The organism is Actinoplanes sp. NPDC004185 (assembly GCF_053603475.1).
On the sequence record NZ_JBSGFR010000004.1, the window covers coordinates 121,543 to 176,896 of the forward strand.

A 55,354-nucleotide genomic window follows, 5' to 3' on the forward strand; every position below is an offset into this window, starting at 1 on the left:
GGAGAGGATCCGGCGATGTCCGACGACGACGAGCGCCGCCGCCTTGATGAGACAGGTGAGTACTTCCCGTTCGCCGAGGATGAGGAAATTCCCCCGATCGGCGGTCCCCTGAAGGATGACCGGACGGCGCAGTTGCCCCGCGCCGCGGGGGATACGGACCGCACGCAGCTCTTCCCGCCGCCGGCGGGGGACGACGCGACGTCGGTGATTCCTCCCGCTGCGACCGACGGTACGCGCACAGAGCGTCACCCTCGCAGCACGGACAACTGGGCTGACGAGGGCGATGCGGTGTGGTCCGCCCGGGCCGGGGTCCGTCCGCCGCGACCCGGATACGGCGACGACTTCACCAGCACGGACTGGGCGACGGTGCCGGCCGACGAGCCACGCGGCCGGTGGTGGACGCCGATCGCGGTGGGCATCGCCGCTTTGCTGCTGTTGGCCCTGCTGGGCTGGGGCATCTACCTGATCGTGCAGTCCACCGGCGGCGACGCCACCCCGGGCGTGACTGCCTCTCCCGCGGCGCCGGTCACCACGGCCGCGACGACTGCGACGACCGCGCCCACCACCACGCCGCCGTCCACGGAGCCGGTGACGACCCAGCCGACCACCTCGGCCCCCGCCACCCCGAGCGACATCACCGTGCCGGCGTTGAAGGGACTTTCCTCGGAGGAGGCGCGGGGAGCTCTCGACCGCAAGGGCCTGAACTACCGCCTGCGCTATGTGACCAGCGATTCTCCGGCCGGGACCGTGATCGACAGCGATCCGGCCGAGGGCCAGCAGGTGCCGGCGGACACGGTGATCACCTTGATCATCGCGGCGGGGCCGACGACGGCGCCGGCCCCCACGCAGACACAGACCACCGGGCCGACCGGCCAGCAGGAGGAGGACTGACTCCGGTCAGCGGTTGGCGCGCAGGGCGCGGGCCTGGATGGCGCCCGTGGTCATGCCCGGCTGACGGCCGTTGCGGGTGCGCGGGTCCGGCGCCTTGCCGACCTGTCGCAGGCCGCCGACCTGCACAAAGATGGACCGGCGCTCGACCGCGTCACCGGACGCGTTGAGCTCGTAGCCGTCCAGCCAGATCCAGCCGTCGTACGTCGGCCAGTCGTGCACCCGGATGACCCGGAAAAGCATGGGCGCCGCGAATTGGACGCTGGCCGCCTTCGTCACGTGTATGACATCGCCGGACCGAGGAAGCACGTCATCTCCTGTCCTGAACCCAGTAGGGGCAAATTGCACTTTGCCGCACGGTGAACACAGATGGTCCAGTGTGCCCGGCTGATGCATCTTTGCACCATAACGAATGTGCCAATCATCGCCACGGTGCGGTTTGGCCGCTCCCGGCCCGGTCGCTGCTCGCGGACTTCATCAAGTCCGGCGAGGACAGTCGGCTACGGTCGGTCCCCAGTGCGCGGCGTCGCTTTTTGGTGCATTGCTGCGTACCCGGCGCTTGTATCCCAGGCTCCCACAAGAACACTAAGTGACGTGCGCCATACGGAAAGATTGCACCACGAGGCGAATCGATGCAAGTTGCAGGTCAGCCGAAAGTGACTAAACGATCACTGTGGACGCTTGAGGGATCAAGAGACCACCAGAGAGACTGAGGGCGACAACGCCGTACGGTGGAGCCCGCGCCGTCCGGTCGCATGATGCCACGCAGCCCGGAGGTGAGCGTGAATCCGCGCCGCAGCCCCACCATCCGCCGCCGCCGACTCGGTGCTGAGCTACGCAGATACCGCGATGCGGCCGGCGTGACCATCGACGTGGTGGCCGATCGTCTCGGCTGCTCACCGTCCAAGGTGTCCAGAATCGAGACCGGCCACACGAGCGCCTCTCCACGCGACGTAAAGGACATGCTGGACATTTATGGCGTCAATGGCGTCGAATCGGAAGAATTGGTGCAGATATCCCGCGAAGCCCGGCAAAAGGGATGGTGGCACCCGTTCAGTCCGGTGCTCACCGGCGCTTATGTCGGGCTCGAAGCGGCGGCCCGGTCGATCAGGGCGTACGAGCAACAGGTGGTTCCTGGTCTGCTTCAGACCGATAAGTACGCAATAGCGATGATCAGGGCCGCCCGATTGGGTGACAGCGACCGAGAAATAGAGCAACGGGTACGCGTCCGGATGGCTCGCCAAGCGTTATTGATTCAGGACGATCCGATCGATCTTCAGGTGGTGCTCGATGAAGCGGTGGTGAGTCGCCCCGTCGGCGGCGACCAGGTCATGCGGGATCAATTGCTCCGATTGGTCGAGGCGAGCCGGCTGCCGAACGTCACTCTGCAGATCCTGCCGTTCGCGGCAGGAGCCCACGCCGGCATGGACGGCACATTCGCGATCCTCGACTTCCCCGACGCCGAGGACCCCAATGTGGTGTTCGCCGAGAACGCGACCGGCGGGCTTTTCCTGGAGAAGAGCGACGAACTGCGCAAGTACAACTCCATCTTCGACACCGTCCGATCGTCGGCCCTCTCTCCCGAGGAGTCCAGAGACATGATCGTTAGGCTGGCAGAGGAGCCATTGTGGAAAGTGAGACCAAGGGTTTCCGGATCGACCTGAGCCGCGCGCAGTGGTTCAAGAGCACACGCAGTGGCCCGAACTGTGACAACTGCGTGGAGGTGGCCTTCGTCGAGCAAGCCATCGCGGTTCGCGACTCCAAGAACCCGACGGGGCCCGCGTTGATCTTCGCCGCCGCCGAGTGGGACGCCTTCGTGGGCGGGGCCAAGGGTGGCGAGTTCGACCTTTAGAGCAGGTGACCCTCGACCGCCCCCGCCACGAGCGTGGGGGCGGTCGCTGCATTTTGCCCCATTTGCGCCGTCGCCCGTTCGGGTCGGCCTCGTTGAACGCTCTAAGCGCGGACCGGACCGCGCGCCCGGAGAACCGCCGCCGGCCCGTACGGCTGACCGTCCCCCTCGCGTGACGGTGCGGGCAGGCGATCCATACGAGCGAGGCAAGGCGAAACAGATGACGATGGGTTCCGACAACCTCAGCAACGGATCCGTGACCGCGCAGGACCGCTTCAGCGGAGGCGTGAGCGCGTACCGGCAGACCCGCCGCGACGCGGCCCTGGCCGCGGAGCACGGCGACGGTGAACTGGTCTCGCGCGGCAGCGGCGGAACCGGTCTGTCCGGCCTGCCGACCCGCACCCCGATCGAACCGACCAGCGCGCTGGACCGGGCGGCCAAGCTGCCCTCGCTGGACCTGCAGGGCCTGACCGAGCCGGTCTTCCCGACCAGCGGCGGCTGGGTCGACGCGGGCAGCTCCCAGTCGATGGCCGACCACCCGCTGCTGCGCGGGCTGCTGCTGGAACTGCCGGTGCGCGGCACGATGCCGGACTCGGGCTGGCTGGACCGCTGGTTCGAGGCGGCCCGCTCGATCCTCGAACTGCTCTACGTCCAGGAAGCCAAGCGCAAGTAGCACCCCGTGACGCCGTCCACGGGCAGGCCCGGTGACCCCACCCGGACCGCCTGCCCGGCGACGGACGGGCTATGCGGCCCGGTGCGCCGAGGATGCGTAGTTCTCGGCCGGTCCGGTCTCCAGCGGCAGCGCGGTGTAGGTCTCCGCCGAGCTCTGGCGTGCCGGCACGGCCCGCAGGCGGACCTTGCCGATCGGCGCGAAGACCTTGACGTTGAGCCGGCTGTGCCGGATCGCGTGCCGGATGCCGAGCGCGAGCACCGCGACTCCCACCACGGTCAGCACGATCCCGGCGACCTGGGCGCCGGGCACCTCGATCACGCCGGCCGCGATCGGCACGCCGGCCAGTGCGGCCAGCCCGGTGATCTGCAGCGGCGTCGCCACTAGCGGATGGGCGGCGGCGGCCAGCAGCGCCGGCGGCGCCGGCGTCAGCGGCGCGGTGGCGAACGCGCCCGCGCCGCGCCGGATCTGAGCGAGGCGCCGCGCGGTCACCAGCACCACGACCAGCGCGGGTACGGCGGGGAGCACAGCAGCCGCCGGGGCCGCGGAGTGCCCGGACAGCACGCCGGTGACCAGCGGTACGGCGATGAACACCGCGACCCCGCCACCGACCAGCGTGGACAGTGTGCGAGCGCGCCGGCGCAGCTCGCGAGCCGTGCGAGCGCTCGGCAGGGCGTCCGCGAGCAGTCCGGCGGTGAGCCAGACCCCGGCGAGTACGCCGATCAGGATGAGGTCCGTCGTGGTGTTCACATCGACAGCCTTCACCCGTCGCGCAAGCGGCAAAACCGGGATATGCCCGGACGGTCAACCCGTAGGGGTGTGATCGTGACTATGCGTGAGTGCCGCTTCACGAAGCGAACTCATCCTGATGGGCGAAGAGGACAATGCCCCCTGTTGCGGCCGTGACCGGTGTCCTAGTGTCGGGTGCCAGACGGCACCGATGCATCGGTGCCCGGCCACGAGTTCGACCTGGGGAGGTCGGCCGGGGTTTCCGGCGGTGACGCCGTGAGACCCCGGCACCGCCCGGCCTGACCGCTTCGGAGCCCCTCGGACAGCTCAGACCGCGAAGGTCTGGACCTTCTCGGTGGCCGGTGCGGGCGGCGTCGCCTTCCACAGGCCCAGCTTCTGCACGGCCAGCCGGGACAGGTAGGCCGGGTTCAGCAGGATGTAGCGCTTCCACAGCCGCTTGGGCTCCAGCCCGAGGCGCCACAGCCATTCGAGGGCGTACTTCTGCATCCAGGCGGGCGGGTTCTTCAACAGCCCGGCGTGGTAGTCGAAAGCAGCCCCGACCGCGAGCAGCGGCATGTCGAGCAGCGGGCGCATCGCGTACGTGAAGATCTCCTGGCGGGGGCAGCCGAGCCCGACCAGCACGATCCGCGCGCCCGACGCCTTGATCCGGTCCGCGATCTCCACGTCCTCGCCGGGCTGGGCGGCGCGGAACTTCGACGCCTCGACCCCGGCGATCTTCAGCGCCGGGAACATCCGCTCCAGCGCCGGTACGAGTTTGCTCAGGGTCGGTTCCGTGGAGCCGTACAGGTAGACCGGCAGGCCCTCGGCCGCGGCCTGGCGCAGCACGCGCAGGGTGAGCTCGGGGCCGTAGACCCGGTCGGTCAGGCCAGCGTGGTGCAGCAGGTTGAGCGCGCCGCGGACCGGCTGCCCGTCCGGCGTGACCAGGTCGAACGAGTTGAGCCGGGCGTTGTGCGCCTTGTCCTGCACGCCGGTCATCACCCCGTGCACGGCCAGCGCGGTGACGGCGTAGTGGCGGCGTTCGCGGGCGGCGTCGAGGATCTGGGCGACGGCGGCGTCGTAGTCCACCGCGTCGACCAGCACGCCGAGGATGTTCTTCTTCCCCTGCGCGATCACGGCTGGGGGACCCACTTGTCGACGTTGGCCTCGTAGATCTCCTGAAGGATCATCGGGACGTCGTAGACCTGCTTCCACTGCGGGTAGTCGGCCTGGAAGGCCGCCATCGAGCCGATCCACCACTGGTGGTCGCCGATCCGGTTGTCGTCGACGTACTCGGTGACCATCTCGGTGCCGCTGATCTTCTCGGCCATGGCGAAGGCCTCGAGGTTGGAGCAGTTCGAGTGCCGGCCGCCGCCGAGGTTGTAGACCGCCGCCGAGCGCGGGGCGCGGAAGAACGCCTCGAAGGCGCTGAGCACGTCGTGGCTGTGGATGGCGTCGCGGACCTGCTTGCCCTTGTAGCCGAAGATCCGGTAGAGCCGGCGTTCCATGTTGGCCCGCATCACGTAGCCGAGGAAGCCGTGCAGCTCGGTCGCCGAGTGGGCCGGCCCGGTGAGGGTGCCGCCGCGGAAGATCGCCGTCTTCATGCCGAAGTAGCGGCCGTACTCCTGGGCCATCACGTCGGCGGCGACCTTCGACGCGCCGAAGACCGAGTGCAGGCACTGGTCGATCGACATGTCCTCGGTGATGCCGTCGGCGTACGGGTGCGCCGGGTCGATCTCCCAGCGGGTCTCCTGCTCGATCAGCGGGAGCCGGTTCGGGGTGTCGCCGTAAACCTTGTTGGTGGAGCAGTGGATGAAGGCGGCGTCGATGCAGTGCTCGCGGGTGTTCTGCAGCAGGTTGAGGGTGCCGCCGGCGTTCACGTCGAAGTCGGTGAACGGGTCCCGCACGGCCCAGTCGTGCGACGGCTGCGCCGCGGTGTGGATGACGACCGCGATGTCCTTGCCGTACCGCTGGAAGATTCGCGACAGCGCGTCGCGGTCCCGGATGTCGACCCCGTGGTGCGAGTACGCCGCGCCGAGGTCGGCGGTGAGCTGCTGCACGTTCCAGGCCGTCGACGCCTCCGCGCCGAAGAACTCCTGCCGCATGTCGTTGTCGATCCCGACGACATCGAGGCCCAGCCCGGCAAAGTGCCGAACCGCCTCAGAGCCGATGAGACCACCTGATCCGGTTACCAGGGCGACGGCCACGAGCAAACTCTCCCAGAGGTCTCGGGGGCAAAACCAGTCGAGAGCATAACGCCACCCCCATCACGCTCCGCTGTCACCCAACAGAGCAAGGCACGAACACAGGAGACAGGAAGGAGACAGAACGAGGGAGGGAGGGGGACGGTTCAAGAGTGAGTGACTCACCCCCGCGCCCACCGCACCGCGGGGCCTCCGGGGGCTCGGCCCCCGGAGCAGAAATGCCGATCGCCCCCGGTCCGCGCGTTCCGCGGACAGAGGGCGACCAGGTGATCGGGTGGGGATGGGGGGAGTTGAACCCCCACGTCCGTTAGGACACACGGACCTGAACCGTGCGCGTCTGCCATTCCGCCACATCCCCGTGGCATTCAGTTAGCCGGAACAGACTACGCTGTCCCTCGTTACACCGCGAGCAGATACTGCCCTCGGCGCCAGGGAAGACTAGCACGGCGCCGGGGGCCGCAATACGAGGGTCAGGAGCGACCGGTTGCTCTTCGCAGAGATGCGGAAGCGGCGGCCGGATACCATCATGTCCTCGGAACCCGAGGAGGAGCCGGTGAGCGTGCTGCAGCGCTTTGAGAAGCGGTTGGAAGGCCTGGTCGAGGGTGCCTTCGCGAAGGTGTTCAAGGGTGTCGTGCACCCGGTGGAGATTCTTAATGCCATGCAGCGGGAGGCCGAGGCGCACAAGGCTATCCTCGCTGGTGGTCGCACCTTGGTGCCCAACCGCTACGTGATCGATCTCTCGCCGTACGACCACAGCAGGCTGGCACCGTATGCCGCTGCACTGGCCCAGGAACTGGCCCAGTCGCAGGCGGAGTTCATCGGTGAGCAGGCCTGGACGGTCTACGGCGACGTCATCGTCGAGATCGAGCGCGGTGACGGGCTCGATACCGGCATGTTCCGTGTCACAGCGGAGGTGTACACCGGCGGCGAGGTCGCGCCTGTGCAACAGCCCGCCTACGACGCTGCGCCGGCGTATTCGCCGTACGACCAGCAGCAGGGCGGGTATCCGCCGCACGGGGGGCACAACGGCCGCAACGTCGGCCTGGTCTCCGGTGACGGCCGCACCTATCCGTTGCAGATGGGCTCGACGGTCATCGGCCGTGGGGACCAGGCCAATCTGCGTCTGCCGGATGTCGGGATCTCCCGGCGCCACGCCCGGCTGGACTATGACGGCAGCCAGGTCGTGCTGACCGACCTGGGCTCGACGAACGGCACGATGGTCAACGGCCAGCGCGTGTCGGCCGTGGCGCTCAACCCGGGCGACATGATCCAGTTGGGGACGACCACCCTCACGTTCCGAGTGGACGGCTAGGCACCTTGCCAGAATTTGTCCTCACCGTCGCCCGCTTCGGCTTCCTGATACTGCTGTGGATCTTCGTGTTCACGGTGGTGGGAGTCATCCGTAAGGATCTCTTCGCCGGGGTCCGGTCCAAGAGTCTCGTCGCCTCGCCCCGAGGGGTGGGTGGCGTGGTGCCGCAGGGCCGGCCGGCGAAGGCGAAGCGGGGCAAGGCTGCCCGGCAGCTCGTGGTGACCGCCGGTCAATTGGCCGGCACCAGGATCACTCTGGGTGAGGCTCAGATCACTATCGGACGTGCGGAGGACTCGACGCTGGTCATCACGGACGACTTCGCGTCGGCCCGGCACGCCCGGCTCGTGCCGCGGGACGGTCAGTGGTTCGTCGAGGACCTCGGCTCGACGAACGGCACCTATCTCGATCGCGGTAAGGTCTCCGGACCTACTCCCGTCCCCCTTGGCGTGCCGATCCGGATCGGCCGCACTTCACTCGAGTTACGGCCATGACCCTGACCCTGCGCTACGCCGCCCAGAGCGACCGCGGTCTGATCCGAGACGGAAATCAAGACTCCGTCTACGCCGGACCGCGGCTCCTTGCCGTCGCCGACGGCATGGGCGGCATGGCCGCCGGTGACGTCGCCAGCAACATCGTCATCGCGGCCATGGCTCCGCTCGACGAGGACGTCCCCGGCGATGCGCTGGTCGACGCCCTCCGGCATGCCGTGGGCACGGCCAACCAGACCCTGCGCGACACCGTCGACGCCAATCCGCATCTGGAGGGGATGGGCACCACCCTGACCGCGGTGCTCTTCTCCGGCAGCAAGATCGGCATGGTGCACATCGGCGACTCGCGCGCCTACATGCTGCGCCAGGGCGAGTTCGCCCAGATCACCAAGGACGACACCTACGTCCAGATGCTGGTGGACGAGGGCCGGATCAGCCCGGAGGAGGCGAGCAGCCACCCGCAGCGTTCGCTGCTCACCCGGGCGCTCGACGGCCGGGACATCGATCCGGAGTATTCGGTCCGCCAGGTCCTCAAGGGCGACCGCTATCTCATCTGCAGCGACGGGCTCTCCGGCGTGGTCAGTGCCGAGACCATCGGCGAGAGCATGCGGGACATCCAGGATCCGCAGGCGTGCGTCGAGCGGCTGGTGCAGCTCGCGTTGCGCGGCGGCGGCCCGGACAACATCACCGTGGTGGTCGCCGACGCGACCGACGCGGACATCGTCGAGCAGGCCCCGATCGTCGGCGGTGCGGCCGCCCGTGACCGCGGCAACTCGACCGTCGCGGACGCTTCCAGTGCTGCTGCCCGCGCGGCGGCTCTGCAGGCGCCACCGCGGCCCGCGCAGCCTTCCGGCCCGCCGTACGACCGGGACGAGCCGGAGCCGCAGCCGAAGAGGCACCCGGTCCGCACGAGCCTGTTGCTGCTCGTGCTGCTCGGCATCCTCGGCGGCGGCCTCTATCTGGGCTGGCAGTACACCCAGAAGCAGTATTACGTCGGCGCCACCGAGCAGGGCCAGCTGGCGATCTTCCGCGGTGTGCCCGGCCAGATCGCCGGCCTCGACCTCTCCAGTGTCAACGAGACCAGTCCGGCTCGCCTGGACGACCTCACCTCGGTCGCCCAGGACCGGGTCAAGCAGGGCATCCACGCCGACAGCCGGCCTGATGCCCGGCGGCGGCTCGAGGAGCTGACCAGCGACGAGCCGTCCAACCCCAACCTGAAGCCGATCTGCGTGGCCGGCAGCGCCACGCCGACGGTGTCGGAGCCGGTGACCCCGTCCGGCACGCCGTCCGCGGCCGGGAAGACGTCGTCTCCCGGCCGGCCCACCTCCACGTCGGCGCCGGCTCTCGCGCCCACCATCACGCCGGACGCCCTGCCTTCGGAGTCTGCCCCGCCGGTCGTCGACCCGGTCGGGTGCCGGCCCGTCGACTGAGCGTCCGCTCACCGAAGTCTGGGGACTCTTTCTTGACCGCGCCCGCCCTTCCGGCTCCCACACCCGCGACCACGGGTGAGATGCCCCGTGTCCCGGGCACGAAGACCGGGCGCAACGCGGAGCTGGGTCTGCTCGCGCTGGCGATGAGCATCGTGGCCGCGTACGGCGCGATCGTCGAGGCCAACCAGTTCGAGAAGATCACCCCGACGTTCTGGGTGCCGGCCGCGTTGCTGAGTGTCCTGTTCGTCGCCCTGCACCTGGTGGTCCGCTTCACCGCGCTGTACGCCGACCCGGTGCTGATCCCCACCGTGGCGCTGATCAACGGCCTCGGTGTCGGCTTTCTGCGCCGCCTCGACCTGGCCCGGTCCATCGCGCAGAAGCAGCCCGAGCCGGGCATCTTCGCCGGCGTCGGAGGGCGTCAGCTCGCCTGGACGCTGGCCGCCCTGGTGCTGGCCGCGGTGCTGCTGATCGTGATCCGCGACCACAAGACGGTCTCCCGGTACGCGTACACGCTCGGCCTGGTCGGCATCGTGCTGGTGATGATCCCGGCGGTGCTGCCGGCCAGCATCTCGGAGATCAACGGCGCCCGGCTGTGGATCCGGATCGGGTCGTTCTCCATCCAGCCCGGTGAGTTCGCCAAGCTGGCCCTGGTCTCCTTCTTCGCGTACTACCTGGTCCGCAAGCGCGAGGTGCTCTCGCTGGCCAGCCGGCGGGTCCTCGGCATCGACTTCCCCCGCGGCCGCGACCTCGGTCCGGTCATCACGGTGTGGATGCTCTCCCTGCTCGTGCTCGTCTTCGAGAAGGACCTCGGCACGGCCCTGCTCTACTTCGGCCTGTTCGTGGTGACGCTCTACGTCGCCACCGAACGGGTCAGCTGGCTGATCATCGGTCTGGTGATGTTCTTCGGCGGCGTCTACGTGGCGTACCTGCTCGGCGCGTCGGTCGGTGGCCCGTTCGCCAACTTCTACGACCGCGCCACGGTCTGGCTCGACCCGTTCGCCACCGAGAACTACAGCCGCCTCGGCGGCAGCTACCAGCTCGTGCAGAGCCTGCTCGGCCTGGGCACCGGCGGCCTGTTCGGCACCGGCCCGGGGGCCGGCTCACCGAGCAAGGTGCCCGAGGTCCGCACCGACTTCATCTTCGCCGGCATGGGCGAGGAGATCGGCCTGTTCGGCCTCTCCGCGCTGCTGATCTGCTACCTGCTGATCGTCGAGCGCGGCCTGCGGGCGGCCCTGGGCGTACGCGACTCGTTCGGCAAGCTGGTCGCCGGTGGCCTGGCGTTCACCTTGGGTTTGCAGGTCTTCGTCATCCTTGGTGGCATCACCGGGCTGATCCCGCTGACCGGTCAGACGACGCCCTTCCTGTCCGCCGGTGGTTCGTCGCTCATGGCGAACTGGCTGCTCATCGCGATGTTGCTGCGGATCTCCGACGCCGGCCGCAGACCCGCGAGCGGTGGCCCGACGCCCGCGTCCGGTGGACCGAAGCAACCGCCCGCCCAGCTGCACGGCGCCATGACGGAGGTGATCAAGCCGTGAACGCACCCCTGCGCAAGGCCGGCGTGGTCATCCTCGTTCTGTTCGGCCTGCTCTTCGCCAACCTGAACTGGGTTCAGGGCTACAAGGCCGACGCGTACCGCACCAGCGACTACAACGGCCGGGTCCAGGTCGCGGAGTACGAGGTGCCGCGCGGCGTCATCGAGGCGGACGGCCAGGCGCTCGCGCAGAACAAACTCACCGACGACGAGCTGAAGTACCTCCGGCAGTATCCGGAGAAGCAGGTCTACGCGCCGATCGTCGGCTACAAGCCGGTGAACATCGCCGAGGTCGGCATCGAGCGCACCGAGGACGAGTTCCTCTCCGGCGCCAGCGACAAGCTCTTCGCCGACCGGGTCAGCGCCATGTTCACCGGGGACAAGAGCGGCGGCGGCAACGTGGTGCTGTCGATCAAGACCAAGGCCCAGGAAACGGCCTGGAAGCAGCTCACCAACAACCAGGGTGGCGCCAAGAAGGGGTCGGCGGTCGCGATCGACCCGCGCACCGGCGCCATCCAGGCGCTCGCCTCGTTCCCCAGCTTCGACCCGAACCCGCTGGCCAGCCACGATGTCGAGGCGGCGGCCGCGGCGTACAAGAAGCTGAACGGGGACAAGGACAAGCCGCTGCTGAACCGCGCGCTGTCCGAGACCTATCCGCCCGGCTCCACCTTCAAGGTGATCATCTCGGCCGCCGCGTTGCAGAACGGTTACGACCAGAGCACCGAGATCCCGGCCGGTCAGAGCTACACCGCACCCGGCTCGGGCGCGCCGATCCGCAACTCCGAGGACCAGACCTGCCCTGGTGCGCAGGTCACCCTCAAGGAGGCGCTGACCGACAGCTGCAACACCGGCTATGCGCAGCTGGGCGTCAAGCTCGGCGGCGACAAGGTCAAGAAGGCCGCCCGGGACTGGGGCTTCGAGCAGGACGACCTGACGGTCGGCAACCTCAAGGGCTCCGGGCTGCCGGTCGCGGCCAGCCGTACCGGTGAGATCAAGAACCCGGACGGCAGCATCGACCAGGCCGGGCTGGCCCAGTCGTCGATCGGGCAGAAGGATGTCCGGATGACGACCCTGCAGGGCGCGATGATCGCTGCCGCGGTCGCCAACGACGGCCGGCAGATGCGCCCTTACCTGGTCCAGCAGCTGCTCAGCCCCGATCGGCGGCCGATCTACAACGCCGCCCCGGAGACGCTGCGCACCCCGGTCAACGGGGATGTCGCCAAGGACCTGCGCGAGATGATGGTCAGTGTCGTCGAGAACGGCACCGGTCGGCGTGCCAAGATCAGCGGCTTCGAGGTCGGCGGCAAGACCGGTACCGCGCAGAACGCGACCGGCGCCGACAACCACGGCTGGTTCATCGGATTCGCCTTCAACGACAAGGGTGAGGCAGTCTCAGCGGTCTGCGTCATGCTGGAGAACGTGCCTGGCGATCACCCGAGCGCCGAGGCGGCCCGGATCGCCGGGCTCATCATGAAGGCCGCGGCGGGCCGGGGAGGGGACTGACATGATCAGCCCTGGGGTCACCCTCGGCGGCCGGTACCGCTTGGACGAGCGGATCGCCGGCGGTGGCATGGGTGACGTGTGGCGCGGCACCGACGAGGTGCTGGGCCGGACCGTCGCCGTCAAGATCCTGCTCCCGGCGCTGCTGGACGAGCCCGGCTTCGCCGAGCGGTTCCGCGGCGAGGCCCGGACCATGGCCACGATCAACCACCCCGGCGTGGTCGACGTCTACGACTACGGCAGCGACCAGCAGCTGGCTTTCCTGGTCATGGAGTACGTGGAGGGCGACGCCCTGTCGCGCACCCTGAGCCGGGTCGGCCGGCTGACGCCGGCGCGGACCATGGCGCTGGTCGCCCAGGCCGCCGACGCCCTGCAGGCCGCGCACGCGAACGGCATCGTGCACCGCGATGTCAAGCCCGGCAATCTTCTGGTCCGCCCGAACGGCACGCTGGTGCTGACCGACTTCGGCATCGCCCGGTCCGCCCTGGTCGGGCAGCTCACCGTGGCCGGCTCGGTGCTCGGCACGGCGTCCTACATCTCCCCCGAGCAGGCCTCGGGCGCGGTCGCCACGGCCGCCTCCGACGTGTACGCCCTCGGCGTGGTCGCCTACCAGTGCCTGTCCGGGCACCGGCCGTTCGACGGGGCCACCCCGATCGAGATCGCCATGAAGCACGTCCGGGACACCCCGCGACCGCTGCCGGCCGACATCCCGCCGGCCGTGCGCGCCATCGTGGACCGCGCGCTGGCCAAGGATCCGGGCGCGCGCTGGCCCACTGCCTCAGCGATGGCCGCGGTGGCCCGCCAGGCCGCCTCGTCGCTCACCACCCAGGTGCAGCAGCCCGCGGTGAACGGCTCCGCGCCTGCCGGCCGTCCCCAGTCGGGTGGCCCGACGATGAACAGGCCGCAGTCCGGTGGCCCGGTGGTGGCCAACCGTCCGCACTCCGGCGCTCCCGCTTCCGGCCCGCCCGGACATCCGGTCTCCGGGCAGGCCCGCCCGCCGTACCCGCCCGTCCCCCGGCCGGTCTCCGGTGCTCAGGCGCGTGGTGCGGCCTCCGTGCCGTCAGGCCAGCCGCCGTACAGGCATCCCTCGGCACCGCCGATGCAGCAGCCGGTGCCGGGCGGGAAGCAGCCGGAGGGTTCCGGCGGCCGACAGGTGTTGATCGTCCTCGCCGTTGTTCTGGCTCTGCTTGTCCTGCTCTGCGCCGGTGTGATCTCGTTCCTGCTCAAGCAGGGCCAGAACGGCGCGATGGGTGGGGGCGGTCCGCGTGCCACGGTCGTGCAGGCGGGCTCGGCTGACCCACGGGCGCCGGTGGCGTCGTACCGTCTTACGAAGCAGGCTGCGGCTCCCCTCAGCCTGAACCATGCGACCGAAGGACGACAGACGCTATGACGGCGCAGGCCCGCCTGCTCGGCGGCAGGTACCAGGTCGGCGAGCTGCTCGGCTACGGCGGCATGGCCGAGGTGCACAAGGGTCGTGACCTCCGGCTGGGCCGGGACGTCGCGATCAAGATGCTGCGCACCGACCTGGCGCGCGACGCGACTTTCCAGGAGCGGTTCCGCCGCGAGGCGCAGAACTCCGCCGCCCTGAACCACCCGGCGATCGTCGCCGTCTACGACACCGGCGAAGAGGTCTCGTCGACCGGCGAGAAGCTGCCGTTCATCGTCATGGAGTTCGTCAACGGCCGGACCCTCAAGGAGGTCCTGGCCGCCGAGCAGCGGATCCAGCCCCGCAAGGCCCTGGAGATCATCGCCGACATCTGCGCCGCGCTGGAGTTCAGCCACCGGCACGGGATCATCCACCGGGACATCAAGCCCGGCAACGTGATGATCACCCAGAACGGCCAGGTCAAGGTCATGGACTTCGGTATCGCCCGGGCCCTGGCCAGCGGCGCGACCACGATGACCCAGACCAGCGCGGTCATCGGTACGGCGCAGTACCTCTCCCCGGAGCAGGCGCGCGGCGAATCCGTCGACGCCCGCTCCGATGTGTACGCCGCCGGCTGTGTGCTGTTCGAGCTCCTGGTCGGGCACCCGCCGTTCGTCGGAGACAGCCCGGTCAGCGTGGCGTACCAGCACGTCCGCGAGGACCCGAAGGCGCCCAGCGACATCAACCGCGAGGTCCCGCCGGACGTCGACGCGATCGTGCTCAAGGCGCTGGCCAAGAACCCGCTGAACCGCTACCAGAGCGCGCAGGAGATGCGCGCCGACGCCCTGCGCGCGGTCGCCGGCCGCCCGGTCATGGCCACCCCGGTGATGTCCGAGGCCGAGACGATGGCGATGTCCGGGCCGCCGATGCGCCAGCAGACGGCGATGACCCGGGCGATCCCGGCCGGCGTGGGCCCGCGCGGCCCGCAGCCGCCGGAACGCAAGACGTCGTCCTGGGTGATGGCGGTCCTCGCCGCCCTCGGTGTGCTCGCGGTCGTGGCGCTGGGCATCGGCCTGGTCCTGTCGCAGAACAAGGACAACGAGCCGGACCCGATCGCGAGCGCGGCGGTGCCGAAGGTTGAGGGCCTGTCGGAGAGCGAGGCCAGGGCGAAGCTCACCACGGCGGGCTTCCAGAACATCACGACCGGCGACCCCGAAACGACGGACGACTGCAAGAAGAAGGTTGAGAAGCAGTCCCCGAGCCCGGCCCAGACAGTCCCGGTCGACACGCAGATCACCCTCACCATGTGCGTCAGCCCGGAGGACACCCGGGTGCCGAGCAACCTGCGCGGCAGCAGCAAGGAAGTGGCCGCGGAGGCGCTGCGTGAGGCCAACCTCAAGGCCGACTTCCAGGAGGTCGACAGCGACGCGGAAGGCGGCCGGGTCGTCTCGGTCGAGAAAGAGGGCGAGACGGTCAAGCCCGGCACGACCATCACCGTCAAGATCTCCCGGGGCAACCTGGTCGAGGTGCCGTCGGTGGTCGGCAAGACCGAGGAAGTGGCCAAGGCGCTGCTGCAGCAGAAGGGCTTCACCAACATCGAGGTCGAGCCCTCGGACCAGCAGGGCACGCCGGGTCAGGTCGTCGACCAGACCCCGAACGCCAAGCAGAAGAAGCCCAAGGACACCCAGATCACCCTGACCGTCATCGCCGAGCAGGAACCGAACCCGGACGACTCGGGTTCCCCGGACCCGGACGTTCCGAACCCGCCGGGCGGCGACGGCGGCGGCACGGGCACCGGCACGGTCGGCAACCTGTTCAACTGAGCCACACGGAAAGCCCGGACGCGAACCCGCGTCCGGGCTTTTCTGGCTGTGTGGGACGGCTCAGGCGGTGGCGAAGGCCGAGCGCCGACGGCTCTCCACCTCGGCGGCGAGCTCGGGGGCCCGGTCCAGAGCCTCCGGCAGGCCGCAGGAAGCCAGCCAGTTGGCCAGCATGGTGTGGCCGCCCTCGGTCAGCACCGACTCGGGGTGGAACTGCACGCCCTCGATCGGCAGGGTGCGGTGCCGCATCGCCATGACCACGCCGGACTCGGTCCAGCCGGTCACCTCGATCTCCTCCGGCAGGGTCTCCGGGAGGACGGCCAGCGAGTGGTAGCGGGTCGCGGTGAACGGATCGGGCAGACCGGCCAGGACGCCGGTGCCCTTGTGCTGCACTGTGGAGGTCTTGCCGTGCAGCAGCTCCGGGGCGCGGGTGACGGTGCCACCGAACGCGGCGCCGATCGCCTGGTGGCCGAGGCAGACGCCGAACATGGGCAGTTTGCCCGCGTACTCACCGATGACGTCCATCATGATGCCGGCGCGCTCCGGCGTGCCCGGTCCGGGCGAGAGCAGCACCCCGGCGGCGCCGAAATCGGCGACGTCGGCCACGGTGATCTCGTCGTTGCGCCGGACCTCGCACTCGGCACCCAGCTGACCCAGGTACTGCACCAGGTTGAAGACGAACGAGTCGTAGTTGTCGATCACGAGGATGCGCACGGGACCACCTAGCTGGCCGACGGGTGGGGATCGTTGGTGTGCTCGTTGTACGGGATCTCGTCCGGCCCCAGCTGCGAGTCGTCACCCGGCACCGCATTCGGGTCCTGCTCGGCCGAGCCGCCCTGCTCGGTGCCCGTGCCCACCTGCACGTCGTCGAACGGCAGCAACGGCGTGGCCCACGGGAAGACGACGTACCAGAGCAGCGCGCCGACCATCGTGACCAGCGCGAGGGAACCGGTCAGCTTGCCCCACAGGCCGAAGGGCAGCTTGTGCCAGATCCAGGCATACATCGCTACCTCCTACGCCTTCGTCTTGCCGATGTCGGCGGGCCGGCCGGCGCTGGGCAGCGACGCGTCCCGCTTGACCGTGTCGACCAGCTCGGCGTGCACGATGAGCCGCTCGTAGTTGTTGAACTTGGGGTTGCAGGTGGTCAGCGTGAGCATCGCCTTGGTCGGCTTGGCCTTGGGCTTGTTGGGCACCGGGGCGACGACCTCGACGGCGCTGGGCTTGACGACCTCGCTCTCGCTGACCTTGTAGACGTACCAGTTGGTGCGGGTCTCGACGCCGATCACATCGCCCGGCTTGAGCTCGTCCAGCCGCCAGAAGATCTTGCGGATCCGGTGGCCGGCCACCGAGAAGTTGCCGATCTTGCCGGGCGCCGCGGTGTCCGGATAGTGCCCGGGGGCGTAGCGGATGTCCTGCGGTCGCACCCCGTTGACGACGACCCACTGCTTGCCCAGCTTGGGAATGTAGAGCCGCCCGACCAGGTCCTTCCCGGGCGCGGCGGGCGCGGCCTTGACCGGCGTGCTCGGCGCGACGGTCGGGTCGTTCCACTGATCGTCGAGCTCGGTGGCGAGAGTGTCCTGCTCGTTGTCGACCTTGGCCGAGTTGCCGAACACCTCGTACCCGGCGAACAGCAGCACGATCAACCCGAAGGTGATCATCAGCTCGCCGGAGACCCGCACCGCGGACCGGATACGCGAACCCAGCGTCGGACGGGTCAGCTCGGAATACACGCTCTTGTAACCCTCGTCGGTCTGCTCGGGCCGCAACTTGACGACCTTCTCACCCCGCCGCGGCTTGGCGTCATCCGCCGCGCCGTCATCGAGATCAGGATCGGCAGCGGCGGCGGCCGCCGCAGCGGCGACGGAAGCGGCACCGACGGTGCCGGACCCGCCGGGCAGAGGGGTACGCACAGAGCTGCTCACATCCGTGGCCGACTGGGAACTGACCTTGGGCCGGACCGAGGGAAGCAGACCGGTCGGCGCATCAGCTGTCCGAATGATGGCGGTGGCCGACGGGTCCTGAGCCTGACGCTCTGGTGCCTGGCGCGACGGCAGCCCGCCACTGCCGGCCGCGAGCAGCTCATGACCGTCCTGCTCGCGGGCGCTGCGCCTGCTGTCGGGGACGGCTCTGCGCTCGCTGCGGGAACGGAAGGCGTCCGCCACCGAGGGCGTGCCGAGCCGATCCCGGCCGGCGGGGTGCGGGAGCTGCTGGTCCGGGCCGGGAGGGGACTGGCCGGCGCGGCGGCCGAAGCCGTTCGCCGCCTCGGCGTGGCCCGCGTCCTGGGGGTAGGCGTCGGCCGTCCTCGGGTCCAGGCCGTTGGCCCGGCTGAAGCTGTCGGGGTACGTCCGGCGCGGCATGGCCTCATCGGCGACTGTGCGGCGCGGGGCGGCTTCCTCGGTGCTTGCACGGCGGGGCATGGCCTCGTCGGCGGCTGCCCGGCGTGAGGACGCGTACCCGTTCGCCGGCTGGCCTTCGGGCGCGATGGCGCGGCCGTCCTCGGCTAGTGGGCCGCGGTAGCTGCTGGTCGGCGCTGGGTAGACGTCGTTCTCCTGGCCGTGGGCCGACCGCCGGCCGGGGCTGCGCGGCTGGTCGCCGTACGGGGTGTCGCCGGCGGGCCGCACGGCAGCGGCGGACGCTGAGCCGCTGACCGGACGGAAGTCCTCGGCCGAGGGAGCTTCATCCGCGACCCGCCCGAAACCGTTCCCGCTGACCGGCCGCACGAACTCACTCGCCGCGGCCGGGGCAAAGCCATTCGCAGCGCTCGGCGTAGCCGCGATCTCCGGCCCCGCGAAGCCACCGCCCGCAGCCTGCGCCGCTTCCCGGGCGACCCGGGCCTCCTCGGCCGCAGCCGCAAAAAAATCAAACCCAGCCGGAGCAGGCGCCGGCGCCACCGGGGGCGCAGGAACAACGGCCGCGGCACTGGCAATCACCGGCGAGCTTTCGGTCCGGCCGCCAGCACGCCCCATCACCGGCACGCCATCGGTCCGCGCCGCAGCCCGAGCAGCCGCAGCAGCGCGAGCCACCACCGGATCAACCGCCCCCGAAGCCGCCTCACCCCGCAACACGGCAGTGTCGGCAGGCGAAACAGCCCCAGCAGCCCCAGCAGCGATCTCAGGGCTCGCAGCTACAGCAAAGGACGGACCGGGCGGCGCCGGAGCTTGAGCGGCCACTGAGGGCCCTTGCACAGGCGATGTCGGATGTGTCGGGACAACCGGACCCGTCGGCGCGGCCCACGGCGCGGCCGGACCCAAGCTGGGCGGTGGGTCCAGGGGCCCACCGGGTACGCCGTCCGGCGACGCGTCCGTGATCCGGGGAATGAAAGCCGTCTGGGCGTCGCCGTCCGGTGCGCGGTGCCGACCGGAGTTCGCCGCCGCCTGCTGGGCGTCCGACGCTTCCATCACTCCGTGGCCTCGGCGGATCGGAGGTCACTCGACCCGTCGTACGCCCGCACAGTCACGTTCCTCTCGACGGTTTCCTGATAGCCGAGTCCGAAGTCCGCCACTGCCGTACGGAATTGCTGGACTCCCTCTGCGGACTCCAACGCGCGATGCATCGCTGTGGGTTCGCCGATCGCCGTGATCTTGAATGGCGGCGAGAAGACCTGCCCGTGGAGCAGCAGCGTGTTGCCGACACAGCGTACCGCGCTCGTGGAGATGACGCGGACATCCATGATCGTCATTGCCTCGGCCCCACCTGCCCACAATGCGTTGACCACTGCCTGGACGTCACCCTGGTGGACGACGAGGTCGTCGTTCTCGGGGGCGTCCGTGCCGGTGCCGGTGGTCCGCTGGGGGGAGTCGTTGAGGACGACCGTGATGCCGGGGCCGTGCAGGGCGGTGAAGCCCGCGCCGCCGCGCATCGCGTCCGCGCGCTGGCGGGCCCGCTTGACCGGTTCGTCGACGTTCGCCAGCCGGGCCGCGTCCTGGTCGACGGCCGCGCGCAGGTCAGCGGCCTTTTTCTCGCGGTCCTCGAGCCGGGTGCGCTTGTCCGCGATGAGCTGGGCGAGCTGCGGCCGGCGGTCGTCGCGCAGGGAGGTGCCGTCCGCCGTCGTCGCCGATGTGGTGAACAACAGACCGGCCGCCAGTCCGATCAGTGGGACCGCGACCGACCATCCGCGTTGCCGTTGAGCCTTGCGACGGGGACGTAGTCCGCCGAGGGCTCGTCGCAGGACAAGTCGCCACGAGGGCGCCCCCGTGGTGTACTCCACGTCGGTTGTCCTCCCTGGCTCGGCCGAAAAACGCACCGGCGGGTGCCTGTGCGCGCGCCGCCTTGACTACGCTAGCTATCGAACAGTATTCGCCACGGGCAGCTTTCGGGGTCCCCGGAGCCGCTCAGGGGTGGGTTGTTCACCACTTGTTGCCCTCAGGAGAGCACCGTGCCGAAGTCACAGGTTCGAAAGAAGAAGGTCTACACCCCGCCGACGGACATTCGTCCGTCCGGGACGGCGGCGTCGAAGAAGCCGAGTCCGGTGTGGCTGCCCATCACGGCGGTCGCGCTGATCGTCTTCGGCATCTCCTGGCTGGTGGTGTACTACCTCTCGGAGCAGCAGTACCCGGTCGAGGCGTGGCGGTATTGGAACCTCCTCGTCGGCTTCGGCTGCATGGTCGCCTCGCTGGGCATCCTCTCCCGCTGGCGCTAGTGCCGCTCCTGCCGCGCGGCTCCCGGCCGGGCGGTAGCGTGACCTGCGTCTGATTTGTCCGACAGCGCACCCCGGCGTACGAGCCGCGGGGTGCGCTGTCGACTGCGTTCCGCCAGACGACTGCGACACCTGCCCGGACTGCCGCTCGCATTCTGATTACTCGTGGGTAACATAGGTCGGCGGGCCAGCTGACTCCAGGAGGCACAACCACATGGGCACAGTGCAGATCGTCGCCACCGTCCTGGCGGGCGTCGTCACCCTCGTCGCGGTGGTCCTGGCAATCCGGGCGGTCATGCAGATGACCGCGGTGATCCGGCTCGGCCGGCCCGACCCCACGCGTTCCGGGGACAAGGGCGCCCGCACCCGCACGATGCTGGTCGAGACCCTCGGTCACACCCGGATGCTGAAGTGGACCGCGGTCGGTGCGGCGCACTGGTTCGTGATGGTCTCCTTCATGATCCTGTTCCTGCTGGTGGTCGAGGCCTACTTCGAGGTGGTCGACCCCGAGGGCGGGCTGCCGATCGTCGGGCACTGGACGGTCTACGGCCTGGTCACCGAGTGGATCGGCGTCCTCGGGCTGCTCGGCATCCTCTACCTGATCTATCGGCGCCAGCGCGACAAGCGCAAGAAGGTCTCCCGGTTCACCGGCTCCACGATGTGGCAGGGCTACTTCGTCGAGGCGATCATCGTCGGTGTTCTGATCTGCGGCTTCCTGATCCGCGGTTTCAAGGTCGCCAACGACACCTTCGAGTACGCCGCCTGGGCCACCCCGGTGAGCCACGGCGTCGGCGCCCTGCTGCCCGCCGCGGCCGACGGGCCCACCTGGGTCGCCCTGGTCAAGATCTTCATCTCCATGGGCTGGCTGATCACCATCGCGCTGAACGTGACGATGGGCGTGGCCTGGCACCGCTTCCTGGCCTTCTTCAACATCTTCTTCAAGCGCAGCCCGGAGAAGCCCGCGGGCTCCGGCCTGGGCGCCCTCAAGCCGATGATGAGCGACGGCAAGCCGCTCGACTTCGAGGAGGCCGACCCGGAGAAGGACCAGTTCGGCGTGGCCCAGGTCGAACAGTTCACCTGGAAGGGCCTGCTCGACTTCTCCACCTGCACCGAGTGCGGCCGCTGCCAGTCGCAGTGCCCGGCCTGGAACACGGCCAAGCCGCTCTCGCCCAAGCTCCTCGTCCTGTCGCTGCGGGACCACGCCTACGCCAAGGCGCCCTACCTGCTCGCGGGCGGCGGCAAGGACCTGACCGGCGAGGAGAAGGCCACCGAGGCCCAGCTCGCCCACATGGACGTGCTCGCGCTGGCCGAGGGCAACCGGCCGCTGATCGGCACCGAGGCCGAGGGCGGCGTCATCGACCCCGACGTGCTCTGGTCGTGCACCACCTGCGGCGCCTGCGTCGAGCAGTGCCCGGTGGACATCGAGCACGTCGACCACATCGTCGACATGCGCCGCTACCAGGTGCTCATCGAGTCCAGCTTCCCGGCCGAGGCCGGCGTCATGCTGCGCAACCTGGAGAACAAGGGCAACCCCTGGGGCGCGCCGCAGAACACCCGCGAGGACTGGACCAAGGGCCTCGACTTCGAGGTGCCGCGGGTCGGCGAGACCGAGGACTTCGACTACCTGTTCTGGGTCGGCTGCGCCGGCGCCTTCGAGGACCGGGCGAAGAAGACCACCCGGGCGGTCGCCACGCTGCTGCACGAGGCCGGCGTCAACTACGCCATCCTCGGCGAGGGCGAGACCTGTACGGGTGACCCGGCCCGCCGGATCGGCAACGAGTTCGTCTTCCAGATGCTGGCCCAGCAGAACGTCGAGACCTTGCAGGAGGCGAAGGTCAAGCGGATCGTCGCGACCTGCCCGCACTGCTTCAACACGCTGGGTAACGAGTATTCGCAGCTGGGCCTGGAGGTCGAGGTCGTGCACCACACCCAGCTGCTCGCGCACCTGGTCAAGGAGGGCAAGCTCACGCCCGTCCAGCCGATCGAGGGCGACGTGACCTACCACGACCCCTGCTACCTGGGCCGGCACAACCGGGTCTTCGACGCCCCCCGCGAGGTGCTGGGCGAGGCGGCCAACCTGGTGGAGATGCCGCGCAACTCCGAGCGGTCCTTCTGCTGCGGCGCCGGCGGCGCCCGCATGTGGATGGAGGAGAAGATCGGCAAGCGGATCAACGTGGAGCGCACCGAGGAGGCCCTGGCGACCGGCGCGAAGACGATCGCCGTGGGCTGCCCGTTCTGCTACACGATGATCGGCGACGGGGTCACCAGCAAGGGTGAGCAGGAGAACGTCGAGGTCGTGGACGTGGCGAGCGTGCTGCTCCGTTCGATCAAGGGCGACAAGGCCCCGGCCTAGACCGGTCAGGAGGTCGCCGCGCTCACGGCGGAGGCGGCGACCACCGCGACGATGACCGCGGTCTGGATCTCCTCGACGGTCTGCCGGACCGCCGCGGCGGTCGGATCGCCCGCGGAGATCTCGCGGAGCCGCTCGTCGACCCGCTTGCGGTCCAGCGTGCGGAAGACCTTGCGGTCGAGGTTGGTCGCGCCCACCAGGGCACAGAGCGCAGCGGTACGCGGCTCGACCGGCCCGGCTCCGGAAACGGCGGCGGTCAGCCGTTGCCGCGCTTCCGTCTCGGGCACCGGCTCCACGCCGTTCGGGGCCGGATAGCGCGTCCGCGGGAAGACGAACAGCACTTTGTCCTGCTCCCGGGTCAGCACGCCCTGGTCGACGAGCCGGTCCAGGGCCGGCTTGCGGGTGTCGCTGAACTTCTTGACCCAGTGGGCGGGCTTGCGGGGCTTGTCGTCGGCCACGATCCGGCCGAGGGCCTGATCCACCAGCGGGTCACCGGTCGCCGCCGGGTCCAGGACCACGACTTTTTTGTCCTCGACGCCGATCCGGCCGCTGATGGCCAGCTCCAGCAGCAGGGCGCCGCCCAAGCCGTGGTCGAGACGGACGCTGTCGGTGTCGGGCACGCCGTCGTCGCCGTAGGCGAGCAGCACGAACTCTTCGGCGAGGTTCATGATGCGACCGTAGCCGGGCGGTCGGCGGCAGAGGTGATCCGCGGCACCGGACACGAGTGCCCGCGGGATGCCGCGTTCCGGCACAATGAGGGCCGAGGTGAACCGATCATGGACGGCCCGCTCCTGACGACGGTGCTCCCGTTGGCGGCGTTCGCGTTGCTCACGGCGGGCAACGCGTTCTTCGTGGCAGCCGAGTTCGGCCTGGTCACGGTCGACCGGGCGGAGATCGACAAGCGCGCGGACGACGGCGACCGGCGGGCCCGTACGGTCCGGCACGCCCTGCACGAGCTCTCCTTCCAGCTGTCCGGCACCCAGCTCGGCATCACCCTCACCGCCCTGCTGACCGGCTATCTGGCCGAGCCCGCACTGTCCCGGATCTTCCGCCCGGCCATCGAGCCGATCGCCGGGGGAGCCACCGAGACCGTCACCCACGTGCTGGCGCTGGTGCTGGCCACGATCGTCTCCATGCTCTTCGGCGAGCTGGTGCCGAAGAACGCGGCCCTGGCCCGGCCGATGCGGGTCGCGCTGGCCACCGCGGCCCCCCTGCGCACGTTCTCCAAGCTCTTCAAGTGGCTGATCGGCGCGCTCAACGGCTCGGCGAACTGGCTGGTCCGCCGGCTGGGCATCGAGCCGCAGGAGGAGCTGGCCAGTGCCCGTTCCCCCGAGGAGCTGGGTCTGCTGGCCGCGATCAGCGCCCGGGCCGGCGCGCTGCCCACGGAGACGGCGACGCTGCTGCGCCGCACGATCCGCTTCGGCGAGAAACGCGCGGCCAAGGCGATGACCCCGCGCGTCGACGTGGTCGGGCTCAAGACCACCGCGAGCGTCGCGGACCTCATCGTCGCGGCCCGCGACACCGGCCACACCCGCTTCCCCGTGTACGAGTCGACGCTCGACCTGGTCGTCGGCGTGGTCGGGGTGTCGGACGCGCTCGGTGTCCCGCCCGAACGCCGCGCCTCGACGGCGGTGTCCAGGGTCGCCCGCGAGCCCGTCTTCGTGCCGGAGAGCCTCGACCTGGACAAGGTCCTGGCCGCTCTGCGCGCCGCGGACGCCGACATGGCGATCGTCGTGGACGAGTACGGCGGCACCGACGGCGTGGTCACCGTGGAGGACCTGGTCGAGGAGCTGGTCGGCGAGATCGCTGACGAGTACGACGTGGACTTCACCGACGCCGGCAGCGCGGAGCTGACCGCGCCCGGCGACGACCGGAAGTTCCTGGTCGACGGGCTGCTGCGGGAGGACGAGGTGGCCGAGCAGACGGGTTTCCGGCTGCCCGAGGGCCCGTACGAGACGCTCGCCGGCTTCCTGCTCTCCCGGCTCGGGCACATCCCGGTCGTGGGGGAGTCGCTCGAGGACGACGGCTGGGAGTTCACCGTCATCGAGGTCGACCGGCATCGCATCGAGCAGGTCCGGGTCGTCGCGCCCCCGGAGCGTTCCGATGACTGAGCTGCTGGTCACGGTCGTGCTGCTGCTCGGCAACGCGCTGTTCGTCGGTGGTGAGTTCGCGCTCATCGCGTCCCGGCGTACGGCTCTCGAACCGCTCGCCGCCACCTCCCGGCGGGCCCGCTGGGCGCTGTCGGCGATGAACCAGATCCCGCTGATGATCGCCGGCGCCCAGCTGGGGATCACCATCTGCTCTCTCGGCCTGGGGGCGATCGCCGAGCCGGCCCTGGCGCACCTGCTGGAGGGCCCGTTCGGCGCGATCGGGCTGCCGGAGAACGCCATCCACCCGGTGGCCTTCGTGCTGGCCCTGGGCGTGGTCGTCTTCCTGCACACCGTGGTCGGCGAGATGGTCCCGAAGAACATCACCCTGGCCGGTCCGGAACGCTCGGCGCTGGTGCTGGGCCCGTTCATGCTGGCCTTCTGCACCGGGACCAAGCCGCTGCTGGTCGCGATGCGCTGGGCCTCGCGGATGGTGTTGTCGCTGTGGAAGATCGAGGCCACCGACGCGGTCAAGACGGTGTTCACCGCCGAGGAGCTGGCCGGCATGGTCACCCAGGCGCGGGCCGAGGGCCTGCTCGGCACCGAGCAGTACGCCCGGATCCACGCCGCGCTGGGTCTCAACGACCGGACCGCGGCGGACACCCTGCAGCCCTGGGCGGGCGTGACGACGGTCGCCGACGACGCGTCGCCGGCGACCATCGAGGCGGTGGCGACCCGCAGCGGCCGGTCGCGGCTGCCGGTCGTGCAGCGCGAGACCCGGCGGGTGCTGGGCTTCGTGCACGTCAAGGACCTCCTCGGGTACGAGGGAGCGCAGCGCAGCCTCCCGATGCCCGCCGAGATGATCCGTCCCCTGGCTGTGGTGGCCCCGGACCGCACGCTGGCCGACCTGTTGCTGACCATGCGCCGGGACCGCCGCCACATCGTGCTGGTGAGCGACGGGCGCCGGCCGCTCGGCGTGATCGCCTTGGACGACGTGCTGCACGCCGTGATCGGGGAGCCGTCCGTTCGGCCGACCTCGTGAGGGTGCTTTAGCCCACATTTACGCCCAAACGGAGTTTGAACACGCTAGTTAAAGCGGCGATCCGGACAATAAACGCATGTTCGACTCTCGACGGTCCCCGCGAGGCGCACGCCGGCGCGTCACCCCCCTCGGCGCGTTGCTAGCGACCGCCGCTCTCGGCTCCGGCCTGTTCGCAGCCCAACTGGTCCAGCCCGGCACCACCGAGCCATCCCGGATCAGCCCGCAGTACGTCGCCCTCCAGCCGCGCCCCTCCGGCGGCGTCCTCACCGCCACGAATCCTGGCTTCGCCGCCGTGCCACAGACCGGCGGCCGGATCGGAGTGGCCAAGGCCCCGGTCGCCGTCCGCTACACCTTCGACGGAGGGGTGAACCAGCCCCTGACCGACGTCCACGGCGCGTACACGTTGCGGGCGCTCGCTCAGAACGGCGGCACCCTGAGCCTGGTCCCGCAGGGCAACGGCCTGGCCGTGCAGTACCCGACCCGCTGCACCCTGGCCCGCGAAAGGCAGTGCCCGAGGGCGATCCTCGAAGGTTTCCGCGAGGACGCCCTGAACCCCGGCACCCGCCCGATGCGCTACGGAGCGTCGATCATGATGACCCACCGGGACCTGGCCGACGGCGCGAACGTCCTCCAGAAGGGCTACTCGGTGGGCGGCGTGAGCCAGTTCAAGCTGCAAGTGGACCACCGCCAGGGCCACCCGAGCTGCGTGATCGCGGGCCGCACCCAGATCTATCGGGCGGAACCCCTGATGGACGTGGCCGACGGCCGCTGGCACAACCTGATGTGTGCCCGGACCCGGGACCGCCTGACCCTGACGGTCGACGGCCTGGAACGCGCCTGGGTCCGCCTCCCGGCGAACCTGTCGATCGCGAACGCGGAACCGTTGCGGGTGGGCGGCAAGGGCGCGGGCAAGGGCAACGACCAGTTCTCCGGCCAGATCGACAACGTCTTCCTGACCATCGCCTGACGGGTCCGGTCCTACTCCAGCAAGGAGTCGTCGATCTCGCGCTGATCCGCGGCCCGGTCCCGTTCGTCCTGCTGGAGGCGGCGCTCGTTGATGCCCGACACGGCCAGGTCCATCTCAGCTTCCCGGTTGTGCAGCTTCTCCTCGCGTACGTCGAGCCGGCGCTCTCGTTCGCCGAGCCGGGAACGCTGCAGCTGGGACAGCCGCAGCTGGTCATCGAGCTTGCGGGTGCGGCGCTCGAGGTCCACGTCGCGCGCGTCGGCGTCGTGCTGCCGGTCGGAAAGCTGCGTCTCGTGCTTCTTCAGGGACCGTTGCCGGTCGTGGAGCCCGTCCAGCATCTGCTGGGCCCGGGTGTCCCGAACCTCCGCGTCGACTTCTTGCTGACCTTCGCGCGGCTCCCGCGAGGAGGAGGAGCCGACGTCGTCGCCTGCCATCCCGGAATCGTACGGCCGCCGCTTCCGCTCAGCGCCCGTGTCGTTCAGGAGGACCACCCGGTCGCCGTCGCAGTTCGCCGGTCGCTGGTCGCTGGCCAGCGGGCCAGCGGCCAGGCAGCGGATCGTGCAGCGGCGCTGGTCATGCCGGCAGCCCGCCGATCGCCGCGATCTCGACGTGGTCGGCCGGGCACTCCCACACCGCCCGCCCGTGGAGCTCAGTCGCCGCGAGCGGGTGGCGGTGCGGATGGCGCGGGCAGGCCGGCCAGTTGGTGGGCCGACCCAGCGTCCACAGGGCCTCGACCGCCCATTCCTGCACCCGGTCAGCCAACTCGGCGACCTGCCGAGCCGGCGGCTGTCCGAGTGCGATCGAGATCCCCTGCCCGGACCCGTCCTGGGCGTAGAGGTAGGCGCTGGCGGTGCCGGGCAGGTCGCTCCACGACTCATCGCGAATCTCGGGAAGAACGCCCCCGGGCCGGGCGAGGTCAGCCAGGATCGGATCGAGAGCGGCGGCCAGCTCGGAGTCCATGGCCCCAGTCTCCTACGCGTATGCCTGTCTTACCGCTGCGGCCGTCACGTCGACCTCAGGGCGTCTGCATCCACCTGCTGGGCTTCGCTGTCACGGTCAACTGCCTATGCGGGTCGGCTCGGCAGATGTCGAAAAGCCGGCCATCCACTCCGCGTGCCGGCGCATGCGGACCAGGTCATCGGGGAACCAGCTCTCCCACGACTGATCCAGACTCATCCAGGCGGCCGGCTGACCGGGCTCGGCCACCAGCGGAACCGCAGGATCGGCGATCGCGGCGTAGGACAGTCCCAGGGTCGCCGGCTTGTCGGGATGGTAGGAGCGGACGCTGGCAGCGGCCGGCCGATCGAAAAGATCGACATCCACTCCGGTCTCTTCGCGCAACTCACGACGGGCCGCCTCACGGGGCGTCTCCCCAGGCTCGACCTGCCCACCGGGCGGAACCCAACCCCGCCACGGATGATGCACCAGCAGAACCCGGGAAAGATCCGCGTCGAACACCCAGACCTCAGCCCCCAGCGGATCCGCCGGACTGGCGCCAGCAGCAGCCACCCAGCCCGCGACGTCGTCATATTCGACCCGTGCAGCACCAACATCGCCCAACGCGGCCTCCAGCGACCGCCGCTGCAACTCGTCACGACTCATGCCCGCAACCTAGCGAGGGGGTATGACATCGCCCGACCACAAGGCCACCCGGTCTTTGGCGGACTCGTATGCCATCATCGGCGGGCAGTTAGCGAGAGCTCCCTCGGCGTACACGAGCACGGCCTTGCCGAGGGCTGCGCCAAGAGTGCGCAGGAACAGGCAGAAGGCGATCAGCCTCTCCTGGCCCTGAATGTCGTGCAGGCTGACATCGCCCACGATCTCGTCGTGAGTCCACGGCCGGACGATCCACTCCAAGCCGGGGTCGGGCCAAACCCGCAGACTCCGCAGCACGCCCCCCGGATCGAACAGCTCAGCGGCTGCTGCCGGCAGCGGTCGCCGCTCGTCGCCGACCTCGTACTCATACCGCCAGCCCTCGGACCGGATGAGCCCCAACAGCGCTTCCCAGTCGGCGATCGCGGTACCAGCCACCACCACGTCAGGGAGGCTCCCGTTCTGCGACGGGTCGAACCACCCTGCGACGTCGTCCCACCGGATGATCTCCACCCGAGCGATTCTCCTGCCAAGCCTCCCACTGAGGAGTGGCAGCGGCACGACGGCGACTGAAGGTGCGCCACCATGACGAACGCCTGGCCTCGGCATCAGCCGCGACCAGGCGCTTCATATGTGGAGCGGGTGACGGGAATCGAACCCGCACTGTCAGCTTGGGAAGCTGATGTTCTGCCATTGAACTACACCCGCGAGCGGCCCCACTGTACCCGATTCCCGGGCTTCGTGGCGGAGCCGCCCCGAGTAGGCACCGGCCGGACCTGGTGCGGCCCAGCTCCCTCCCGAACCTGGCAGCGCCCCGCGACGCAGAGCGGTGGCCGGCCGGTGCCTACGACCTTGCGGCGGCGACCAGGGGGCGGCCTAAGTTGGCGGCCGGGTCGCGCCACGATCGGGTGATCGGGGGGTATCGCAGAGTCATGGCCAGGGGCAGGGCGCCGGCGGGGCCGTGGCGGCGGAGCATGGCTGTGGTGATGTCGAACTCGAACAGGCGCCAGTCGACCATGGCCGAGGCGCGGAGGGCTTCGGCCAGGTGGTTGATCACCGCGGGGTCGGTCACGGGGTGGGCGTGGCCGGTCACGTACGCCTCGTCGTCGCTTTCCTCCGGTGGGTACGAGTGCAGGGCGTAGCGGCCGTCGCGTTCCAGGTCGCGGCGTTTTGCCGAGTTGACCACGAAGCAGTAGAGGCCTTCGTCGGTGATGACCGGGGACCCGGGGTGCACGCGGGGCCCGCCGTCGGCGCGGACTGTCGCGAGGTAGCCCATGCCGGGGCCGTACTGCTGGAGCAGTGCGCGGACGGCCGCGGCGAGCTCGGGCTCAGCCGCAGCGAATTCGGACCAGGAAGCCATGCGAACATCATATCGAACATATGTTCTAGTCGACCACTGAACACGCACTCCAATGCCGGTCGGTATGGTGTGGCGATGCTGCTCTCCGACCGTGACCTGGTCTCCGAGATCAAGTCGGAAAACCTCGCTCTCGAGCCGTTCGCGCCGGAGCTGATGCAGCCGTCCAGCATCGACGTCCGGCTGGACCGCTTCTTCCGCGTGTTCAACAACCACCTGTACACGCACATCGATCCGGCCGAGCAGCAGGACGACCTGACCGCCGAGGTCGAGACCGCCGACGGCGAGCCGTTCGTGCTGCACCCGGGCGAGTTCGTGCTGGCCTCGACGCTCGAGGTGATCACCCTGGGCGACCAGCTCGCCGGGCGGCTGGAGGGCAAGAGCAGCCTGGGCCGCCTCGGCCTGCTGACCCACTCGACCGCCGGCTTCATCGACCCGGGCTTCTCCGGGCACGTGACGCTGGAGCTGTCCAATGTGGCCAACCTGCCGATCAAGCTGTGGCCGGGCATGAAGATCGGCCAGCTGTGCATCTTCCGCCTGTCGTCCCCGGCGGAGCACCCCTACGGCTCGGCGGTCTACGGCTCGCGCTACCAGGGTCAGCGCGGCCCGACCCCGAGCCGCAGCTACCACAACTTCCGCACCTGGCCGACCACCTGACGGATCCCAAAGCAAGATCAGGATCAAGGTCGAGGTCAAGGGCAGGATCAAGGCCATGTCGTGCCTGGTTGCATGGCACTGACCGTCGCTCCCGCCGAGACCGGGCGAGGGCGGCCAATCGCCTGGCGGCTCATGAACGGCCACCCTCACCCTGCCGGCTGCGTGCTCGCAAGACTCAGGCGCCAGGGAGTGACCCACTCGTTCGGGCGTCGACGATGGGCCGCTACCCGAGCCCACCTTCGTTGCAGACTCGCCCGAGGTGGCGATCAGGCGCCGCGTTCAGAGTCGACGGGAAAAGTGCAGGCCAAGGTGACCCTGACGCGTCTTGGGGCGCGGGCGGCCGTGGTTCGGGCGGGATGATAACGGCGTAAAGCGAATATAATGCCCGAATGATCCAAAACGGTACGATCTTCCGCCTCACCTCGCGTCGCGTTCTTGCCGCCGCTCTGGTGATGGCCGCCTCGGGCGCCCTCGCCGTGAACGCGCAGCCGGCGAGCGCTTCGTCGCACCAGCCTTGCAAGATCGAGAAGCACAGCACCACCGCCGGCATCACCAAGGTCGGTACGGGCACCGCCACCGTCGTCTCCGACGGCGTCAAGCTGACCACCGCCCGGTCCAGCAACGCCGACAAGGTGTCGTGGCGCGACTCCTTCAAGCCGGTGGCGGCCAGCACCGTCACCGAGATGAGCTACGAGACCGTCAAGCTCGACACGACCGCCGGGGACAACAACGTCGTCAACGACGCCGCGCTGCCCTCGTACCAGGTCTTCGTCAAGACGGCCGCCGGCGAGGGTGTGCTCATCTTCGAGCCGTACTACTACCTGGGCTCGATCGGCGCCGGGAACCCGCAGCGCAAGGTCCGCACCGAGTGGAACGTGCTCGACGGTCCGCTGTGGACGTCCTCGACCACGATCGCCGGCCTCCCCAAGACCGCGGGTGGCCCGGCCACCAAGACCTTCGCCCAGGTCGTCGCCGAGAACCCCCGGATGACGGTCACGGGCATCGGCTTCGGGCTCGGCACCTACAACGCCGGAGTGACCGCCGTCCTCGACGAGCAGCGCTTCGCCGCCGCCCGGCAGTGCACCGAGCACCAGTGGTCGTCCGACTTCAGGTCCGGCGGCTGGCGGCACTGAGCACCGGCATCTGACGCAGCGGCCGGGTCCACCAGGACCCGGCCGCGCGCCCGTCCACGTCCTCGTACGATTGCCGCGAGCTTTCCCGCGGCTGAGAGGACACCACCGTGTACCTGATGATCTCGACCTATCGCGCCCCGCTCGAGCAGGTCGACGAGGCCCGGACCGCACACCTCGCCTTCGTCGACGAGTTGCAGCGGGCCGGTGTGCTGGTCTCCGCCGGCCGCCAGGACCCGCCGGTCGGCGGCATCCTCCTGCTCGACGTCGAGTCCGAGGCCCGGGCGCACGAGCTGCTCGCCGACGACCCCTACGTGCTCCGGGGCCTGGCCGACTACACCGCGACCGGCTGGCAGCCCACCCGCGGCGTCCTGGCTGACTGGAAGAGCCCCACCGCCTGAGGCAAGCCGGTGGGAAAGGCCTAACTGACGCCGATCTCGCCGAGGGCGCGCAGCGCGTTCCCCTCGGCGATCTCCCGCATGAACTCCGCATGCGGAAAGTCGCCCTCGATGAGCTGCAGCGGCCCGGCGACCAGCGACAGGTAGTGCACAAGCCGATAGAGCGCCAGCCGAGCCGGATCCAGCTCCACCGTGCGCAGCACTGGATACAGCGAACCGAAGCGCAGCTCCAGGAACGCGTGTTCCCACTCCACGTCGAAGAACATCGTCGCCTCGATGTCGATCAGGACCGGTTCGCCGCCGGGGCCGATCAGGACGTGGTCGGGGCCCAGTTCACCGTGGATCAGGCCGTACCCGGATCGGGGTCGCACGGCCTCGAAGCGCGTGTGCAGCTCTTCCTCCAGCCGGCCGCGCACCGCCGCGATCCGCGGGTCCCGCGCCGCCGCCTCGACCAGCGAGTTGAGGCCGCGTTGCCGGGCGAAGCCGGCCGGGGTCTCGCCGGGAAAGCCGAAGGTCGGCGCCTGATGGCGGTGCATCGTCCGGAGCATCTCGGCCAACCGGCCGAGGGCTGCACGCCCGGCCGCCGGATCGCGCTTCAGCAGTGCCTCCAGCGTGCCGCCGCGGATGTCCTCGACCAGCGCGCGGTCCGGACCCATCATCACGATTTCCGGTACGCGCACCCCGAGCTCCCGCAGCAGCTCATGGCACCGGACAAATCCGTCACGCCCCGCGTCGGCCTGGAACGGTCCGACGTCGAGCCCGGTCTGCGCGGGCCAGAAGTTCTCCTCCGCCGCCCAGCGGTACAGCAGCACGGTCGACCCGTCGTCGAGGGTCAGCCGGTAGACACCCTTGGTGGTGCCGCCGGCGAGGCGGGACAACTCCCGGAGCCGGCGGTCGGTGCCGTACGTGTCGCGTACGAGATTCTGCAGGTCTGCCGGGGTCACGAAAGCGCGCACCCGGTCATTGTGGGTGACCGGGTCACGCGCGGTGCGAGCGGAGCCGGCCGACCTCACCCATGATCGTGTTGATCAGCAGGGTGTTGAGCAGGACGCCGGCCGCGACGCTCAGCCACAGCATGGCGATGGCCAGCCAGCCGTCGCCGAGCAGGAAGACCGGCGCGAAGATGATCGAGACCGGCGCGGTGAGGCCGATCAGGTAGACCGCGGCCGACGACGGCTCGTGGTTGCCGGTGGCGAGGTTCCCGCCGACCAGGATGACCGAGGTGACCGCGACGGCGAACAGGTAGACGCGGGTGGTCCAGGTGCCGAGGAAGAAATTGGTCATGCGGTCCATCGTGGTGAGGCCGCCGGGCGCCCTCCTGAGTAGCGCTACTCAGCAGAGCCCGGTACTCAGCTCAGATCCGCGCCGGTGAGCAGCCCACGGATGTTCAGCTCCGCCGCGACCGCCGGGTCGCACTCGTCGACGATGACCGCCGTACCGATGATCGTCGCGCCCAGCGCCGCGATCAGGTCCTGCAGACCGCGGGCCTGGGCGCCGGTGACCGCCCAGTCGTCCACCACCAGCACCCGGTCGGCCGGGCCGATCAATCGGGTACGCACGCCGAGCTGCTGGCCGGCCCCGCGGTGATCGGCCGGCACCCGGGCCCACGTCATCGGCTCGGCGATCGGCAGCCGCGCCCCCGCCCGGTACGCCTCCACGAAGCCCACCCCCAGCGCGCGGGCCGCCAGCGGGCCGACGAGGAAGCCGGTCACCTCCGGCGAGACCACCACCGTGGGCGTGGCGTCCGGAAAAAGTCCGGCCAGTCCCGGACCGAGGCCGTCGAGCACGAACGGGTCGCGCCACCAGCCGGATCGGTCGCTGACGAGCAGATCGGTGCCCGGACCGGGGTCGGTCCAACGGAATCCGGCGCGAAGCCGGTCACGCAGGTCGGATGCCACAGCGTCATGGTGTCACCGCGGGCGCGGCACCCCGGCGCCGAGTGGGCAGAACCCGCTCAGACTAGGGGTCAAGTTGATGCAGCCGCCCACGTGGATCAGGCATGCTGTTCGGCGTACCCATGCCGATTCTCCCGGCGGGCCGCCGCCCGCTCAGCCCAGCATCCCGCGCCGGCCTCGGCGCGGCCCTCGTGCTGCTCGCTGTCGTGTCGGGCGTGGAGGTCGCGGACGGCCCGCAGGCCAACTTCGTCGGGCTCTACGCCGCCGTGCCGTTCCTGGCCGCCGTGTTCGCCTACTGGCAGACCGTGCTGGCCGTCGGCGCGATCGCGACGATCGTCGGGATGATCTTCGCCGGCACCGACGGGCGTTTCGACACCGTCGGGATGGTCAACGTGGTCGGCATCACACTGGCCACCGGGATCGCCGCGGCGGTCGCGACCATCCGGCAGCGCAAGGACAATCGCATCGCCGAGCTGCTGCGCCTGGCGGCGGTCGCCCAGCAGGCCGTGCTGCGCCCGCTCGGCCCGCAGGTCGGCAACCTCGCGGTGGCGGGCCGCTACATCTCCGCGACGGCCGCGGCGGACATCGGGGGAGACCTCTACGAGGCCCTGGACACCCCGTACGGCGTACGGATCATCATCGGCGATGTGCGGGGCAAGGGCCTGGACGCGGTCCGGCTGGCCAGCATCGTCCTGGGCTCGTACCGGCACGTGGCGTTCGAGCGGGCCGACCTGCGGTCCATCGTCACGGATCTGGACCGGGCCGTGGCCCGCAGCGTGGGTGACGAGGACTTCGTGACCGCCGCGCTGGTCGAGGAGCGGGGCGGCACGCTGACCATCGTCAACTGTGGACACCCGGCTCCGCTGCTGCTGCGGCGCGGGCAGGTCATCGCCCTCGATCCGCCGGCGCCGGCGCCGCCGCTGGGGTTCATGCCGGTGGCCCGGCCCCGGGTGGAGCGGCTGGAGCCGGGGGACAGGCTGCTGCTGTTCACCGACGGCCTGGGCGAGGCGCGCCGGGACGGCGAGTTCTTCCCGACCGCGGACCGGGCCTGGCGGCTGCTGGGTCACGGCACGGTCGGGGACGGCCTGGCATCGCTCGAGACCGCCTTGGTCGACTGGGTGCACGGGCAGCTGGAGGACGACATCGCCCTGGTCCTGCTGGAGTACACCGGCCCGGACGGCAGTGAGTCCGTGGCCATGCCGAGCTGGGAGGTCGGCGCGGCGGGGAGCTAGTCCCCGGTTTTGTCCGGCTCGGCCGGCGCGGTCTCCGGCGTCTGCGTCTCGGCCGCCGGCACAGGCACCACGGCAACGGCGGCGCGTGCGGCGATCGTCTCCGGCTGACGGTGCCGTCCCACATAGTGGCGCGGCTGGTCCGCCTGCCGGGGCTCCGGAATCAGACTCTTGATCGTGGCGAACATACTGACCTCCCCGGGTCGGGCGTACGTTTCGTCGCGTACATCCGGAGCAACGACGGGCTGGGCCCGTCGATACGTCCCGGCGGCGCGGCGACTTGCAAATGACCGAACGGTTGCCCCGGTTGCCACCTGATCGGAGACGTTTGACCCCCAACCCGACGGACAGCAAATGATCGAAGCGGACTTGTTGGGCCCTACCCATGGGTAATACAGTGTTGGTTACTGACGGGTAACTCGCGTCCTGAGAGCGGGGCCAAGAACACATGAGTCACTACAAGAGCAACCTGCGCGACCTCGAGTTCAACCTCTTCGAGGTCTTCGGGGCGGATCGTGCTTTCGGCCAGGCGCCGTTCGACGGCATCGACGCCGAGACCGCACGCGACGTGCTCGCGGAGGTCAACCGCCTCGCTCGCGAGGACCTCGCGGCCAGCTACATCGAGGCCGACCGCAACCCGCCGCGCTTCGACCCGGCGACGAACACCGCGGATCTGCCCGAGGCCTTCAAGAAGTCGTACGCGGCGTTCATGGCGTCCGAGTTCTGGCGCCTAGACCTGCCCGAGGCCCTGGGTGGCACCCTCGCCCCACGGGCGCTGTGGTGGGCCATCGCCGAGCAGATCCTGGGTTCCAACGCCCCGGTGTGGATGTACTCGTCCGGTCCTTCCTTCGCGCACGTCGTGCACGTCGAGGGCACCGAGGAGCAGAAGAAGTGGGCGAAGCTCTTCGTCGACAAGCAGTGGGGCTCGACGATGGTGCTCACCGAGCCCGACGCCGGCTCCGACGTCGGCGCCGGCCGCACCCGGGCCATCCCGCAGCCCGACGGCTCCTGGCACATCGAGGGCGTCAAGCGCTTCATCACCTCGGGTGAGCACGACCTGAGCGACAACATCATCCACTACGTGCTGGCCCGCCCGGTCGGCGTCGAGGGTGTCGGCGGCCCGGGCACCAAGGGCCTGTCGCTGTTCATCGTGCCGAAGTTCCACTTCGACCCCGAGACCGGCGAGCTGGGCGAGCGCAACGGCGTCTACGCCACCAACGTCGAGCACAAGATGGGCCTGAAGGTCTCCAACACCTGCGAGATGACCTTCGGCGAGGGTGCGCCGGCCAAGGGCTGGCTGCTCGGCGACGTGCACCAGGGCATCCGGCAGATGTTCATGATCATCGAGTACGCCCGGATGATGGTCGGCACGAAGGCGATCGCCACCCTCTCCACCGGTTACCTGAACGCGCTGGAGTACGCCAAGAACCGCGTCCAGGGCGCCGACCTGGTGCAGAACACGAACAAGGCCGCCCCGCGCGTCACGATCACCCACCACCCGGACGTACGCCGCTCGCTGATGCTGCAGAAGGCGTACGCGGAGGGTCTGCGCTCGCTGGTCATCTACACGGCGACCTGGCAGGACAAGGTCTACATCGCGCAGGCCGCCGGGGACAAGGAAGGCGAGGAGCTGGCGGAGCGGATCAACGACCTGCTGCTTCCGCTGGTCAAGGGCGTCGGCTCGGAGCGGGCGTACGAGCTGCTGGGCCACGAGTCGCTGCAGACCTTCGGTGGCTCCGGCTTCCTGCAGGACTACCCGCTGGAGCAGTACGTCCGCGACGCCAAGATCGACACCCTGTACGAGGGCACCACGGCGATCCAGAGCCTGGACCTGATCTTCCGCAAGATCGTCAAGGACCAGGGTCAGGCCCTCGCCGCGCTCGCCACCGAGATGCAGGAGTTCATCGAGAGCGAGGCCGGCAACGGTCAGCTCAAGGTCGAGCGCGCGTCGCTCGGCAAGGCGCTCGGCGAGCTGCAGGCCATCCTCGGCATCCAGATGGGCTGGCTGCAGGCGGTGCAGGGCGGCGACACCCGCGAGCTGTACAAGGTCGGTCTCACGTCCCGCCGGGTGCTGCTCGCCCTGGGTGACGTGGTCGTCTCGTGGCTGCTCCTGCGCGGCGCCGAGGCCTCCCTCAAGGCGCTGGGTGCCGAGGTGAGCCCGGCCGACAAGACCTTCTACGAGGGCAAGATCGCCGCGGCCCGGTTCTTCGCCCGCGAGGTGCTGCCCCGCATCGGCTCGGACCGCCGGATCATCGAGAACACCACCCTCGACGTGATGGACCTGCCCGAAGAGGCGTTCTGATCTCCACCTTCTCCTGAGACGGCGGAAGCCGGCGGACAATGACGTCCGCCGGCTTTCGGCTATCCGCGGGCGGTGTGTTCGGCGACGAGGGGCATCGTGAACGGCTCGGTCTGCGACCAGGACCCCTCGGCCCGGTGCACCGCGAGCCCGGCGGTCCGCAGCGCGGTCAGCTGGGCCTCCCCGTCGTACGGGCGCAGCAGGATCGACACATCGGACATCGTGGGGTTGTGCCCGATGACCAGCACGGTGCGCACCGCGTCCGGCACGGCCCGGAGCAGATCGATGACCTCAGTGCGGCCGCCGTCGTAGAGCCGCTGCTCGTAGTGCACTTCGGGGCTGTGCGACTCCGGATCGGCCTGCGCGAGCGCCACCGACACGCCCTGCCAGGTCTGCCTCGTCCGGCGCGCCGACGAGCACAGCACCAGGTCCGGACGCAGCCGTTTGTCGGCCAGCCAGGCGCCGGCCGCATCGGCATCGGCGTCGCCCTTCTCGGTGAGCCGGCGCTCGAAATCGGGCAGCTCACCGGGGGTTTCGGCCTTGGCGTGCCGCAGCAGGACCAACGTCCGCACAGTCATGTGTCCAGCTTGCCTGATTGAGGAATCCGCCGCCTGGGTAGACACCCCCATCGACGTATTGCCGCGGCTCGGTGCGGCAGCCACGAGCCATGGGAGGCCATTCATGGGCATCGGCGGAAGTATTTTCCTACTCGCGCTGGGAGCGATCCTGGCGTTCGCTGTCAACGCGGACATCAGCGGTCTGGACATCAACGTCGTCGGCTACGTACTCATGCTGGCGGGCCTCATCGGCCTGGCCATCACGCTCTGGTACTGGAACAGCCGTCGCCGTCCTGCCGCCGCCGTGCAGCAGCGGCCGGTCGTCACCAACGACCCGGCCTACCGTGACGGTGAGGTCGTGCAGGAGTACCGCGAGACCACCCGTCGCGAGCCCCCGCCCCCGCCGCCGTACGGCGCCTGACAGCAGGCGACTGGGAGTGCCACCGGACCGGTGGCACTCCCTTCGTCGTGCCCGGAGCCGGAATCAGGCCAGCTGGGCGCGGATCGCGTCGGCCAGCGGGGTGGCCGGGCGGCCGAGCAGGTGGGCCAGGTCCTCGGTGCCGGTGTACAGCGCACCGGAGGCGGCGTGGTGGTCCGAGTCGGCCAGGACGGCGGCGAATCCCTCCGGCAGGCCGACGCCGACCAGGAACTCGACGTACTTGTCCTGCGGCAGGTTGGTGTAGGTCACCTCGCGGCCGGACTGGCGGGAGACCTCGGCGGCGAGCTCGGCCAGCGTGACGCCTTCGCCGCCCAGCTCGTACACCTGCTTGTCGTGCTGGTCCGCGAGCACCGCCGCGGCCGCCGCCTCGGCCAGGTCGGCCCGGGTGGCCAGGCTGAGCTTGCCGTCGCCGGCCGCACCGACCAGGCCGTGCTCGAGGGCGCCGCGCAGGTCGTAGTTCTCCAGGTACCAGCCGTTGCGCAGGATCACCGACGGGATGCCGGAGGCGGCGAGGGCCCGCTCGGTGGCGAGGTGCTCGGTGGCCAGGATCATGCCGGACGAGTCGGCGTGCGGCGCGCTGGTGTAGACGATGAGGCCGATCCCGGCGTCCTTGGCCGCGTCGACCACGTTCTGGTGCTGCGGGATGCGCTTGCCGGGCTCGCTGGCCGAGACGAAGAGCAGCTTGTCGGCGCCGGCGAAGACCTTTCGCAGGGATTCCGGCTCGTCGTACGAGGCGTACTGGACGCGTACGCCACGGTCGGCGAGGTCCTGGATCTTCTCGATGCTGCGGCCGATCGCCACGATCTGGTCGGCGGGCACACCGCGCGAGAGCAGGGACTCGACGGCGTGGCGGCCGAAATGCCCGGTGGCGCCGGTGACGACGATGGTCATGCGAACTCCTCAACAAGCGTTTCCGACGGCCGGTCGACCGTCCCCTGGCACAACTGCGCAGCTCGAGGCTTACTTCCCATGAGATAGAGAGCACCTTGAAGTGCAGTACACACCTGAGGGATAGTTTCCTGGTGGAAGCCGACGTGTACGCCAAGAACTGCCCCAGCCGTCAGCTGCTGGACCGCATCGGTGACGCCTGGAGCGTGCTGATCGTCGCATCGCTGGCCGACGGCGCGATGCGCTACACCGAACTCAGTCACCGCATCTCCGGCATCAGCCCCAAGATGCTGACCCAGACCCTGCGCGCCCTGGAACGCGACGGCCTGGTCACCCGGACCGTCTACCCGGTGGTGCCGCCCCGCGTCGACTACGCCCTGACCTCGCTCGGGCGCAGCCTGCTGAGTTTGGTCGACGCGCTGCAGGAGTGGGCGGAGAAGCACATCGCGGACGTGATCGACGCCCGCCAGGCTTACGACGCGCGGGACTGAAGCCACTCCAGGGCCGCTCCGGCGGAGGTGAGGATCGAGATGTGCCCGTCCTCCGGGCGCAGCCACAGCTCGGCGGCCGGACAGTGCCCGGCGAGCCAGACGCCGTGCGAACCGGGCACCATCAGATCCGCGCCGCCGTGCACGACCAGCAGCGGAGCGGTGACAGTGGCCGGGTCGAAGCCCCACGGCGCGACGTAGGCCAGATCGTCGTCGATCAGCGCGGCCGGGCCGGCGGCCAGCGCCGGGCGCACCACGTCGAGGATCCAGGACCACTCGCCGGCGAACATGGCCTCGTCACGATCGGTGAAGCCGGGCTCGGCGTCGGTGACTGTGGCCTCGTGGTGCTCCTTGGCGGTCCGGCCCTGGGCCGCCGCGCGCAGCGAGGCGACGCTGGAGGGCGCCATCCCGGCGAACCAGTCCAGCCCCTCAGCACCGTAGGGGGCAAGCCCGGAGAGCGTCGCCACTGCGGTGACGCGGTCCGGAAGCAGGGCGGCGCAGGCCAGGGCGTGCGGGCCGCCACCGGAATGACCCATGGCGGCGAAGCGGCCGAGGCCGAGCTCGTCCGCGACGGCGGCGACATCGCCGGCGGCCGACGCGATGTCCCGGTCCGGGCGCGGGGTGGAGCCGCCGTAACCCGGCCGGTCGTACGAGAGCCAGCGGACCCCGTCCCGCATCAGTGGTACGGGCGGCGCACCGAGATTCGGGGTGCCGTGGAACCAGAAGACCGGCGTGCCGTCCCCGCCCGTGTCGTACGCGTGCAGCGTGCGGCCGTCGCCGAGCTTCAGGTCGAACTCCGTGCCGGTCGTCATGGGCCCTAAGCGAAGAGCGCGAAGTAGATCGCGATGTGGTGGCAGAGGGCGGCCAGCAGGGTGCAGGCGTGGAAGAACTCGTGGTGGCCGAAGACGTCCGGCCACGGGTTCGGCCGGCGCATGGCGTAGAAGACCGCGCCGGCGCTGTAGATGACCCCGCCGGCCGCCAGCAGCACCAGGTCGGCCACGCCGCCGTTGCGCAGGATGTCCGGCATGATGGCCACCGCACCCCAGCCCAGCGCCAGGTAGAGCGGTGCGCCCACCCAGCGGGGCAGATGCGGCCAGATGCTTTTGAGAGCTACACCGCCGATGGCGCCGGTCCAGATCAGCGCGAGCAGCAGGGTCGCTTTGTCCCGCTCCAGCAGCAGCACACAGAACGGCGTGTAGGTCCCGGCGATGAAAATGAAGATCATCGAATGGTCCAGGCGCCGCATCACCTGGTAGCCGCGCTCGCCCCACTGGCGGCGGTGGTAGAGGGCGCTGATGCCGAACAACCCGCACACCGTGACGCTGTAGATCAAGGTGCTCACGAAGGGTGCGATGCCGGGACGGGTCGCGGCGATGGAACACAGCACCACGCCGCAGACCAGGGCGACGAAGAACGCGTACTGGTGCAGCCGGCCGCGCAAACGCGGCTTGCCGATGGCGGCAGGCTTCATCTGGAACGGGGCTTCGGGCGTCACGGCTCCAGGTTACGACACCGTAGGTTACTGATCGGTAGTGAAGAGAGTCACGTCAGCTGTCGAGGCCGCGAAGGATCAGCGGCAGCCGGGCCGGCGCACCGGGCACCACCAGCACCGGCACGCCCCAGTCCTGCCGGGTGAGGTGACACGCGGCGTGCTCCACCTCCGCATCGCACGTGGCGGCCTGGGCCACCACCTGCAGGATTCCCTTGGGCACAGCCGGGTTGAGCACCAGGCGGCGAGACAGCTCCGTCGACGTGCCCTCGCCCTCGAGCAGCAGCTCCGGCGGCGACGCGGAGACCACCAGGCGGGTCGACGGGCCGAACGACGTGTCCAGCTTCTGACCCGGGGCCGGGGTGAAGACCACGTCCAAGGTCACCTCGCCCGGCGCCAGCGACGACGGCGGGCGCTCGGTGCGGCGCCGCTCGCCGGCGACCGTACGGACCGCGCCCGGCGCGAGCCGCACCAGGCGGTGGGCGCCGGACTCGACCACGAACACCTCGCCGGACCGGGTGAGCAGGACGTCGCTCGGCTCGCTCAAGCCCAAATCCACGGTGGACACCTCGCCGGTGGCCGGATCGAACCGCCGGACAGCGCCGTTGTAGGTGTCGGCGATCAGCACCGAGCCGTCCGGCAGCCCGCACACCCCCAGCGGATGCTGCAGCAACGCCTCGGCGGCCGGCCCGTCCACGTGACCGAAGTCGAACAGGCCCTGCCCGACAGCGGTGTGCAGCTCACCGGCCTCGACCCAGCGCAGCGCCGACGTCTCGCTGTCCGCGATCCAGAGCCGGTCACCGGCCGCGGACAGGCCCGAGGGCTGCGCCATCCACACGTCGGGGAGCTTGCCGTCGCGCAGGGCTTCGACCGTGGTGCCCGCGTACACGCCGGAGCCGCCGGTGGCCGGGTCGAACCACCAGAGCTGGTGGATGCCGGCCATCGCGACGATCACCTGACCCTCGAACCAGGCCACGTCCCAGGGCGAGGAGAGCGCCACACCGTCGTCAGCCGCGGAACGCCACGGCCGGCCGGTGCCGGCGACGGTGATGACCTCGCCGGTCTCCAGCCGCAGGCCGCGCAGCAGGTGGTTGACCGTGTCGGCGACCACCACGTCGTAGTCGGCGGTGCCCGCAGGAAGCAGGCAGAGGCCCTGGGGCTCGGAGAAACTCGCCACCTCGGCCCGGCCGTCGGCGCGGCCACGCTCACCCGTGCCGAACCGGCGCACCAGCGACTCGCCGTCAGCGGTCAGCTCGACCAGCGAGTGGCGGGCCGAGTCCGAGACCAGCAGATTGCCGTTCGGCAGCTCGATGGCCTTGCCGGGGAACCGCAACAGGGTGTCGGGGGCGGCCGGCGGCACGTACGGGCCGTCGCCGCGGTGCAGCGTGCCCTTCGCCTCGTGAGTGGCGACGAGCTCGTCCACCAGCCGCGTCAGACCCTCGGCGTGACCCTCGCCGGCCATCGAGGCGACGACATAACCCTCGGGGTCGATCACCGAGAGGGTGGGCCAGGCCTTGGCGGCGTACTGCTGCCACATGTGCATGTCGGCGTCGTCCAGGACGGGGTGGTGCACGCCGTACCGCTCGACGGCCGCGGCCAGGGCGGCCGGGTCCCGCTCGTGCTCGAACTTCGGCGAGTGCACACCGATGATGACGAGGACGTCGCCGTACTTCTCCTCGAGGGGGCGCAGCTCGTCCAGGACGTGCAGGCAGTTGATGCAGCAGAACGTCCAGAAATCGAGGATCGCCACCTTGCCGCGCAGGTCGGCCAGGGTCAGCGAACGGCCACCGGTGTTCAGCCAGCCCCGGCCCCGCAGCTCGGGGGCCCGTACGCGCGCGTTCATGAACCCATCGTGCCCGACGCGCGGGCCACCCCAGGTCCGGGGTGGCCGCGCTTCGCGCACGTCACATCAGGGTCGTGGTTTCAGGCAGAGCACCTGACTGCGGCCGTTGTCGGTCGGGTTGACCACGTACGGCTGGTTCGGGTCCGGGCACTGCTCCTTGGTGTCGACGATCGCCGTCACCTCGAACGAGCCGGCATCGCTGCAGTTGGCGGTGACCGCCTCGTTGCCGTTGCGCTTGACACAGTCACCGGCGCTCACCGAGAAGCCGGCGTTGCCGCCGTCGTGCGAACCCCGGGCAATCAGCCAGGTCACACCCAGCGTCAGGCCGACGATCAGGCCGGCGCCGAGGATCACGCCGAGGATGACCGGCAGCATCCGGACGTGCTGCGTCTCCGGCTTGGCCACCTCGGTCGGCACGATCTCCGGCGCATCCGGCTTGAACGAGTCGAACCGGCCCTGGTCGGCGTCCTCCTCGGGCCGTCCGGGCCAGGACGCGGTCTGCTCCGGGCCGGGCGGCGTCACCGTGGCCCGGCTGGCCGGCCCCGGGAAGACACCACCCATCCGCGGCCGGTCCCCGAACGGCTGGGTGGCATCCGCCGCGGGTGCGGGCGGGAAGCCGTTCTCCAGCGGCGGGGCGGCGTGCATCGACGGCAGCGCGGGCGCCGGAACGTACGGCTGCTCCGAACTCTGCCCGCGGCCTGACACATCCGTGGTGTTCTCGCCGTACTGGTCGGGCGGCGTGGTGCGGGCGGCCGGGTTGCCGGGCACCGCGCCCGGCTGGTCCGGCTGACCGGGCCGCCCGCGACCGGCGATGTCCGTGGTGAACTCGGTGAACTGCGCCGCGGCGGCCCGCGGATCCGGCGCCGGGCCGGGAGCGGGCGAGGCCGGCGCGAACGGCTGACCGGGCGGGCTGACCCGGGCACTGGCCGAAGCCCGGCCCGAGGCGCGACCGGGCGGCTGGGCGCCGCCGGAGGTGGGTGCTGCGCCGAACGCACCGGAGGTCGGGGCCGCTTCGGGGGCGCCGGCATCCGCTGCGGGGCCGCCGTGCTCCGGGGGTGCGCCGAACGCGCCGGAGGACGGACGGGCAGCGAACGGGTCGTCCTGGCCGGGCCGGTCACCCTGGGCGCCCCCGGGCCAGCTTCCCTGGTTGCCGGGCTGGTCGTCTAGGCTGCCGAGCCGGTCTCCCTGGTTGCCGGGCTGGTCGTCCGGGCCGCCGGGCCAGCTTCCCTGGCTGCCGGGCCGGTCGCTCTGGCCGTCCCCGAACGGGGATGCGCCCGACGACGGCCGCGTGCCGAACGGGGCTGCGCCGGACGACGGCCGGGTGCCGAACGGAGCCTCGGGCGGGCGCCCGTAGGTGCCGTCGGTCGATGCCGGCGTGCCATACGTGCCGTCTGCGGTCGCCGGCTTGCCGTAGGGGTTGTCCGCGGGGGCCGGCTTGGCGTACGGGTTGTCGGCCGGCGGGGCGAACGGGCCGGCGGGCGGCGTGCCGTAGGTGCCGTCGGCCTGCGGCGCGAAGGGGCTCGCGGGTGGCTTGCCGTAGGTGCCGTCGGCCGGGCGGGCGTAAGGATTCTCCGGGGGCTGGCCGTAGGCGCCGGAGGTCGGCGCGGACTCGCGGGCGCCCGAGGTGGGTGCCGCGCCGAACGCGCCGCTGACCGGCTGATCCTCGTCCTGGTACGGCGACTGCGGCGCGGGCTCATCGACCGGGGCCGGACGACCGTAGACCCGAGGCTGCGGGCTCGCTGCGGCCGGCGGAGGCACCTCCTCGGCGTCCCCGGGCGGAGTCACCCGGCTCGCCACGGGCACGGAGGCACTGGCCGACACCGGACGTGCGGTGCCCTTGGCCGGGCCGGCCGCGGACGGCTCGCTGACCTCGGCGGGGTCCCGCGGCTGCGGCACGGCTGCGGCGCTGCGGGGCTCGGCTGTTACCGGCGAACCGATGCTGCCGAGCGAGGCGCCGGGAACACGCTGCGGATATCCACCGCTGCCGCCCTCGGGGCGCACGGCGTCGGGTGATCCGGCCGCCGTGAAGGACGCACCGGGGATGCGCTGGGCGTAGCCGTTGCCGGCAGGCCCGTCCGACGGCTGATCGGCGTCGAAGCGGCCGGCCTCGGGGCGGGCGAACGGCGACTGGTCGTCACCGTCACCCGGGCGGTCGGAAGCGCTGTGGATGGGTGCGGGGAAATCGCCGTCGGCGCCTTCGCGGCGGAACGAGCCGTCACGGAAGGGATTGCTGTCGGGGCGACTTCCGCCGGGGAAGCCCTCGCTGTCCACGTCGTCGTCTCCACCTGCGGGGAAGGCGCCACCACGGTTCGGCAGCGTGCCGTTGTCGGCGGCGTTACGTGCGGAGAATGCGCCGCTGCCGGCGGCGCCGCGAGCGGGGAAGGAACTGTCGGACTCGCCACGGGCCGGGAAGGCGCCGCTGTCGCCACGGGCCGGGAAGGCGCCGCTGTCGCCGCGGGAAGGGAAGGCGCCGCTGTCCGCGTCGCTCCGCGAACCGAAGGTGCTGTCGGCGTTGCGTGCGGAGTAGGCGCCGCTGCTGTCGGCGGGCAAGGCGATGTCGCCGGCCTCGTTGCGAGCCGCGAAGGAATCGCCGCGGGCGGAGAAGGCGCCGTCACTGCGGGCGGGGCTGTCGCCAGGGCGGGCGCCGGCGCCGCGGATCGGGAAGCTGCCGTTCCCGGAGCCCCCGCGGGTCGGGAAGCCGCCGCTCTCGCTGCCGCCGCGAGTGGGGAAGCCGCCGCTCTCGGCGCCGCCACGAGCAGGCAGGCCGCCGTTCTCGCTGCCGCCGCGGGCGGGGAAGCCGCCGTTCTCGTTTCCTCCGCGAGCAGCCAGGCCGCTGCTCTCGCTGCCGCCGCGGGTCGGGAAAGCGTCGCTGTCCTCCCCGGCGGGCGGCGCGTCCGGCAGGCCGGTCAGTGTCGCGCCCGGAACGCGGACCCGCTGGTCACCGAAGGCCGACAGGCCCGGAGGACGCTCGCGGGACTGCTGGTCGTCGTCGGCTCGGGCCGCGCCGAACGCCTCGCCGGCCGGGGAGCCACCGAACGGCTCCCGGGGGGCGGGCGCGAACGAGGGCCGTTCAGCCGGACCGGACGGTGACTGGTCGGCCGGGACCGATCTCGGCCGGTCGAAGGGCGAGCCGCCGGGGCGGCGGGACGGGTCCGGCGCCGACTCGGCCGGCTGGCGGGTCGGGGCGAAGCCGTTGAACTCGCCGACCGGGCCGTCCAGCGGCCCACCCGCGATGCCGGGCGAACGCTGCGGCAGCTCGCCGCCCCCGCGGTACGGGTGCGACTCGGCGGGGCGGGCGAACGGGTTGTCCTCAGCTGTGCCGGCCGGCTGGGCCGACGGCGGAGGAGCCCAGGCCGACTCCGGCGCGGCGATCGAGTCGGCATTTCCCTGGGCCGGTGCTGGCGGTCGCTGGGGCAAGGCGCCGGGCTCGGGTACGCGGGCCGAGCCGCTGGAGTTCGACGCGAACTGGGCCGCGCCCGGGCCGAAGGCCGGGCCCGGCGTCCGCGCCGGATCCGATCCTGGCCGGCCGGCGGCCGCCGAAGCGGACGGCGGCGGGAACCCGGCGGGCGGGAAGTCAGGTGCCGCGGGAGAGCCGGGCTCCCGCTGAGACAGCGGGAATCCGGCCGGGGACCCGGGTTGCTGCGGTCCACGCTGCGAGAGCGGGGGCGGGAAGGACGGTGACCCGGCCTGGGGCTCGCGCTGGGAGAGCGGCGGCGGGAAGGGCGGTGACCCGGCCTGGGGCTCACGCTGGGAGAGCGAGGGCGGGAAGGACGGTGACCCGGCCTGGGGCTCACGCTGGGAGAGCGGCGGCGGGAAGCCGGGCGATGACGGTCCGGACGCCGCGGAACCGGGCTGCTGCGAGCCGCGCTGCGCGAGCGGAGTGGCCGCGCCGGGCGATGAGGGCCCGGACGACGGGGACCCGGGCTGCTGCGGTCCGCGCTGGGAGAGCGGCGGGAAGCCGGCCGAGGAAGATTCGGGCGACTGCGGTGCAGGCTGCTGCGGGAGCGGAACGGCCGCACCGGGCGACGAAGGCCCGGCAGGGAACCCGGGCTGCTGGGGTGCGCGCTGCGTGAGCGGCGGCGGGAAGCCGGGCGGCTGCTGCGGGGCCGGCTGCTGGCCGGCCGGCGGCACCGCGGGCACCACGAACGGCGAGCCGCCGTTGGGGGTGGCGTGCGGTGGCGGGGCGTACGCGCTCGGGAAGGACTCCTGGGCGTGCGGGTACGACGGGGCCCGGTCGGCGGTCTTGTGACCGTCGGAGTCCGGCGGGAAGGCGTCCGGCGGGAAGCCGTCGGTGCCGAACGGGTCGGCTCCGCTGCCCGACGTGGCCCCCGGCTGGTGGCCGGCGTGCTGGCCCTCGGACGTCATACGCGCCTCCTCCATGACTGTCGGCCGTGCCAGCTTGCCACGGACGCGGCCGACCCTGCAGAGCTGGGCGTCGCCCGGTCACTGCCCCGCCCGGCCGGCCGAGCCGGGCAGGTGACCGTCGCCAACCGTACCGGGCGTCGCGGGCGGAAGAAATCCCGGTGTACGCCGTGGAGAGCGTGGCGGTGCGTTGTAAATCACGAAGGAGGGCGACCTTTGGTAGGCAATTGCCCTTTTTGGAACGACGGCGGCCCGCTCGGAGAACCGGGCGGGCCGTCGGGTGCCGTGTTGCTCAGCAGGTGCTCAGAACATGCGCTGCTGGCTGAGGATCGCGATCTCGTCCCGCATCGACTGCGTCGGCGCCGACTTCCACGCGCGGTCGATCGCGCGGGCGTTGAGCTTGGCGATGCGGCGGTTGCGGATGCGCTCGATGGTGCTCATGCGGTGCTCACTCCCTTGGGCCATCGCTGGCCTCGTTGCTGTGGTGCCGTGTTCCGGCGCTGGTTCCATTGAACCGCGCCGGAACACGTACCGCCAACGATTTGAGGGGTGATCCCGCTTACCTGCCTAAGGATCGAAGGCTGGGAAAACCGTTTGCCGACGAAAATCAGGCCCAGGAGAGCATTGCCGCCTCTGGATCCTCCAGGAAGCCGCCGATGTCGCGGAGGAACTTCGAGCCCAGCTCGCCGTCGATGATCCGGTGGTCGAACGAGAGCCCGAGGGTGGTGACCTGGCGAATCTTGATCTTTCCCTTGTGGACCCACGGCGTCGGCCGGATGGCCCCGAAGGCCAGGATGGCTGCCTCGCCCGGCGGCAGGATCGGCGTTCCCGTGTCGATGCCGAAAACACCCACGTTGGTGATCGAGAACGTTCCGCCGGACATGTCGGACGGCGGGGTCTTGCCCGACTTGGCCGTTTGCACGAGGGCAGTCAGGGTGTCCGCCAGCTCACGCAGGGTCAGTCGGCCCGCGTCCTTGATGTTCGGCACGATCAGGCCGCGCGGGGTCGCGGCCGCGATGCCCAGGTTGACGTAGTCCTTGACGACGATCTCGTTGGTCGCCGCGGACCAGGTCGAATTGACCATCGGGTGCCGCTTGACCGCCAGCAGCACGGCCTTGGCCACGAACAGCAGCGGGGAGATCCGCACGTCACGGAACTCCGGCCGGGCCTTGAGCCGCTCCAGCGACTTCATCGTCCGGGTCACGTCCACGGTCAGGAACTCGGTCACGTGCGGCGCGGTGAACGCCGACGCGACCATGTTCTCGGCCGTCAGCTTGCGGACGCCCTTGATCGGGATGCGCTGCTCCCGCGAGGCGTCGAACACCGCGGCCGACGCGGGCGCCGGTCGGGTGACGAGCGACTCAGTGACGTCCGTCTCTGCGAGCGCCGAGGCGGACGCCAGGGAGGGTGCCGACGAGAGCGCCGATGGGGCCGCTGCCGCCTGCTGGACGTCGTCGCGGGTGATCGAGCCGAGCGGGCCTGTGCCGGCGATCGTGGTCAGATCGACCCCGAGATCGCGGGCGAGCTTGCGCACCGGCGGCTTGGCCAGCACCGGCCCGGCGGTCCGGGCTGCCGCACCCGCGGCGGGCTGTGCCGGTGCCACGGGAGCGGGCTGGGCCGGTGCAGCCACTGCGGCCGCCGGGGGCTGGGAGGTAGTCGGGGTCGGCTGGGCCACGGGCGCCGGTGCCGGCGCCGGAGGTGGGGTCGGCGGTGCTGCGGTTGCCGACGCTGTGGGCGTACCGATGCGGGGTCGGCGTTTGGCAGTTGCGGTTTTCGGGCCGTAACCGACCAGCACGGCCGTGCGGCCGCCCGGAGCCGGGCCACCGATCATGCCGGGCTCGACCGAGCCCTCTTCGGGCGCGATCTCGACCGCCGCGAGTGACTCCGCGGAGGGCACCGGGCCGGCGCCCGGATCGGTGTCGATCGAGATGATCGGCGCACCGACCTCGACCGTGGTGCCGGCCTCGTGGAAGATCTGGGTGACGACCCCGCCCCACTTGGCCGGGATCTCGACGGCCGCCTTGGCCGTCTCCACCTCGACGATCGGCTGGTTGAGCTCGATCGTGTCGCCGACCTTGACCAGCCAGGCCAGGATCTCACCCTCGGTCAGGCCCTCGCCCAGGTCGGGCAGCGTGAACTCCTTGATCCGGGACATCGGCGTCACCAGCCGAACGAACGGTCGACGGCGTCCAGCACCCGGTCCAGGTCGGGCAGGTACTCCTCCTCGACGCGGGCGGCCGGGTAGGGCACGTCGAAGCCCGTCACCCGCAGCACCGGCGCCTCCAGGGAGTAGAAGCACTCCTCGGTGATCCGGGCGGCGATCTCGGCGCCGAGGCCGAGGTTGCCGGGGGCCTCGTGCACGACCACGGCCCGGCCGGTCCGCCGGACGGACTCGAAGACCGGGCCCAGATCCAGCGGGGAGAGCGTGCGCAGGTCGACGACCTCCAGATTGCGGCCGTCCTCGGCCGCGGCCTGCGCCGCGTCCAGGGCGGTCCGGACCATCGGCCCGTACGCGATCACAGTGGCGTCCGACCCGTCACGCACGATCCGTGACGCGTGCAGGGGGAAGTCGCCGGGCGCGTCGAGGTCGACCACACCCTTCTCCCAGTAGCGGCGCTTCGGCTCGAAGAACACGATCGGGTCGTCGGAGATGATCGACTGCTGGATCATCGCGTACGCGTCGGCCGGGTTGGAGCAGGTCACGACCTTGAGACCGGGGGTGTGGGCGAAGTACGCCTCGGGCGACTCGGAGTGGTGCTCGACCGCGCCGATGCCACCGCCGTACGGGATCCGGATGACGATCGGCACCCGCACCTTGCCCAGCGACCGGTAGTACATCTTGGCCACCTGGGCCACGATCTGGTTGTACGCCGGGAAGACGAACCCGTCGAACTGGATCTCGCACACCGGCCGGTAGCCGCGGATGGCCAGGCCGACCGCGGTGCCCACGATGCCGGCCTCGGCCAGCGGGGTGTCGATGACCCGGTCCTCGCCGAAGTCCTTCTGCAGGCCGTCGGTGATCCGGAAGACGCCGCCGAGCTTGCCGACGTCCTCGCCCATGATGACGACCTTGGGATCGTTCTCGAGCGCGCGGCGCAGGCCGTGGTTGAGGGCCTTGCCAAGGGTGATCGTCTCGCTCATCAGTGGGTGCTCCCCTCGAACGAGGCCTCGTAGGCGGCGAACTGCGCGCGCTGCTGGTCGAGCTCGGGCGAGCCGTTCGGGTAGACGTGGTCGAACATGGTGACCGGTTGCGGGTCGGGCATGGCCAGCACCCGCTCGCGCAGGTCCAGGGCCAGCTTGCGGGCCGACTCGTCGACCTCGGCGAAGTACGTGTCGTCGGCGAGCTGCTGCTTGGTCAGGAACGCCTTGAGCCGGCTGATCGGGTCCTTGGCCTTCCAGGACTCGACCTCGCTGGCGATGCGGTAGCGGGTCGGGTCGTCCGAGCTGGTGTGCGCACCCATCCGGTACGTGTACGCCTCGATGAGCGTCGGGCCCTGCCCGTTGCGGGCCTGGTCGAGCGCCGCCCGGGTCACCGCGAAGGTGGCCAGCACGTCGTTGCCGTCGATCCGGACACCGGGGAAGCCGAAGCCGGCCGCGCGCCGGTACAGCGGGATGCGGGTCTGCCGTTCGAGCGGCTCGGAGATGGCGTACTGGTTGTTCTGGCAGAAGAACACCATCGGGGCGTGGAACACGCCGGCCCAGACGAACGCCTCGTTGACCTCGCCCTGGCTGGTGGCGCCGTCGCCGAAGTACGCGATGACGGCCTCCCCGTCCGGGGTGCCGGTCTTGCCGTCCATGGTGACGCCCATGGCGTAGCCGGTGGCGTGCAGCGTCTGCGAGCCGATCACGATCGTGTAGCCGTTGAACTTGTACTTGTTCGCGTCCCAGCCGCCCTGGTCGACGCCCCGGAACAGGCCGAACGGCATGATCGGGTCGATGCCGCGGGTGTACAGCACGCCGTGCTCGCGGTAGGTCGGGAACGCCATGTCCTGCGGGCGCAGGGCCCGGCCGGAGCCGACCTGGGCGGCCTCCTGGCCCAGCAGGCTGGCCCAGATCCCCAGCTCACCCTGCCGCTGCAGGGCGGTCGCCTCGGCGTCCAGGCGGCGGACCGTCACCAGGTCCTGGTACAGCTCTCGGTACTCGCTGTCGGTGAAGTCGACCGAGTACGTGACGCCGTCCGCCGTGGTGACGCTGTCGATGCGCTCACCGTCGGGCGTGAGTAGCTGAACGAAGCCGCCTGCCGGGGCGTCTGCCCCGACTTCGCTTTCGCCGTTCGCCATCCGTGTCTCCCTGTTTCATCTCTGCGCCCACGGCGGGTGTTGCCCGTCCGCGCGGCTGACCGCTGGGGTTCGCCGCGCCTGGCCCGGGTGAGGTTGCCGCGCGGCTGGTCGGCGTGATCACAGACCCCGCCGGGGAGTGACGGCTCCCACCGCGTCCCGCTGCTTGGTCCAGCCGCGACGGCGGCGGTGCCGTCGCCCCCATCCTCGCAGAGAACGTGAGTGGCGCCACAGGTCAGGTCGATCACAGATCCGAAATCTTGCGGAGTCATTGGTGCCCGTGTTTGTCCGGTTAAGTGGTTTTCGTGCCATCACTTCTGTCGGAACGGACAACTTTCACCGCTGCCCGGACGGCCATGCGTCGTTCACCCCGATAGCCGAGACAGATCCAAGTTGATCTTTACGCAGGGGGTGCTGGCCGTGCCGGAGCAACCGGACGACGACGGGCTCGTGCCACCGATCAAGGTGATGCGCAAGCGGCTCAACGGCGTCTACAGCGCCGAGGGCTTCTCCGGGCCGACCCGGCGCTACGTGCTCATCGTGGCGATGCTGGTCGGGCTCGCGTCGCTGCCCACCCTGGCGGCGATCACCGCCGGCTCCCGCGAACTCGACGACGACCGGACCGGCGCGATGGACGTCCCGTTCATCCCGCCGGCGTCGACCGGACCGGTCCGGCCCGCGCCGACGGCATCGGCGGGCACCGGGTCGCCGAGCGGCTCGGGCCCGGTGCAGGGCCAGGCCCAGAGGCGCAAGACCAAGCCGCGGCCGGCCGCGCCGATCAAGACCAGCAAGGGGTACGGCCAGAGCACGCGCAGCGGGTCGACGGGGGTGGCGGCGCCGTCGCGTGGTGCGCATCCTTCTGGATCTTCCAGTCCTTCGGGTGATCGGGGGGAGTCCTGGCGGCCTGGTCCGTCGAGGGCCGGCTCGGGTTCTGGTTCCGGGTCCGGGTCGGGCTCGTCCGGTGGCGGGTCGTTGCCCGGGAAGCCGGCTCCGGTACGTCCGCCTGTGCGGCCGGCTCTGCCGTCTTTGCCGCCGGTTCCGGTCAAGCCGCAGCAGCCGGGGGACTCTCCCGGGAACGGGTACGACGACGGTGATTCCGGTGGTGAGACGCCGGATCCGCCGCAGAAGCCGGTTCGGCCGCCCTGGTGCTGGGACCGGACGGACTGCTCGTGGCGGCCTGCGCACCACCAGCGCCCGGACCGGCCGCACCACCACGATCACGCGGGTCAGCCGGACGACCCGGACCGGCCGCACGACCCGGACCGGTCGCACGACCCGGACCGGCCGCACGACCCGGACCGGTCGCACGACCCGGACCGGTCGCACGACCCGGGCGACTCAGATCAGGTCGGCGACCAGGACGACTCCGACCGAGGGCCTGATCACGACGATGCCGATCGGGTGGACGACCAGGACGACTCCGACCAAGGGCCTGGTCAGGACGACGCCGATCGGACGGACGACCAGGATGACTCCGGCCGGGGTTGTGACGAGGGTGACCGGCGCAGGTCCGCCGATCGCCGGATCACCGTCCACATCGAAGTACGGCGTGGGCGCGTTGAGGACCGGGCGGCTGCTCACCGTGACAAGGACGGCCGGGCCTCCGACCGCCACGAGCGCACCCGCCGCGCGAAGGACCACGACGAGCACTCGCCGGCCCGGCACGAACAGCTCATCCGTTCCATCAGCCGCCGGACGGCCGACGCCGCCGGATCCGACTCCCGCCGGAGGTCAGAAGTGACCGAACGCCCGCAGAACGTCCGGCCCGCCCGCAACGCGGACCGCACCCACAACAGTCACCGCTACCAGCCGTCAGCCGCCGACCGTGCCGAAGGCGGCACCCAGACGACCACCGCGACCCGCGCCTACCGCGGCTCCCACCGCTCCGAACGCATGCACCGCGTCGACGACCGCACGGGCGCGCACCACCGCACCTCCCGGATGGGCCGTCACCACCTGGAGCAGCAGCAGGAAAACCAGGACCACCAGCAGAACGGCTGGTGAAAGGCCCGCCCTCACCCGGCGACGTGGAGGTTCGCCGGGCGAGGCGGGTCGAACAGCGGCTACTGCGGGTCGATCCGCATCATGCGAGCCCGGCGAGCGATCAGCTGCGGCAGGTCGACGCGGACCGGCCACGGCGTACGGGTCTCGAAGACCTCGGTCGTGTAGTGAGTAGCGAAGGCATACTGTCCGGCCTGCTCGTCCAGGACCAGCTCGGCCAGGGAGATCGTCGGCTTGTCAGCGTCCGGGACGATGATCCAGTAGGCGGGCACACCGGCCCGGGCATAGAGCGCACGCTTGGTCTCGGTGTCCCGCAGCACCGACGTGGGTGAGACGACCTCGACCACGAGTTGCGCCCCTTCGATGGGGAACGGCGACTGCTGCAGGTAGTCAGCCGGCGCGACGATCACGTCCGGTCTCGGCTCGTTGTGATCGTCTATCGTGGCCGACTGGTCCGTGCCCACGACGAAACCTTCGGGAGCGGAGTCTTCGAGATTCTGGGCGATCCAGCGTGCAATCGCGTTGTGGTCGATCGTCGCGGACGGCGACACGATGAGGCCCCCGTCGATCAGCTCCCAGCGGCGCCCGTCGTCGGGCAGCGCGTGCAGATCCGCCGTCGTATAGCCATAGACGTCAGGCAGGGCGGTTCCGGACAACGCTGCTGTCATCGCTGCTCCCTGTTCGTCGGATGAGGCCATGGGGCTCAGGCTACGGCTGAGGCGTTCTCGGGAGACAAGCTATCGACGGGGTCCGACATTTTCGCGGGGGTCCCGGTCAGGAGTCGTCGGTGAGGCGGTGGCGGTTGGTTTCGATCCAGGCGTCGATGGCTTCCGCGTCGTTCGGGTCGACGCCTTCCGAGATCAGCTGGGCCACCGCCGCCGTTGCCGGGCTGCGCTTCTCGCCTGTGGCGTACAGGCGGGCGAACTCCGGGATCATTTCCTCGACGACCGTGTCGGTCTGCTCCGCCGCTGCCGCCGGGAGGCCGCGTTTGCGGGTGGCGTACGCCGACCAGGCCCGAGTCACCCGGGGGAGCATCGCCGCGTCGTCCATGTCCAGGACTGCGCGCCGGTGCACCCAGTCGAGCAGGAACAGGCCGGCCACCGCCGGGCTCCAGCGCAGCGGGTCCGGCTCCGGGAGGCTGGCCGCGTGGTCCAGCAGCAGGCTCAGGCAGAAGTGCAGGGAGGCTAGCTCGTCGTCGGCCGACACGTCGCCGAGGGCGAAACGGGCCGCCTCCGGTGAGGACAGGAAGTCGCGGAGCAGGCGCTCGCGATCCGGTGCGCTCAGCTCCGGCGGCTCCGCCAGGGGCGGGACGGTCGCGGCCGGCAGCAGGGCCAGGCGGGCCGTGGCCAGGGCGCGGTCGGTGGCCAGGTTGCCGTCCGCCGGCAGGTCGCTGAGCCCGTCGGTGATCTCCAGGTGCTTGCCGACCTCACCGCGCAGCCGGCCCGGGTCCTCCTCGCGGAACCAGGTCAGCTCGTCGCCCGCGCACATCTCGCGGACCTGGCCCAGGATGCGTTCGGCCGGGCCGCCGACGAAGACGTCCTTGGTGATGCCGATGTTGTGGTCGACCAGGGCGACGACCGCGTGCTCCGGGC

Annotated in this window: 54 protein-coding genes and 2 tRNA genes (1 of these 56 cut by a window edge); 24 read left to right on the top strand and 32 right to left on the bottom strand. The window is 70.6% G+C overall.

The window, feature by feature from the left end; genetic code table 11:
- Window positions 1-15 precede the first annotated feature (15 nt).
- Complete coding sequence (locus ACWEOZ_RS05785; RefSeq protein ID WP_451909596.1) at window positions 16-891, top strand: PASTA domain-containing protein; 876 nt, start codon at window positions 16-18, stop codon at window positions 889-891.
- Window positions 892-897: 6 nt separating this feature from the next.
- Here the strand turns inward: ACWEOZ_RS05785 and ACWEOZ_RS05790 are convergent, their stop codons facing one another.
- Entirely contained in the window at window positions 898-1,197 is a 300-nt protein-coding gene (locus ACWEOZ_RS05790; RefSeq protein WP_451909597.1) for a hypothetical protein, read from the bottom strand.
- Window positions 1,198-1,670: 473 nt separating this feature from the next.
- Between ACWEOZ_RS05790 and ACWEOZ_RS05795 the strand changes: the two genes are divergently transcribed.
- From ACWEOZ_RS05795 to ACWEOZ_RS05805, 3 genes are all read left to right on the top strand, one after another.
- Window positions 1,671-2,552, top strand: a complete 882-nt coding sequence (locus tag ACWEOZ_RS05795; RefSeq protein WP_451909721.1) for a helix-turn-helix domain-containing protein — start codon at window positions 1,671-1,673, stop codon at window positions 2,550-2,552.
- Window positions 2,516-2,740: a DUF397 domain-containing protein gene (locus ACWEOZ_RS05800; RefSeq protein ID WP_451909598.1), complete on the top strand. Its 225-nt coding sequence runs from the start codon at window positions 2,516-2,518 to the stop codon at window positions 2,738-2,740. Before ACWEOZ_RS05795 ends, ACWEOZ_RS05800 begins: the two co-directional genes overlap by 37 nt.
- A 217-nt stretch (window positions 2,741-2,957) precedes the next feature.
- Window positions 2,958-3,410: a hypothetical protein gene (locus tag ACWEOZ_RS05805; protein ID WP_451909599.1), complete on the top strand. Its 453-nt coding sequence runs from the start codon at window positions 2,958-2,960 to the stop codon at window positions 3,408-3,410.
- 69 nt (window positions 3,411-3,479) lie between these two features.
- Here the strand turns inward: ACWEOZ_RS05805 and ACWEOZ_RS05810 are convergent, their stop codons facing one another.
- From ACWEOZ_RS05810 to ACWEOZ_RS05825, 4 genes are all read right to left on the bottom strand, one after another.
- A complete protein-coding gene (locus tag ACWEOZ_RS05810) occupies window positions 3,480-4,157 on the bottom strand; it encodes a hypothetical protein (RefSeq protein ID WP_451909600.1) in 678 nt (225 codons plus the stop codon).
- Window positions 4,158-4,463: 306 nt separating this feature from the next.
- Window positions 4,464-5,267, bottom strand: a complete 804-nt coding sequence (locus ACWEOZ_RS05815; RefSeq protein WP_451909722.1) for a WecB/TagA/CpsF family glycosyltransferase — start codon at window positions 5,265-5,267, stop codon at window positions 4,464-4,466.
- On the bottom strand, window positions 5,267-6,340 hold the full coding sequence (locus ACWEOZ_RS05820) for an NAD-dependent epimerase/dehydratase family protein (RefSeq protein WP_451909601.1): 1,074 nt from the start codon (window positions 6,338-6,340) through the stop codon (window positions 5,267-5,269). The genes ACWEOZ_RS05815 and ACWEOZ_RS05820 overlap by 1 nt, the downstream gene beginning before the upstream one ends.
- Window positions 6,341-6,612: 272 nt before the next feature.
- Window positions 6,613-6,695: transfer RNA gene (locus tag ACWEOZ_RS05825), tRNA-Leu, on the bottom strand.
- A 168-nt stretch (window positions 6,696-6,863) separates the two neighbouring features.
- Between ACWEOZ_RS05825 and ACWEOZ_RS05830 the strand changes: the two genes are divergently transcribed.
- The 7 genes from ACWEOZ_RS05830 to pknB all read left to right on the top strand — a co-directional run bounded on the left by ACWEOZ_RS05830 (window position 6,864) and on the right by pknB (window position 15,784).
- Window positions 6,864-7,649: an FhaA domain-containing protein gene (locus ACWEOZ_RS05830; RefSeq protein WP_203769381.1), complete on the top strand. Its 786-nt coding sequence runs from the start codon at window positions 6,864-6,866 to the stop codon at window positions 7,647-7,649.
- Between the two features lie 5 nt (window positions 7,650-7,654).
- Window positions 7,655-8,137, top strand: a complete 483-nt coding sequence (locus ACWEOZ_RS05835) for an FHA domain-containing protein FhaB/FipA (protein WP_203769348.1) — start codon at window positions 7,655-7,657, stop codon at window positions 8,135-8,137.
- The gene (locus tag ACWEOZ_RS05840) at window positions 8,134-9,564 is read left to right on the top strand and encodes a PP2C family protein-serine/threonine phosphatase (RefSeq protein WP_451909602.1); all 1,431 of its coding nucleotides are present in this window, start codon (window positions 8,134-8,136) and stop codon (window positions 9,562-9,564) included. Before ACWEOZ_RS05835 ends, ACWEOZ_RS05840 begins: the two co-directional genes overlap by 4 nt.
- 80 nt (window positions 9,565-9,644) lie before the next feature.
- The gene (locus ACWEOZ_RS05845) at window positions 9,645-11,099 is read left to right on the top strand and encodes an FtsW/RodA/SpoVE family cell cycle protein (RefSeq protein ID WP_451909603.1); all 1,455 of its coding nucleotides are present in this window, start codon (window positions 9,645-9,647) and stop codon (window positions 11,097-11,099) included.
- Window positions 11,096-12,598 (top strand): peptidoglycan D,D-transpeptidase FtsI family protein, encoded by a 1,503-nt coding sequence (locus tag ACWEOZ_RS05850; RefSeq protein WP_451909604.1) that lies wholly within the window; start codon window positions 11,096-11,098, stop codon window positions 12,596-12,598. The genes ACWEOZ_RS05845 and ACWEOZ_RS05850 overlap by 4 nt, the downstream gene beginning before the upstream one ends.
- Window position 12,599: 1 nt before the next feature.
- Entirely contained in the window at window positions 12,600-13,985 is a 1,386-nt protein-coding gene (locus ACWEOZ_RS05855) for a protein kinase domain-containing protein (RefSeq protein ID WP_451909605.1), read from the top strand.
- Window positions 13,982-15,784 carry a Stk1 family PASTA domain-containing Ser/Thr kinase gene (gene pknB, locus ACWEOZ_RS05860; protein WP_451909606.1) on the top strand — a complete coding sequence of 601 codons (1,803 nt, stop codon included), beginning with the start codon at window positions 13,982-13,984 and terminating at the stop codon, window positions 15,782-15,784. Before ACWEOZ_RS05855 ends, pknB begins: the two co-directional genes overlap by 4 nt.
- A gap of 60 nt (window positions 15,785-15,844) precedes the next feature.
- Here pknB and ACWEOZ_RS05865 read toward each other — a convergent pair whose 3' ends face one another.
- The 4 genes from ACWEOZ_RS05865 to ACWEOZ_RS05880 form a co-directional block, all read right to left on the bottom strand.
- Window positions 15,845-16,495: an aminodeoxychorismate/anthranilate synthase component II gene (locus ACWEOZ_RS05865; protein WP_451909607.1), complete on the bottom strand. Its 651-nt coding sequence runs from the start codon at window positions 16,493-16,495 to the stop codon at window positions 15,845-15,847.
- A gap of 8 nt (window positions 16,496-16,503) precedes the next feature.
- Window positions 16,504-16,785 (bottom strand): hypothetical protein, encoded by a 282-nt coding sequence (locus ACWEOZ_RS05870; protein ID WP_451909608.1) that lies wholly within the window; start codon window positions 16,783-16,785, stop codon window positions 16,504-16,506.
- A 9-nt stretch (window positions 16,786-16,794) separates the two neighbouring features.
- Window positions 16,795-18,501, bottom strand: a complete 1,707-nt coding sequence (locus ACWEOZ_RS05875; protein WP_451909609.1) for a class E sortase — start codon at window positions 18,499-18,501, stop codon at window positions 16,795-16,797.
- A gap of 677 nt (window positions 18,502-19,178) precedes the next feature.
- A complete protein-coding gene (locus ACWEOZ_RS05880) occupies window positions 19,179-19,988 on the bottom strand; it encodes a DUF881 domain-containing protein (protein ID WP_451909610.1) in 810 nt (269 codons plus the stop codon).
- A gap of 168 nt (window positions 19,989-20,156) precedes the next feature.
- Between ACWEOZ_RS05880 and ACWEOZ_RS05885 the strand changes: the two genes are divergently transcribed.
- Together ACWEOZ_RS05885 and ACWEOZ_RS05890 are read left to right on the top strand one after the other, a co-directional pair.
- Window positions 20,157-20,420, top strand: coding sequence for a cell division protein CrgA (locus ACWEOZ_RS05885; RefSeq protein WP_360546788.1), 264 nt, complete (start codon window positions 20,157-20,159; stop codon window positions 20,418-20,420).
- Window positions 20,421-20,631: 211 nt separating this feature from the next.
- Entirely contained in the window at window positions 20,632-22,770 is a 2,139-nt protein-coding gene (locus ACWEOZ_RS05890; RefSeq protein ID WP_451909611.1) for a (Fe-S)-binding protein, read from the top strand.
- A gap of 5 nt (window positions 22,771-22,775) precedes the next feature.
- On the opposite strand, the gene ACWEOZ_RS05895 is transcribed toward ACWEOZ_RS05890, so the two are convergent.
- Window positions 22,776-23,435, bottom strand: a complete 660-nt coding sequence (locus ACWEOZ_RS05895; RefSeq protein ID WP_451909612.1) for a GOLPH3/VPS74 family protein — start codon at window positions 23,433-23,435, stop codon at window positions 22,776-22,778.
- A 108-nt stretch (window positions 23,436-23,543) separates the two neighbouring features.
- Between ACWEOZ_RS05895 and ACWEOZ_RS05900 the strand changes: the two genes are divergently transcribed.
- From ACWEOZ_RS05900 to ACWEOZ_RS05910, 3 genes are all read left to right on the top strand, one after another.
- On the top strand, window positions 23,544-24,878 hold the full coding sequence (locus ACWEOZ_RS05900) for a hemolysin family protein (protein WP_451909613.1): 1,335 nt from the start codon (window positions 23,544-23,546) through the stop codon (window positions 24,876-24,878).
- Window positions 24,871-25,896, top strand: coding sequence for a hemolysin family protein (locus ACWEOZ_RS05905; protein WP_451909614.1), 1,026 nt, complete (start codon window positions 24,871-24,873; stop codon window positions 25,894-25,896). Before ACWEOZ_RS05900 ends, ACWEOZ_RS05905 begins: the two co-directional genes overlap by 8 nt.
- A 76-nt stretch (window positions 25,897-25,972) precedes the next feature.
- Window positions 25,973-26,863: a LamG domain-containing protein gene (locus ACWEOZ_RS05910; protein ID WP_451909615.1), complete on the top strand. Its 891-nt coding sequence runs from the start codon at window positions 25,973-25,975 to the stop codon at window positions 26,861-26,863.
- A gap of 11 nt (window positions 26,864-26,874) precedes the next feature.
- Here the strand turns inward: ACWEOZ_RS05910 and ACWEOZ_RS05915 are convergent, their stop codons facing one another.
- The 6 genes from ACWEOZ_RS05915 to ACWEOZ_RS05940 all read right to left on the bottom strand — a co-directional run bounded on the left by ACWEOZ_RS05915 (window position 26,875) and on the right by ACWEOZ_RS05940 (window position 29,813).
- Window positions 26,875-27,294, bottom strand: a complete 420-nt coding sequence (locus ACWEOZ_RS05915) for a hypothetical protein (RefSeq protein ID WP_451909616.1) — start codon at window positions 27,292-27,294, stop codon at window positions 26,875-26,877.
- Between the two features lie 139 nt (window positions 27,295-27,433).
- Window positions 27,434-27,820 carry a hypothetical protein gene (locus tag ACWEOZ_RS05920; protein WP_451909617.1) on the bottom strand — a complete coding sequence of 129 codons (387 nt, stop codon included), beginning with the start codon at window positions 27,818-27,820 and terminating at the stop codon, window positions 27,434-27,436.
- A 96-nt stretch (window positions 27,821-27,916) separates the two neighbouring features.
- Window positions 27,917-28,462, bottom strand: coding sequence for an NUDIX domain-containing protein (locus ACWEOZ_RS05925; protein WP_451909618.1), 546 nt, complete (start codon window positions 28,460-28,462; stop codon window positions 27,917-27,919).
- Between the two features lie 9 nt (window positions 28,463-28,471).
- Window positions 28,472-28,966: a hypothetical protein gene (locus tag ACWEOZ_RS05930; protein ID WP_451909619.1), complete on the bottom strand. Its 495-nt coding sequence runs from the start codon at window positions 28,964-28,966 to the stop codon at window positions 28,472-28,474.
- A gap of 121 nt (window positions 28,967-29,087) precedes the next feature.
- Window positions 29,088-29,161 (bottom strand) — tRNA-Gly (locus tag ACWEOZ_RS05935).
- Window positions 29,162-29,297: 136 nt separating this feature from the next.
- Window positions 29,298-29,813 carry a pyridoxamine 5'-phosphate oxidase family protein gene (locus ACWEOZ_RS05940; RefSeq protein ID WP_451909620.1) on the bottom strand — a complete coding sequence of 172 codons (516 nt, stop codon included), beginning with the start codon at window positions 29,811-29,813 and terminating at the stop codon, window positions 29,298-29,300.
- A 75-nt stretch (window positions 29,814-29,888) separates the two neighbouring features.
- Between ACWEOZ_RS05940 and dcd the strand changes: the two genes are divergently transcribed.
- From dcd to ACWEOZ_RS05955, 3 genes are all read left to right on the top strand, one after another.
- Window positions 29,889-30,467, top strand: a complete 579-nt coding sequence (gene dcd / locus ACWEOZ_RS05945) for a dCTP deaminase (protein ID WP_451909621.1) — start codon at window positions 29,889-29,891, stop codon at window positions 30,465-30,467.
- 389 nt (window positions 30,468-30,856) lie between these two features.
- A complete protein-coding gene (locus ACWEOZ_RS05950; RefSeq protein WP_451909622.1) occupies window positions 30,857-31,600 on the top strand; it encodes a hypothetical protein in 744 nt (247 codons plus the stop codon).
- Between the two features lie 116 nt (window positions 31,601-31,716).
- Window positions 31,717-31,998: a YciI family protein gene (locus ACWEOZ_RS05955; protein WP_451909623.1), complete on the top strand. Its 282-nt coding sequence runs from the start codon at window positions 31,717-31,719 to the stop codon at window positions 31,996-31,998.
- A 20-nt stretch (window positions 31,999-32,018) separates the two neighbouring features.
- On the opposite strand, the gene ACWEOZ_RS05960 is transcribed toward ACWEOZ_RS05955, so the two are convergent.
- The 3 genes from ACWEOZ_RS05960 to ACWEOZ_RS05970 form a co-directional block, all read right to left on the bottom strand.
- Window positions 32,019-32,951: a phosphotransferase gene (locus tag ACWEOZ_RS05960; protein ID WP_451909624.1), complete on the bottom strand. Its 933-nt coding sequence runs from the start codon at window positions 32,949-32,951 to the stop codon at window positions 32,019-32,021.
- Window positions 32,952-32,973: 22 nt separating this feature from the next.
- Window positions 32,974-33,279: an SCO4225 family membrane protein gene (locus ACWEOZ_RS05965; protein WP_451909625.1), complete on the bottom strand. Its 306-nt coding sequence runs from the start codon at window positions 33,277-33,279 to the stop codon at window positions 32,974-32,976.
- Window positions 33,280-33,344: 65 nt separating this feature from the next.
- Window positions 33,345-33,893, bottom strand: a complete 549-nt coding sequence (locus tag ACWEOZ_RS05970) for a phosphoribosyltransferase (protein ID WP_451909626.1) — start codon at window positions 33,891-33,893, stop codon at window positions 33,345-33,347.
- Window positions 33,894-33,994: 101 nt separating this feature from the next.
- Here ACWEOZ_RS05970 and ACWEOZ_RS05975 point away from each other — a divergent pair, with 101 nt between their 5' ends.
- Complete coding sequence (locus ACWEOZ_RS05975; protein WP_451909627.1) at window positions 33,995-35,122, top strand: PP2C family protein-serine/threonine phosphatase; 1,128 nt, start codon at window positions 33,995-33,997, stop codon at window positions 35,120-35,122.
- Here the strand turns inward: ACWEOZ_RS05975 and ACWEOZ_RS05980 are convergent.
- The gene (locus tag ACWEOZ_RS05980; RefSeq protein ID WP_451909628.1) at window positions 35,119-35,307 is read right to left on the bottom strand and encodes a hypothetical protein; all 189 of its coding nucleotides are present in this window, start codon (window positions 35,305-35,307) and stop codon (window positions 35,119-35,121) included. The two genes, ACWEOZ_RS05975 and ACWEOZ_RS05980, sit on opposite strands and share 4 nt — an antisense overlap.
- A gap of 260 nt (window positions 35,308-35,567) precedes the next feature.
- Between ACWEOZ_RS05980 and ACWEOZ_RS05985 the strand changes: the two genes are divergently transcribed.
- A complete protein-coding gene (locus ACWEOZ_RS05985) occupies window positions 35,568-37,421 on the top strand; it encodes an acyl-CoA dehydrogenase (RefSeq protein ID WP_451909629.1) in 1,854 nt (617 codons plus the stop codon).
- Window positions 37,422-37,480: 59 nt separating this feature from the next.
- Here the strand turns inward: ACWEOZ_RS05985 and ACWEOZ_RS05990 are convergent, their stop codons facing one another.
- A complete protein-coding gene (locus ACWEOZ_RS05990) occupies window positions 37,481-37,996 on the bottom strand; it encodes a SixA phosphatase family protein (protein WP_451909630.1) in 516 nt (171 codons plus the stop codon).
- Window positions 37,997-38,099: 103 nt separating this feature from the next.
- On the opposite strand from ACWEOZ_RS05990, the gene ACWEOZ_RS05995 reads away from it, so the two are divergent.
- Entirely contained in the window at window positions 38,100-38,396 is a 297-nt protein-coding gene (locus ACWEOZ_RS05995) for a DUF6458 family protein (RefSeq protein WP_360546830.1), read from the top strand.
- 63 nt (window positions 38,397-38,459) lie between these two features.
- Here ACWEOZ_RS05995 and ACWEOZ_RS06000 read toward each other — a convergent pair whose 3' ends face one another.
- A complete protein-coding gene (locus ACWEOZ_RS06000) occupies window positions 38,460-39,305 on the bottom strand; it encodes an SDR family oxidoreductase (protein ID WP_451909631.1) in 846 nt (281 codons plus the stop codon).
- A 131-nt stretch (window positions 39,306-39,436) separates the two neighbouring features.
- Here ACWEOZ_RS06000 and ACWEOZ_RS06005 point away from each other — a divergent pair, with 131 nt between their 5' ends.
- Window positions 39,437-39,793 carry a winged helix-turn-helix transcriptional regulator gene (locus ACWEOZ_RS06005; RefSeq protein ID WP_451909632.1) on the top strand — a complete coding sequence of 119 codons (357 nt, stop codon included), beginning with the start codon at window positions 39,437-39,439 and terminating at the stop codon, window positions 39,791-39,793.
- On the opposite strand, the gene ACWEOZ_RS06010 is transcribed toward ACWEOZ_RS06005, so the two are convergent.
- From ACWEOZ_RS06010 to pdhA, 8 genes are all read right to left on the bottom strand, one after another.
- The gene (locus ACWEOZ_RS06010) at window positions 39,775-40,602 is read right to left on the bottom strand and encodes an alpha/beta fold hydrolase (protein WP_451909633.1); all 828 of its coding nucleotides are present in this window, start codon (window positions 40,600-40,602) and stop codon (window positions 39,775-39,777) included. The two genes, ACWEOZ_RS06005 and ACWEOZ_RS06010, sit on opposite strands and share 19 nt — an antisense overlap.
- 5 nt (window positions 40,603-40,607) lie before the next feature.
- Window positions 40,608-41,261 (bottom strand): PAQR family membrane homeostasis protein TrhA, encoded by a 654-nt coding sequence (trhA, locus tag ACWEOZ_RS06015; RefSeq protein WP_451909723.1) that lies wholly within the window; start codon window positions 41,259-41,261, stop codon window positions 40,608-40,610.
- 76 nt (window positions 41,262-41,337) lie between these two features.
- On the bottom strand, window positions 41,338-43,122 hold the full coding sequence (locus ACWEOZ_RS06020; protein ID WP_451909634.1) for an NHL domain-containing thioredoxin family protein: 1,785 nt from the start codon (window positions 43,120-43,122) through the stop codon (window positions 41,338-41,340).
- Between the two features lie 66 nt (window positions 43,123-43,188).
- Window positions 43,189-47,487, bottom strand: a complete 4,299-nt coding sequence (locus ACWEOZ_RS06025) for an LppU/SCO3897 family protein (RefSeq protein WP_451909635.1) — start codon at window positions 47,485-47,487, stop codon at window positions 43,189-43,191.
- A gap of 300 nt (window positions 47,488-47,787) precedes the next feature.
- Window positions 47,788-47,925, bottom strand: a complete 138-nt coding sequence (locus ACWEOZ_RS06030) for a hypothetical protein (protein ID WP_451909636.1) — start codon at window positions 47,923-47,925, stop codon at window positions 47,788-47,790.
- Window positions 47,926-48,091: 166 nt separating this feature from the next.
- Window positions 48,092-49,639: a dihydrolipoamide acetyltransferase family protein gene (locus ACWEOZ_RS06035; protein WP_451909637.1), complete on the bottom strand. Its 1,548-nt coding sequence runs from the start codon at window positions 49,637-49,639 to the stop codon at window positions 48,092-48,094.
- Between the two features lie 5 nt (window positions 49,640-49,644).
- Window positions 49,645-50,628 (bottom strand): alpha-ketoacid dehydrogenase subunit beta, encoded by a 984-nt coding sequence (locus ACWEOZ_RS06040; protein WP_451909724.1) that lies wholly within the window; start codon window positions 50,626-50,628, stop codon window positions 49,645-49,647.
- On the bottom strand, window positions 50,625-51,764 hold the full coding sequence (gene pdhA / locus ACWEOZ_RS06045; RefSeq protein WP_451909638.1) for a pyruvate dehydrogenase (acetyl-transferring) E1 component subunit alpha: 1,140 nt from the start codon (window positions 51,762-51,764) through the stop codon (window positions 50,625-50,627). The genes ACWEOZ_RS06040 and pdhA overlap by 4 nt, the downstream gene beginning before the upstream one ends.
- A 417-nt stretch (window positions 51,765-52,181) precedes the next feature.
- Between pdhA and ACWEOZ_RS06050 the strand changes: the two genes are divergently transcribed.
- Window positions 52,182-53,765, top strand: a complete 1,584-nt coding sequence (locus tag ACWEOZ_RS06050; RefSeq protein WP_451909639.1) for a hypothetical protein — start codon at window positions 52,182-52,184, stop codon at window positions 53,763-53,765.
- A 59-nt stretch (window positions 53,766-53,824) separates the two neighbouring features.
- Here the strand turns inward: ACWEOZ_RS06050 and ACWEOZ_RS06055 are convergent, their stop codons facing one another.
- Complete coding sequence (locus ACWEOZ_RS06055; RefSeq protein WP_451909640.1) at window positions 53,825-54,430, bottom strand: Uma2 family endonuclease; 606 nt, start codon at window positions 54,428-54,430, stop codon at window positions 53,825-53,827.
- A gap of 106 nt (window positions 54,431-54,536) precedes the next feature.
- Window positions 54,537-55,354 carry the 3' portion of a hypothetical protein gene (locus ACWEOZ_RS06060; RefSeq protein WP_451909641.1) on the bottom strand. It continues 406 nt past the right edge of the window, so 818 of the gene's 1,224 nt are visible here — the last part of the coding sequence; the start codon falls outside the window, past its right edge; the stop codon is at window positions 54,537-54,539.

What these genes read in the sequence shown, in the direction of transcription:
- dcd (WP_451909621.1), top strand. Translation starts at nt 29,889, where the DNA reads ATGCTGCTCTCCGACCGTGACCTGGTCTCCGAGATCAAGTCGGAAAAC.
- ACWEOZ_RS05900 (WP_451909613.1), top strand. Translation starts at nt 23,544, where the DNA reads ATGGACGGCCCGCTCCTGACGACGGTGCTCCCGTTGGCGGCGTTCGCG.
- ACWEOZ_RS06000 (WP_451909631.1), bottom strand. Translation starts at nt 39,305, where the DNA reads ATGACCATCGTCGTCACCGGCGCCACCGGGCATTTCGGCCGCCACGCC.
- ACWEOZ_RS05965 (WP_451909625.1), bottom strand. Translation starts at nt 33,279, where the DNA reads ATGACCAATTTCTTCCTCGGCACCTGGACCACCCGCGTCTACCTGTTC.
- ACWEOZ_RS05805 (WP_451909599.1), top strand. Translation starts at nt 2,958, where the DNA reads ATGACGATGGGTTCCGACAACCTCAGCAACGGATCCGTGACCGCGCAG.
- ACWEOZ_RS06055 (WP_451909640.1), bottom strand. Translation starts at nt 54,430, where the DNA reads ATGACAGCAGCGTTGTCCGGAACCGCCCTGCCTGACGTCTATGGCTAT.
- ACWEOZ_RS05995 (WP_360546830.1), top strand. Translation starts at nt 38,100, where the DNA reads ATGGGCATCGGCGGAAGTATTTTCCTACTCGCGCTGGGAGCGATCCTG.
- ACWEOZ_RS05940 (WP_451909620.1), bottom strand. Translation starts at nt 29,813, where the DNA reads ATGGCTTCCTGGTCCGAATTCGCTGCGGCTGAGCCCGAGCTCGCCGCG.
- ACWEOZ_RS05840 (WP_451909602.1), top strand. Translation starts at nt 8,134, where the DNA reads ATGACCCTGACCCTGCGCTACGCCGCCCAGAGCGACCGCGGTCTGATC.
- trhA (WP_451909723.1), bottom strand. Translation starts at nt 41,261, where the DNA reads ATGAAGCCTGCCGCCATCGGCAAGCCGCGTTTGCGCGGCCGGCTGCAC.
- ACWEOZ_RS05990 (WP_451909630.1), bottom strand. Translation starts at nt 37,996, where the DNA reads ATGACTGTGCGGACGTTGGTCCTGCTGCGGCACGCCAAGGCCGAAACC.
- ACWEOZ_RS05830 (WP_203769381.1), top strand. Translation starts at nt 6,864, where the DNA reads ATGTCCTCGGAACCCGAGGAGGAGCCGGTGAGCGTGCTGCAGCGCTTT.
- ACWEOZ_RS05870 (WP_451909608.1), bottom strand. Translation starts at nt 16,785, where the DNA reads ATGTATGCCTGGATCTGGCACAAGCTGCCCTTCGGCCTGTGGGGCAAG.
- ACWEOZ_RS05955 (WP_451909623.1), top strand. Translation starts at nt 31,717, where the DNA reads ATGATCTCGACCTATCGCGCCCCGCTCGAGCAGGTCGACGAGGCCCGG.
- ACWEOZ_RS05950 (WP_451909622.1), top strand. Translation starts at nt 30,857, where the DNA reads ATGATCCAAAACGGTACGATCTTCCGCCTCACCTCGCGTCGCGTTCTT.
- pknB (WP_451909606.1), top strand. Translation starts at nt 13,982, where the DNA reads ATGACGGCGCAGGCCCGCCTGCTCGGCGGCAGGTACCAGGTCGGCGAG.
- ACWEOZ_RS06020 (WP_451909634.1), bottom strand. Translation starts at nt 43,122, where the DNA reads ATGAACGCGCGCGTACGGGCCCCCGAGCTGCGGGGCCGGGGCTGGCTG.
- ACWEOZ_RS06035 (WP_451909637.1), bottom strand. Translation starts at nt 49,639, where the DNA reads ATGTCCCGGATCAAGGAGTTCACGCTGCCCGACCTGGGCGAGGGCCTG.
- pdhA (WP_451909638.1), bottom strand. Translation starts at nt 51,764, where the DNA reads ATGGCGAACGGCGAAAGCGAAGTCGGGGCAGACGCCCCGGCAGGCGGC.
- ACWEOZ_RS05980 (WP_451909628.1), bottom strand. Translation starts at nt 35,307, where the DNA reads ATGTTCGCCACGATCAAGAGTCTGATTCCGGAGCCCCGGCAGGCGGAC.
- ACWEOZ_RS05890 (WP_451909611.1), top strand. Translation starts at nt 20,632, where the DNA reads ATGGGCACAGTGCAGATCGTCGCCACCGTCCTGGCGGGCGTCGTCACC.
- ACWEOZ_RS06025 (WP_451909635.1), bottom strand. Translation starts at nt 47,487, where the DNA reads ATGACGTCCGAGGGCCAGCACGCCGGCCACCAGCCGGGGGCCACGTCG.
- ACWEOZ_RS05915 (WP_451909616.1), bottom strand. Translation starts at nt 27,294, where the DNA reads ATGGCAGGCGACGACGTCGGCTCCTCCTCCTCGCGGGAGCCGCGCGAA.
- ACWEOZ_RS05985 (WP_451909629.1), top strand. Translation starts at nt 35,568, where the DNA reads ATGAGTCACTACAAGAGCAACCTGCGCGACCTCGAGTTCAACCTCTTC.
- ACWEOZ_RS05855 (WP_451909605.1), top strand. Translation starts at nt 12,600, where the DNA reads ATGATCAGCCCTGGGGTCACCCTCGGCGGCCGGTACCGCTTGGACGAG.
- ACWEOZ_RS05925 (WP_451909618.1), bottom strand. Translation starts at nt 28,462, where the DNA reads ATGAGTCGTGACGAGTTGCAGCGGCGGTCGCTGGAGGCCGCGTTGGGC.
- ACWEOZ_RS06030 (WP_451909636.1), bottom strand. Translation starts at nt 47,925, where the DNA reads ATGAGCACCATCGAGCGCATCCGCAACCGCCGCATCGCCAAGCTCAAC.
- ACWEOZ_RS05910 (WP_451909615.1), top strand. Translation starts at nt 25,973, where the DNA reads ATGTTCGACTCTCGACGGTCCCCGCGAGGCGCACGCCGGCGCGTCACC.
- ACWEOZ_RS05920 (WP_451909617.1), bottom strand. Translation starts at nt 27,820, where the DNA reads ATGGACTCCGAGCTGGCCGCCGCTCTCGATCCGATCCTGGCTGACCTC.
- ACWEOZ_RS05975 (WP_451909627.1), top strand. Translation starts at nt 33,995, where the DNA reads ATGCTGTTCGGCGTACCCATGCCGATTCTCCCGGCGGGCCGCCGCCCG.
- ACWEOZ_RS05785 (WP_451909596.1), top strand. Translation starts at nt 16, where the DNA reads ATGTCCGACGACGACGAGCGCCGCCGCCTTGATGAGACAGGTGAGTAC.
- ACWEOZ_RS05845 (WP_451909603.1), top strand. Translation starts at nt 9,645, where the DNA reads ATGCCCCGTGTCCCGGGCACGAAGACCGGGCGCAACGCGGAGCTGGGT.
- ACWEOZ_RS05895 (WP_451909612.1), bottom strand. Translation starts at nt 23,435, where the DNA reads ATGAACCTCGCCGAAGAGTTCGTGCTGCTCGCCTACGGCGACGACGGC.
- ACWEOZ_RS06010 (WP_451909633.1), bottom strand. Translation starts at nt 40,602, where the DNA reads ATGACGACCGGCACGGAGTTCGACCTGAAGCTCGGCGACGGCCGCACG.
- ACWEOZ_RS05905 (WP_451909614.1), top strand. Translation starts at nt 24,871, where the DNA reads ATGACTGAGCTGCTGGTCACGGTCGTGCTGCTGCTCGGCAACGCGCTG.